The sequence below is a fragment of the Ottowia thiooxydans DSM 14619 genome (assembly GCF_000422885.1).
GTDB classification, from domain to species: Bacteria; Pseudomonadota; Gammaproteobacteria; order Burkholderiales; family Burkholderiaceae_C; genus Ottowia; species Ottowia thiooxydans.
This window is the reverse complement of record NZ_AUGX01000041.1, coordinates 1-43,875: the sequence shown is the minus strand read 5'-3', so window position 1 is coordinate 43,875 and position 43,875 is coordinate 1. Positions and strand designations below refer to the sequence as shown.

The window sequence follows — 43,875 nt, the reverse complement described above, 5'->3', positions numbered from 1 at the left end:
GGGCAAGCGGCGGTTGATTGAGCGCTGCCGTTGCTAATTACCTTCTGCTCATCTATCGAGGTCGGAGGCCGGGAATGCCCCCGGCAGTGCACCTACGTTTCTTTGCTCGCCAAAGAAATGTAGGCCAAAGAAAGGCGACCCCAAGTCCGTGTCCCTGCGCTGCGCTCCGGGCACCCTCCGGTGCTCGGCCAAAGGGCGGTGCGGCAGAACTCTCTTCTTTCGCTTCGCTCACTACGTTCAAACAACTGCCGCAAGCTAGTTCTTGAAGCAAGAGCATCTTGCAGTGCTCTTGCCCGCCCCTTGCCCTGCGCTCCTCAGCACGGCCTCAAGGGGTGGGGAGCCTCACTCGGGCCATTGCTGCGCTCGGCCTTCGAATGGCTAGTCTTTCCCCACTGGGGAAAGATTACTTAAAGACCTTGAAAGACACGGTCTTGGATCGCTCCAATCCTTTTTGCTTTCGCCACAATAAAAAACGCCGCTCGGTTGAACAACCCGAGCGGCGTTTTGGAATAAAAAAGGCTGCGAAGCGACCTAAAGCGAAGGAGGAGGAGGGAGGGAGGAGGAAGTGCGCTTCAGGTTTTTCACCAGCTATACAGCTGGAGGCTTGGCAGCGTTAATGGAGTCTGGAGTCACATGAAGAAAGCATTGAGTCCTTGTGCTGTGTATGAGGCCCAAACAAAACGGAAAGTTCCACAATTTCTGGCCGCGTTCCGTAAAGAACTGTTAACGCCAAATGACAGACCTTACGGGACTACGGGAATACCGACATACGCCTGTCACGAGCTAGTCATTAAAATGGTGAGTTAAGGCGCCAATTTGCGCCGCCTCGTCTGGGAGAAAATTAAACGTGCTGTATCCGGAACTGTTCAAACAACTTGAGGCTGTGCGCTGGGACATGGGCAAGGATATTCCTTGGGACAAGTTCGAAGCGGCACAGCTCACCGATGACCAAGCGCAGACCATCAAGATGAACGCCATCACCGAGTGGGCTGCATTGCCTGCTACGGAGATGTTCCTTCGCGACAACCAGCACGACTCGGATTTCTCCGCCTTCATGTCGATCTGGTTCTTCGAAGAGCAAAAGCATTCGCTGGTATTGATGGAATACCTCAAGCGTTTCCGCCCTGATTTGGTCCCCACCGAGGAAGAGCTGCACGCAGTTCGCTTCGAATTCGATCCAGCGCCCCCGCTGGAGACACTGATGCTGCATTTTTGCGGCGAAATCCGGCTCAACCACTGGTATCGCTGCGCTGCTGAATGGCACAGCGAGCCGGTGATCAAACAGATCTACACCACCTTGAGCCAGGACGAAGCCCGCCACGGCGGCGCTTACTTGCGCTACATGCGTCGTGCCATTGCCAAATGCGGCGATGAAGCCCGCCTGGCATTCGCCAAGGTTGGCGTGTTGATGGCCAGCGCGCGCCGCACAGCACAAGCCCTCCACCCCACCAATCTGCACGTCAGCAAGGCACATTTCCCGCGCGACACCGTGCAAAGCCGCCTGCCAGACCCTGAATGGCTGGAAGAGTGGCTCGATAAGCAGATCAAATTCGACACCAGCTGGGAAAGCAAAGTGGTCGAACGCATTCTTCACAATCTCGGTTTGCTGATGGGTACGGGCTTCAAGACCGTACAAGAGCTGAACCGCTACCGCAAGACGCTCAGCACTGACGCCGCCAATCAGGCAGCTCCCGCCTAGGAACCTGCCGGACTAGGAGCGCCCAGAAACCAGCTTCTGGGCGTGACGTGCCCAAACGCCTGGAATTACGTACAAAGCGCCTGGGGCGGGCGCTTTGGCGTGGCTAAAGGCCTCAGCGGCCGAGGTTGCTCTTGATCTTGGCCAGCGCAATCATCAGCGCACCGGCCCCCAGAGTCTTCACCAGTTCAGGATGTTCGGCGTAGAACTGCCCCATTCGATCCATGATGCCGGGCTCACCGGTTTCTGCGGCGTTCACAACGTCGCGGACGTCCCTGGTGGATATCTGGCTGGCCTTGTCTAGCGGAATGGAAGGTGTGGCAACGCCCTCGTGACCTGCCAGGGCACCACCGGCGACACCCGCCAGAGCGCCGGGGCCCAGTTTTTCAACGATCGCGTTCAGCATGGCGGTGCGTTGCTCCGGGGTGGCCTTATCAAACAGGCTGCCCACCATTTCAGCGAAGGGAGGCGTCTCCTTGGAGCGAAAAGCCTCTGCGACACCATGGCCCAATTGATCCTTGGGTGCCTCGCGCGTGACGGCATCTATCTGCTGGGCACTCGGCGCCGTGGCGCTGTTAATGACCTGTTGCAGCGTATCTAAAAGACCCATGGTTTCACCTTTTGATAAACGAGTGTGGAGATTCTTCGGCAGCGATAGGTTTCATGCCATCTCCGAAGGCGGATGCCGCTCGATTCAGTGGCAAGGACACATGCTAACGCGACTCCATGTCTCCGCCGTGTAGTCTCAGTTCATCAGATCGGGATCCTGAGAATTTTTTCCCGGCGCTGCAGCCAGCGTGCGCTGCAGAAGCTCCGAATGCACAACAGAAGCTCGGTTGTCCAAGCGGAGATTCGGCGAGAAAACAGGCCCGCCGGCGACCCGGATTGCCGGGGCTCTGGTGTCCAGTGGCATGAGTCTTGCTGCATTCAAACCACCCGGCATCCCCGACTGCGGCGTTGCAACGCAGACTTATGCAACTAGACACTAGAATCGATATCCATTCACGCGCCGCGCCAGGAGCTTTAGTCATGCCCGATCCCATCAACGTCTCTAGCGAAGAACGACGCGCCGAGCTACGCCGCGCCGCGTTGGACTATCACGAATTCCCGGTGCCCGGCAAGATCGCCGTAATGCCAACCAAGCAGTTGGTCAACCAGCACGAGCTTGCGCTGGCCTATTCGCCAGGCGTGGCCGCACCGTGTGAAGAAATCGTCAAAGACCCCGCAGCGGCTTTCAAATACACCGCACGCGGAAACCTGATTGGCGTGGTGACTAACGGCACAGCTGTGCTGGGCCTGGGCGATATCGGCCCTCTGGCGGGCAAGCCGGTGATGGAAGGTAAGGCCGTTCTGTTCAAGAAGTTCTCGGGCATCGACGTGTTCGATATCGAGATCAACGAAAAAGACCCAGACAAGCTGGTCGAGATCATTGCTTCACTTGAGCCAACATTTGGCGGCATCAACCTCGAAGACATCAAAGCTCCCGAGTGCTTCATCGTCGAGCGCAAGTTGCGCGAGCGCATGAAGATCCCGGTCTTTCACGACGATCAGCATGGCACGGCCATCGTGGTGGGCGCAGCCGTGTTCAACGGCCTGAAAGTGGTCAATAAACGCGTTGAAGACGTGAAACTCGTTGTCTCAGGGGCTGGTGCCGCGGCGTTGGCCTGCACGGGCTTGCTGGTGAAGCTGGGAATACGGCGGGAAAACGTTTGGGTCACTGACATCAAAGGGCTGGTCTATGAAGGCCGCACCGAATTGATGGACCCGGACAAGGAAATCTACGCCCAGAAAACGGACAAACGCACGCTCGCTGAAGTGATAGACGGCGCGGACGTTTTCCTCGGCCTGTCAGCCGGCGGTGTTCTGAAGGGCGACATGGTGGCCCGCATGGCCGAACGTCCGCTGATTCTGGCGCTCGCCAACCCTTACCCGGAAATCACCCCGGAAGAAGTCAAGGCGGTGCGAGACGATGCGGTGATGGCCACTGGCCGCACAGACTATCCGAACCAGGTCAATAACGTCCTTTGCTTTCCCTACATTTTCCGCGGCGCACTCGATTGCGGAGCCACCACCATCACCATGGAGATGGAAGTGGCTGCAGTCCACGCCATCGCAGATCTGGCACAGGCGGAGCAAAGCGAGGTGGTGGCGCGCGCATACGCGGGCGAAAAACTGGCATTCGGGCCTGAATACCTGATCCCCAAGCCGTTCGATCCTCGCTTGATGATGATGATCGCACCGGCTGTCGCCCAAGCCGCAGCGGACAGCGGCGTGGCCACGCGCCCCATTGCCGATCTGGACGCCTATCGCGACAAACTTCAAACCTTTGTCTACGCTTCCGGCACGACGATGAAACCCATCATCGATGCCGCAAGAGCCGCGACGAAGAAACGCATCGCCTATGCGGAAGGCGAAGAAGAACGCGTGCTGCGCGCCGCACAGATCGTGGTGGACGATGGCATTGCCCGGCCCACACTGATCGGCCGTCCAGCCATCATTGCCCAGCGGATAGAGAAATTCGGATTGCGGCTGGCCGAAGGCCGCGACTACGACGTGGTGAATGTCGAAAACGACCACCGCTACCGCGGCTTCTGGCAGGAATACCACGAGCTGACCAAGCGCCAGGGCATCACGGTGCCTATCGCCAAAATTGAGATGCGCCGCCGCCTGTCCCTGATCGCCGCCATGCTGCTGCGCTCAGGCGATGTCGACGGCATGATTTGCGGCACCTGGGGCACCAATGCCACGCATTTGGTCTACATCGACCAGGTGATAGGCAAGAAGCCCGGTGCAAGCACCTTTGCCGCCATGAACGGCCTGATGCTGCCCGGCAGGCAGGTTTTCCTGGTCGATACCCACATCAACCTCGATCCAACCGCTGAGCAGTTGGCTGAGATCACGGTGATGGCTGCGGAGGAAATGATGCGCTTTGGCTTCAAGCCCAAAGCTGCTCTGCTGTCGCACTCCAACTTTGGCTCCTCCAACTCACCCAGCGCACAGAAAATGCGGCGGGTGCTGGAATTGGTGCGCGAGCAAGCCCCGTGGCTGGATGTCGATGGCGAAATGCACGGCGACGTGGCGCTTGATTCAGCTCAACGGCGTGAAGTCATGCCAGACAGTCCCCTTGTTGGTGATGCCAACCTGCTGGTCATGCCCAATTTGGACTCTGCCAATATTGCCTATAACTTGCTCAAAGTGGCCGCTGGCGGGAATATTGCCATCGGCCCGATGCTGCTCGGTGCGGCCAAACCTGTGCACATTCTCACACCTAGCACCACTGTGAGGCGCATCGTCAACATGACCGCGCTGGCAGTTGCAGATGCAAATGCAGACGCAGCAAGCAATCATTGAGAAGTAAACGCTAACTAATAGCGGATACCTAACCACACGGCCTGCCTGCAAATTAGGCAGGCCTCTTGCTTTTTTGTTGCCGCTGAGTCACACTAGCGCCTTGGAATTTTCGGGTTAACCCGAACGTTTCCGAAAGGCGTTTTTCATGTTGCGAACAGTGGCATCGTATGCTGCGCGGTCGATCGTGGTGGTTTCGCTACTGGCCTGTTCCGGAATAGGAACGGCCCAGGCGCGTGGTTTCTCTCGGGAAACAATTAACACCACCTTAGCGGTAGCGGAGTTGCCCCGTGAAGGCCAGTTGACTTATCGGCTGATCTTGCAGGGAGGTCCGTTTGTTTACGAGAAAGACGGTACGGTTTTTGGCAATCGAGAGCGTCTGCTGCCCATGCAGCGGCGCGGTTACTACCGTGAATACACAGTAGAAACTCCTCGTGCTCGCAACCGGGGCGCTCGTCGCATTGTTTGCGGTGGCCAACGTCCCAAGACACCTGACGCATGTTACTACACGAGCGATCACTACTCGAGTTTCAAAAGGATCGTTGAATGAAGGCGCTAGAACAATTCCAGGCGGCACCCTCGCAGGTGTCCCTCCCAGACCTGTTACCTACCAAAGAGAAAGCAGCGGAGATGGATGCACCACTTCGTCAACCCCAAGACATACCCCTGAAAGGGGTTCGCACCAACATCGTGCAATCGATCCGCGCATTTCGCGTGACCGACCTGCAGGACGCTGCCAACGAGCTTAACCAGCATTTCTTGTACGCCAATCTGGCCCACGCGCAGACCAAGCAGGATGTGCTGGACATGATTGCCGAGCAATTTACGTTCCCGGCACACTTTGGCAAGAACTTTGATGCCTTGTATGACTGCATGACCGACCCACTGCATAAGTCCGGCCCTCAGCCTGGCTTCATTGTGGTGCTCGAGCAGATTCCTGCCACCGTCAAGTTTGACAAAGAAGCACGCGAGCAATTGCTCGACATCTTCCGTGACGCCGCTGACTACTGGGGAGATCGCAAGATACCTTTCCGGTGTTTCTATTCTTTTCTGTAGCCCGTTCTGCACAAACTAGCCAAGCAGAACGGGCGAACGAGGCCCCATCCGGCGAAGCACCCCGCGTGACTTCCGCCGAAGCGACCACTGAACAGGGCGAGAAGATGCCGACCGACAAATTGGTCGACATCTCCCCTCTTGCACTGCGCATGAGCAGCCCATTTAACGCAGGTTACTGGCTCTCCGCCGCCTGAGACACTGCGTAAGCAGACTGTGCAAATGGTCTGCAGAGGTCGATAAAAAATGCCCCGCACTCGCGGGGCATTTTTTTGCCTGGTGGTTTGTAAGCGATTACCCTGCAAGACATTCCAAGAGATCATGCTCCCCGTCGAAGGTTGAGGTCGCGCACGGGCTCTTAACAAATCCGATCGCGGTGAGCTTGTCGAAGCGTTGCGCAAGGTTTCGACAAGCTCAACCCGAACGGTATTTTTGTTTCAACGCCTCTCGCGGCTTGCCCGAAACCATGGAACCTCTGCCTAAACGGTGCTTTTCGATTAAACCTAACTCGGTTCAGGGCTCAGGACTCGAAGCTCAATCCTCAAGTACTTTAAGCGCCTCTAACACCGCAGAGATCTCCCCCGCACTGCGCTTCACTTCTGTCGCAAAGCCGACCTGATCGAACTGCGTCAACTCGAAGACGAGGCTGACACCCGCGACGACCTGACCCTCCCAGAACACCGGCGCAGCAATTCCGATTCGGCCCGGCGCGACCTCGGAATCGGTGCACGCGACACCGGCCTCGCGGATCGCCTTCATCTGTTCTGAAAAAGCCTTCCATCCACCCAAGCCGGTGGATTCGCGGATCTCGTGTTCGTGGTTCAGATAGATCTGCTTGAGCGCACGGTCACCCAGATGGGCCAGGATGGCCTTGGAGGTTGCCCCCTTGAACATCGGCAGCGCCACCCCCCGCTCATAGGTCGACGACGGAGGATGGTCAGTCCCCTTTTCCTGGTGAACACACATCACCTGATCTCGAAACCGACGGCTGATCAACACAACCGCGTGTTGCGTGGTGCGCGACAACAAGGCGAGCATAGGCTCTGACGCCGCCTTTACCAGAGGGTCTCCCTGACGGATGAGCAGGTCGTAGCGGATAAAGGCTGGCCCGAGCATGTACTCAGAGCGCGCAGACACCGCCAGGAACCCCAGGTTACTCAGCTCCTTGACGTCTCGGTAGGCGGAGCTGATGGACACGGCCATCTCGGCGGCGATGTCCTCCACGGTCCACAAGGACCGCCGTTCGAACAGCTGAAGGATGTGCAGCGTCCGATTTCGTGTGCGGATACCCAAGTTGGCATCCGAATTGCTTAGTTTCGCACTATGTTCCATTTGAATATAATTCGCACCCATTGCGAATATGATATCGCTCCAACTTGGTGCAACTTCCGCAAAGGAGACACATTATGAGTTCCGATCGTGCACGGATTCCGGTTGCGCTGCTGACCGGCTTCCTGGGCAGTGGCAAGACGACCTTACTCAACCGGTGGCTACGTGAGCCCGCCTTGGCGAACGCGGCCGTGATCGTCAACGAGTTTGGCGATATCGGTATCGACCACAACCTCATCGCCAGCAGCAACGACAACACGATAGAGCTGAGCACCGGGTGCCTGTGCTGCACCGTGCAGGGAGATCTGGTCGAGACCCTGCGCGATTTGCTGGACAAGCGAAGCCGTGGCGCAGTTCGCGCCTTCGATCGTGTGGTGATCGAGACCACCGGGATGGCCGATCCCGGCCCGGTCCTGCAGGCTCTCATGACCTTCCCAGTGGCCAATGGCTACCGCCTGGCTCAGGTGATCACTACGGTGGACGGCGTGAACGGCGCCACCACACTGAACAGGTTCCCCGAGTCTGCCAAGCAGGTTTCCGTGGCCGATCAGTTGGTGATCACCAAGATGGACCTGGCCAACTCGCAGCAGGCACAGGAACTGCAATCGCAACTGGAGCTACTGAACCCAGGAGCCACGGTGAGCTGGGCCACGCACCTCCAGGTGCCTTGCCTGGAAGTCTTGACGGAGTTGGACGTCTACGCGGCTGCCACGCCGGCGCCTGCCATTCGTCGCTGGCTCAACGCCGAAGCCTATGCAGACCACACGCGCTACCAACCCATCACCTCAGAGTCTGCCGGCCACCACAGCGAAGGCATTGAAACGTTTTCACTGGTGTATGACGAACCTCTGGCCTGGCAGGAACTGGCGGCTTGGCTCGATGCGCTGGTGATGGCTCATGGAGACGATCTGCTGCGCGTCAAAGGCATCCTGAATATTGCGGGGGAGTCCCGCCCCATCGTCGTACACGCCGTGCAGCGCCTGTTCCATCCACCGGCGCCCCTGGCCGAGTGGCCTTACGAGGACCGTCGCTCGCGGCTGGTCTTCATCACCCGAGGGCTTAGCCGCGCATTCGTTGAAAACATCTTCGATGTCATTCGCGGCCGCGCCATTCCCTCTTCCCGTTCCTCCACCACCGCTCAAAAGGAGAGCATCGCATGGACACTTTAATCCGCAACGGACTGATCGTCACGCCCCAGGGGCGCCGCATCGCATCGATAGGCATCGAGAACGGCCGTATCGCCGGCATCTACGAGCCCGGTACGGAGCCGAACGCCAAGGAAATCATTGAGGCAGAGGGCCTGGCCATCGTGCCCGGGGCCGTCGATATGCACTCCCACCACCGCCAAGGCTCCCTGCCGGGCTTTGAGTACAAGGACACCATCTACACCTCCACGATGCAGTGCGCCGCCGGCGGCGTGACCACGAGTGTGGCCATGCCCAACGTGCAGCCACCGCCCAATACTTTGGAACTGCTGGAGCGCCAGTACGACATCTACCGCAGTGATGCCATCGTGGACTGGAACTTCAACCCGCCTCCCACCATCAGCGACGAAATGCCCGGCATGACGGACACCGGCATTGCCGCCTTCAAAATATTCATGGTGGTAGACACCGGCCGCGACTACCCCCACATGCCCGGCATCGGCGTGCATGACCACGGCAAAATCCTGGAGATCATGCAGCGCTGCGCCGAGCTGAATGTGCCGCTGATGGTTCATCCCCATGACCAGGCCCTGATGGACGTGATTGAGCAGAAGTTCTGGGACCGCGGCGAACGCGATGCGCTGGCCTATGCCAAAGCCTATGCCGCGCACGATGGCGTCATCTGGGAAACGGCCATTGCCACGCTGCTGCGCCTGCAACGCGCCTCCGGCTGCCATCTGCACATCCTTCACACCCAGACCGCAGGCAGCGTGGATTTGATCCGCCAGGCCAAAGCAGCCGGGCAGAAAGTCACTTGTGAGATCAATCCCTGGGCGCTGTTCCTCGGGTGCGAATGGTCTGCCATCCAACGCCTGGGCTCCTACGCGCTGTCGTACTGGGTACCAGAGAAGAACGTGCCGGGTCTGTGGGAAGGCCTGAAAGACGGCACCATTGACATCGTGGCCACCGATCACGCACCTCACACGCGTGAAGAAAAGGAAATCGGCTGGAAAGACGGCTGGAAGGCGCACACGGGAACGCCATCCACGCAGTTTTACTACAGCATGTTCATGACCGCCGCGCTGGAAGGCAAGATCAGTCTGGAACGCGTCGTGGAGGCCTGCAGCGCCAAGCCAGCCGAACTGTTTGGGCTTGAACGCAAAGGCGCGCTGAAAGTTGGCGCAGATGCGGATCTGGTGTTGGTGGATCTGGATCTGGAATACGAAGTGCGCGACGAGGAAGTCCTCAGCCTGATCGGCTGGAGCCCCTACGCCGGCCGCAAGCTCAAGGCGAAACCGGTGCGCACCTTAGTGCGCGGGACCACCGTCTACCTGGATGGCAAGGTGATCGGTCAGAAGGGCTTTGGCCAGCAGGCGAAAGCGGTTCGCGCCCCGGTTGAAGTGCCGGCCTGATCCCATGCGCTCAACACTCAGGAAGGATTTATCATGAAACGACGTTCCTTTTTGCGCAATACCGTGCTCTTGCCCACCTTGGGCAGCGCAGGCCTGGCCACCACGGTGGCACGCGCCCAGACTTGGCCAGAGCGTTCCATCACGATGGTCGTGCCCTATCCAGCCGGTGGAAATACCGACTTCGTGGCGCGCATGACGGCGGACTACCTTGGCCGGGCGCTGGGTAAACCAGTGGTCGTGGACAACCGTGCTGGAGCCGGCGGCACCATCGCCGCGGTCACGGCCGCGAAGCTGCCTGCGGATGGCCATTCGCTGTTTCTGGCCTCCATTGCCCAGATCTCGTTGGCACCGTTCCTCTACAAGATCCGCTATGACCCCATCAAGGACTTTCTGCCCATCGCCAACGTGGCAGGAAACCCGCAGGTGCTGGTCGTTCCGGAGGCTTCACCCCACAAGACTTTGAAGCAGTTCGTAGATTTTGGGCTGGCCAACAAGGGCGCCCTCTCCATGGCGCACGCGGGCACCGGGTCCATGTCCTTCCTGGCCGGCGCGGCATTTCTCAAGCGCGCCGGGATTGAGGCGGTCATGGTGCCGTACAAGGGCGGGGCAGCCGCCGTTAGCGACACCACTTCAGGGCAGACAGACGCGTACACAGCCAACATTTCGGAAATCTTGCCCCATCTACAGGGCAACCGTCTGCGCATGCTGGCGGTGACCAGCCCTCAGCCGGTGGCCATGCTGCCCGGCGTGCCGACCATCGCTTCCATGTTCCCCGGTTTCCAAACCGAGACGTGGAATGGGTTGCTGGCGCCTGCCGGACTTCCTGCGCCCATCGCGGAGCGTCTGGGATCCCTGGTGTCCAAGATGTTCTCCGACGAGAGTGTTCAAGCCCGAATGGCCACCGCGGGCTTGATTGCACAGACGGGGCAGCAGTCCCCGAAGGACTTTGGGCGCCGGATTCAGAACGACATGGATCTTTGGCGGCCCATTATCAAGAGTATTGACGTCAGGCCTGAATAGCCGGGGGGGACGTAAGCGGCGCAAGGCGCTTATGACCGCCTCCGGGGATTCGTATTCACGCCGTCCTCAATCACCCCATGGCTCAAGCCTTGTTCATGGGGTGAATCTGCAACTGATGACTCGCAGGATCCGGGGTGGTAAGTTCTTCGGAAAACATCCACGCATCTGGATCAACCATTTCACTTGCTGAGCGCTGTGTGTGGTTGTCTTTGAAGCTAATAGAAATCTCTTGTGTGAATTTATCAAAGCTCACCTCAAGGCCTGGGGTCAAATTCGAATTCGCGAGAAGTTTCAGAGTGTCATAGATGTCTTCAAAGGAATGTGCTCCCGGACTAATTTTCTGGAACTCGTCAGGTTGTCCATGTAACGCCCGAATACAGGCATTGAACGTCGACTTATTTCCCTGGTTAAAGTGCAAAGTCGCGCTGAAGTCAATGAGCTCCTCGGCATTTTTATTCGTTTCTTTACATATACGTTCGCATGGCGGCTGGTCGTCCAAAAAGGTCAACTTCAAGTTGTGCACCTTCGTAGCGGCGCCATCTTCTTTAAATCGGAATACGAGCTCGGGCTGAAGGCGGTCTTCTTTACCGAAGCCTGCCAAATCCTTCAACTTGTAGAACGCCGCAACTTTGTCCTTGTCGGGAGTTTCATTCGAATAGAAGGCGACAAACGCGTCCCTTGCTTCAGCACGCTCCGATGTGGAGAAAAATTCCACGATGGCATCCCAGATTTTCTCAATAACCGTACTCTCGATTCCGGAGGCTGCTTCTACTTTCCTCCAAGTAGTACCAGAAGGCTCAATGGGTAAGCCCGCGTCAGCTTCGTAGGCACCCTTTGGAGGCCGCTCTGCACCGGAAGAGGCCGAACGGTCAGAATAGTTAGAGCTATTGCCGGGATTGATTTTTGTCATTCGAATTTCTCATTCAATCTACCAAGCTTCAGGCATGAAGGCCGGAAGTGAAACTGGAAGACCCTTGCAGGGAACTCAACGGGTTAGAACTCCAGCCTCCATGCCAGGTGACGTACTTGGGTTCCGTGCCAATCTTCGCATCATCCCCGTCTTGATGCATATTTGCTTGGACCTTGATAATTTCCACTGGACTCAGACCTTCATTCATTGGAAATACCATTCTGATTTTTGCAATAGCAAAGGATTCCGAGCCCACCCGATCAGTATTATATTCCGCGATTTCGAACTTCACACTTTCAGATTCTTTAATCTGACTTTTCAATGTAAGCAACGCTATCCGCTTATCTTCAGTTGAACTCTGATGCGAATAAATGTCATCCAGCAAATTTCCAAGAGACTTTTCAGGTTTAAATGTTTCTTTAGAATGACTTGAGATTTCTTTCGGAAGATCCCAAATTTCATTGTCGATAGCGATAATCATAGAGTTATCCCTTTCAAAGAGATCTGAAGACTGATTATAAAGCTCTGAATTTTCGGTTATTGGGAAATTATATTCCTGCGGCACGTCAAACAATTTCTCATTAGAATCAACGTACTGAAGAAGCACTCTTGAGGCTTCATTTTTTTGATCTATAAATATCGGTGCAGGCGAATTGGCAACGATGAGCTCCCTAAGTTCTCTCTGATTTTCTTCTTTTTTTGTTTTTATTTTTGACATCGCCGCTTTAAAAACTTCTGGAGACCCGTGTTGAGGGAATTTTTCGTCTTCAAAACCAATGATGCCCGTGACAATATCCACCTTTACTGCACAAGCAGAATTGTTTCTGCAAATATTCCAAAGAATTTGCGCGGGTATTGCAATTGAACCCAGCTTATTGCTTTCCTCAAGAAAAAGCGCCTCTGGACTTTTATACAATTTTTCTATGCACTTCGCAAAAGCATCTTTGCTTTCATCCGAAATCAAGGGAGCATAAGCACTAATAATTTCTTCTGCTTCGACACAGTCTCCTTCCATGTGAAAAGCAAATGCCTCGAGATTCTCACCGAAGTTTATTTTCAGGTCATAGACCTTAAAAAATCCGCCGTCTCGCTTCGGGAGATAACTAATTCCGGTATCAAAGCAATGTGCATGGCCATCACCGGACAGTTCCTTCAACCGCTCGAAACTAACTAATTTTTCTTGATCGCTGGTACTTTGCGAATAGAGGTCGAACAAGCAGCGCTTCGCTTCAGCGCGGTAGGGCGTGGAGAAGAAATCCTTGATAGCGTCCCAGGCTCTACTGAAGGTACTGCCTATGGACACCCTGTCCTGAGCAATTTTTACTTGATCCAGCGTCCTGGATGAAATGCCGAGCAGGCTGGAATGGGGTGAAAAATTGGAGGAACCAATCTGGTCTGTCATCTGAATTCTTCGTTTCGATCTACGTTGAGCTTCCAGGACGAGTTCAACACCCTTCCCACACTTATTTGAATACTTTTAAACTCATTTTTTCCTGATGAGTACCTCTCGCTGCAATGAGTCGCGGGCGCTGGGCTTTCCGATATATGGTGAGTAACGGCCCACTGAAGAGAGTTCCATTGGAATGGAGCAGCGAAGAGCGCTCACCTGAGATTCGTGACACGGCGCTCAGAACCGGTCATGCTTGCGCCAGCGCTGGTCGAGGGCCTTGACAAAATGTGCGTATGACCGGCCGGCCATGATCTATCTACGGCTTTTTCAAATACATGTGAATATGCAGCGCCTTATCTTCGAGACACCCGAACTTTTCCCGTCGTCCGGGGTCGATTCGTGGTCATGAAGCGACTTCACATCATTGCGGGCATCATGCTCGCCACACTGCTTGCGGCCGGTTGCGCCGTTCTGGACCAATCGCAACGCCAATGGATCTTTCAGCCGAGCGATCGCAGCTGGGGGAATTCGGCTGCCATGACCGAGGGCATGCAGGATGTGTGGATCAATTACGACTCGCGCCTTACTTCAGCGCCAGTGCGTCTGCATGGGCTGTGGTACCCCGCTGAAGCCCAAGCCAATGCTTGTCGCCCTGTCTTGCTTTACCTGCACGGTGCCCGCTACAACGTGACCGGCTCTGCACCACGCATTCGCCGTATGCAGGAGTTGGGCTTTTCGGTGCTGGCTGTGGATTACCGGGGCTTTGGCAAGACCTCGAGCGAGCTGCCGTCTGAAGAGATGGCTGACGAGGACGCGCGGGCTGCCTGGGATTGGCTGGCAAGCCAGTACCCACAGGCACCTCGATATATCTTCGGCCACTCACTTGGTGGCGCGATGGCTGTCACCCTGGCGGAAAAAGTGTCCGACGAACGCGGGCTGATACTTGAAGGCACCTTCACCTCCATCCCTGATGTCGCGGGCACCATGAAGTGGGGCTGGCTACCCGTGGGGCCACTGATCACGCAGCGCTTTGAGTCCGCCACGCGCATTGGACGGGTTGGCTCGCCGGTGCTGGTGGTTCACGGCTCGCAAGACCGGTTGATTCAGCCTGAATTGGGGCGAAAACTATTCGAAGCAGCCAGCGAGCCCAAACAATTTGTGCTGGTCGAAGGCGGATCACACCACAACACCAACGCTGTAGGCCAGCCGCAATATCGAGCAGCGCTGCCACAGGTTTTCGGCAAAGGGTGTTTCCACTCGCCCGAACTGCATACCGGTGCCAGCTAAGGGGAGCCGGTCCTCGCCGCGGCATGACTTCCTGGGAGGCTGCCGGAGTTGGAGCGCTGATAGAAAAAATGGACCGCTGGGGTCCGTTTGTAGCGGCCGATTTGCGAGTCCGGCTACCGTTCGCGGGCACGCGCCGTATTCAGCCCATCACGACAGCCTACTCAACCACGCTCCCCTGCGCCACTTCCAGCGCCAAGCTGAGGTCTTCCCAGGCTTTGGCTTTCTCGGACAAAGAACGCAGCAGGTAGGCGGGGTGATAGGTCACGATGACAGGTACACCTTGGTACTGGTGCACGCGCCCACGTAAGCGACCGATGGGTTCGCTGCTCTGGAGCAACGAATGCACTGCGAAGCGCCCCATCGCGAGAATGATCTTGGGGCGGACCAGCGCGACCTGGCGGCGCAGGTAGGGCTCGCACTGGGCAATCTCTTCGGGCTGAGGATTGCGGTTGCCCGGAGGGCGGCATTTCAGCACGTTGGCAATGTAGACGCTTTCTTTGGAACCGCCTTGCTTGGGTGCAGGTTTGTCGGAGAGATCGTCTGATGAGTTTCCCGCCTGGCGAGAAAGATTGATGGCGGCCAACATATTGTCTAGCAGCTTGCCAGCTTGACCGACGAAGGGCTCGCCTTGGCGATCTTCGTTTTCACCCGGCGCCTCACCGACCACCATCCACTCGGCGTGCTGGCTGCCCACGCCGAACACAGTCTGGGTGCGGCCTTCGCACAGGCCACATGCGCGGCAAGCGGCCACAGTGGCCTCTAGCTGAGGCCAGTCCATGCGTTCTATGCCCTCTGAGGATACGGATGGGCGGGGGGGTGGAGTGGCTGGGGCAGGTGGGGTGGTGGGCGCTTGCCGAGCTTGAGGCGGGGCTGCGGACTCTTGGCGAATGGGTCTGGTGGGCTGTTGTTCGGGTATGGGAGCACGGACGGGCGCGGGTGATGCTACGGGTGTGGGCTCCACCGCGCGCACCGCGTCCGCTTCGGCTTGCGCGGGTTGCTGCACCACCTTAGGCGCCCATACGCGCACGCCCATCTCGGCGAGCATGGCGCGTTGGCGATCATCAAGGAGCATCATTTTCTTTCGGCGCTTAGGGCTTGTTTACGGTTTTGGCGCGCGGACGTTTTTACACCCTCTCCCTCTGGGAGAGGGTGGGGGCGGCCGGCTGCGGCGTGAGGGCAAGCGGCGGTTGATTTGTTCGCGGCGCTAGCTAATTTCCTTCTGCTCTTCTCGTTAGGTCGGAGGCCGGGAATTGCGCCCGGCGGCGCAGTCTCTTTCTTTTGCGTCGCCAAAAGAAAGAAACCAAAGAAAAGGCGACCCCACTTGCCGTGTCCCTGCGCTTCGCTCCGGGCAACCTGCGGTGCTCGGTCAAGGGGCGGTGCGGCAGAACTCACTTCTTTCGCTTCGCTCACTACGTTCAAACAGCTGCCGCAAGCTAGTTCACGAAGCAGTGGCATCCTGCGGTGCCCCTGCCCGCCCCTTGCCCTCCGCTCCTCGGCACGGCCAGAGGGGTGGGGAGCTTTTCTCGGGCCATTGCTTCGCTCGGCCTTCGAATAGCTAGACTTTCCCCTGCCGGGGAAAGATGAATGTGAGGCCTTTGCATGGCTTGCGCTCAGGCGGCATTCACTCATAGCGGCAAACTCATCACCACGGCATCTTCACGCGTTCCGTTTTCAGCGGGGTAATAACTCTTGCGCAGACCAACCCGGACAAAGCCATGGCGTTGGTAGACATGTTGTGCGCGTGTATTGCCCACGCGCACTTCCAACCATAACCAGCGCACACCCTGACCTCGCGCCCAGATACTCAACCCCTCAAGAAGAAGCCGGGCCCATCCCTGACGCTGGAATGCTGGTGCCACCGTGATGTTAAGCAGATGAACTTCGTCTAAGCCCTTCATGGCGACAAAGTAACCCAGGAGTTCGTTCCCTGCGAACAGGCACTGCGCCTGGTAACCGGCATTCAGGGCATCAAGAAAGTTACCCCGGCTCCAGGGGTGAAGATAGGCCGCTTGCTCCACCACCAAGACTGTGTCTATACGCTCGGGGGTCATGGTCTCGAAGGCTGCTTGCGGCGCGCGCGCAGACTCAAGGGGCTCACGGGAATCAGCGGAAAAATCGGGAACGGCGCTCATGGCAGAAGGAATGACGAAATCAGCTCTTCGCGACGGCACGTTCGGCCGTCGTTTGTGCAACTTTATCGCGAATGTATAAAGGCAGAGCCTGATCGGCTGAAACAGCTAGGCCTGCGCTCAACATAGCCGGGGCCAGGCTGAGCAGCGCACTCGCGTTGGGAACGGCTTCGATACGAGGTAAGTCCGCCAACGCGGTCGGCACGCGCTCGCCATAAGCGGCCCATACATTCCCCGCCAAAACCCAATCTTCGCCAGCAGGTAAGGCCAGTTGCTCCGGCTTGCCCACGCTGATTGCGGTGGAAGTTGCCCAGGCTGTTCCCTCCCAGATATGGGCCGCGCTATAAACTTCGTCCATTCGTGCATCGAGCAGCGCCAACACGCGCGTGGCGCCGCTTTCCATGCGGGCCACTTCAGCCACAGCTAAAAGCGTATCCACCGGCAGCACGGGAACGCCTGCACCCTGACCCCGCCTGGCTCCAAAGGCGAGCCCCTGCGCGACTGAACACGCTGTGCGCAATCCGGTGAACGAACCAGGCCCTCGGCCGAAGACAATGGCATCCAGATCATTCGGCGCCAGTTCTGCCTTGGCCAGCAAATCGAGCACGCAAGGGATCAACGCGGCAGACGACTTCGCGCCACCTGCCCCGGAATGCACCCATTCGCGACCATCACGCCGGACGGCGATGGAAAGCAGCTCCGTACTGGTGTCGAAAGCGAGAAGTTTCATGGCGTCACCTCCTTGGTGATCAAATTCACCGAACCGCCGGCATTGCCCTCTGCAGCTGCGGAACGAGAGGCTCGCACACCGAACATGATGCCGATGGTGACCAGAGCCAATCCAGCCAGAAGATTCAGGCCCAAGGGCTCACCGAGGAAAAACACCGCCCCCAGAGCGGAAAGACCGGGCACCAAGGCCGTAATCATGGTGGATCGCACGGGGCCGAATTGCTTGACCATGTACGTGAATGCGATACCGGCCATCACCACAGAACCACCGCCCTGGAAGGCCATATGGAAGGCGATCTCGCGCCAGGGAACGGTTGACAAGTGGCTTGTGAGCACGCCCAGCTGAGTCAACAACAGAAAGACCGGAATATAAGTACAGAAAGCGAATGCGGTGATGGCGATGGTGGCGCGCACGGCATCCAGCCTGTATTGCCGCGCCAGCACGCTGTAGACGGCCCAGCACAAGGCTGTTGACATGAAGATCAAATCGCCCTTCCAGACCTCGCCACCGCTCAATGCATGCAGCAAGCTGGTACCTCCTACCAAGACATCGCCGGCCACAATGCAAGCCAAGCCGACCCAACGCGCTTTGGTGAAACGTTCACCAAGCAGCAAAAAGGCCAGCACCGCGGTCCAAAGGGGCAGACTGCCCGGCATCAGCACCGCGGCGTGGGCCGCTGGTGCATAGAGAAAACCAGCATAACAAAGCACCGCGTACAGCGGACCGCCCACAAATCCCACCATCAAGGTCTGACGCCAGGGAAGAGGAGACAAGCCTCCTAGTGAAGACGATGCTTTCGCGGTTGCATCACGCCGCGTGAGATACAGCCCCCACGGCAACAACAACAGGGACGCTCCAAGCACCCGGCATAGGCCAATATCAAACGGTGTAAGAGTGCGCGCAGCAGACGCGCGTCCAATGATGATGAAGCCGGTCCAGATGGCCACCGTGACAATGGCCGCCAGCACACCAATTGCACGGGGAGAAAAACGCATGCCCGAATTATCGGTGCTGCGCGGGATAAGCCGTGCCGAGCGCGCAATACGCCCTAAACTTCCACCGCAATGCTAAAAATTTCCCGTTTCACCTGCGCCATCTGGATGTGCTCAGTCGCCTGGCCCCTGCAAGCGCTGGCCCAGGCAGGCCTGCCTCAGGACGGCCTGCCCGCCAACGTGATGCAAGCGCTTACAAGCGCTGGCATTCCCGCCAGCAGCGTCTCCATGGTGGTGGCCCCTTTGCCCCAGCCGCCCGGCACGGTCAGCCATCAGTCCTCACCCGTCGTCGCCAGCGGCGAGCGCAACCCCGTTCCAGCGCCACAGGCGCTGCCTCCGCCTCGGTTAGCCTGGCAGGCCGATGTGCCCATGAACCCCGCCTCGGTGATGAAATTGGTCACCACCTATGCGGGCCTCGATCTTCTGGGCCCAGGCTATTTCTGGAAAACACGCGTTTTCACTCAAGGCCAGGTCAAAGATGGCGTACTGAATGGAGATTTGCTGATCAAGGGCAGCGGGGATCCCAAGCTCGTGCTGGAACGCCTGCAGGATTTGATGCGTGCCATTCAGAGCAAAGGCATTCGAGCCATTCACGGCGACATCCTGCTGGATAACAGCATATTCCGCTTGCCCATCCATGATGCGGCGGCCTTTGATGCAGACCCACTGCGGCCTTACAACGTGGGGCCGGATGGCCTGTTGGTGAACTTCAAGGCTCTGATTTTCAAGTTCACACCGGAGCCTGGCGGTCGCCGCGTGCGCATTGAAAGCGAGCCGCCCATCGCCGGCGTGGAGATCCCTTCCTCGGTGCCTGCTGTCAAGGGCGCCTGCGGCGATTGGCGCACTCGACTCAGCGCACGCTTCGACGATCCGAACCGGGTCACCTTCGCGGGCCGCTTTCCAGCCAGCTGCGGGGAGCAAAGCTGGTCCGTGGCCTATGTCGACCCCGCCAGCTACGCCCCAAGGGTGATTGAAGCCATGTGGCGGGCGGCTGGCGGTCAATTGACTGGCCAAGCAAAGATGATCGGCCAGCCCATCAATGGCCAGCCCCTGGTCACCGGCTTTTCATTGCCATTGACCAGCATCATTGCCGACATCAACAAGTTTTCCAACAATGTGATGGCCCAGCAGCTGTTCCTGACTCTCTCAGCCAGCGGAAATGGGCGCGGCAGCTTCGCGGAATCACGCAATGCGCTTGCGCGTTGGTGGCGGCAACGTTTCGGCATGCTTGCTTCGCCCACCATAGAAAATGGCTCCGGCTTGTCGCGCACTGAACGCATCACGGCCGGATCGCTCACCGCTTTGCTGCAACGCGCTTCAGAGGGCCCCGCGGGCACGGCATTTGAGCAATCCCTCAGCATTGCGGGATTGGACGGTACCACCCGCGCCATGGCCGCTAGAAACCCGACCTCCGAGGCGATTGGAAACGCCCGCCTGAAAACTGGCACCCTGCGCGACGTAGCCGCTATCGCAGGCTATGCGACCGGCCGGTCAGGGCAGCGATATAGCGTGGTGGGGCTGATCAACCACGAGAACGCCCCTGCTGGACGCCCCGCGCTTGATCGGTTGGTGGAGTGGGCTGTGAGTGAGATGCCTTGAGTCCACTTCAGAGCCTAAGCTCGTACCTCCGGCAACCTGAAAGCCCTTGCGGCAGCAAAAGCGCGGGCTAAAACGCCTGCGCCCTTGGACTTACTCATTTGAAGTCGACTCTGAATATGGCATGGCCTGATTTCAGATACAGCTCATTGTTAGGACCCATCGCCATCGCGTTCAAATTCTGAACGTGTGTGACTACCGTCTCGAACGCTTTCGAGTTAGGTGCTTGGCGATAGATGGTTGACTTCATATTATTGGAGCCGAGTGCATATTGCGAGGCAGAATAGATATTTCCATTTGAGTCCACAGCTATTAGCCGTGCATTTGGGATCTCATCAACCACCACCTGTCTTGAGCGCAAATTGACAAGTGTGCTGGCTTTGCCCGTATTTCCGCAGCCTGTTGTCGCATAAACTTCACCGGCAAAATTGGAGACTAAATTAGGGCCAAACCCCGAGCCTGATTCTGTCGGCGCTTGGGGAAGCTCTTCTCCTGATGCGTTGAATACTCTTGGTGATTTGAAAGACTCACTGATCACATAGAGCAACCCCTCTCCCGAGAAACCCAGTGGCCCTGGACGGCGAAACCCCATTGCAAATGGTAAAAGCGGCCCTTCTACCGATACCTTCCATACGTTGGAATCGTAGATGAATGAGGCAGGGTCGGGCCAGCTACTATTTGAACAAGTTTGATCTGATACGTGACCACCAGAGCCCGACAAACGGTCCGAAATATAAAGACTGTTCTTACTATCGACCGCAATCCCAGTTGGCAAAGAAAAATTCCCGGGCAATATGGAGCCAACTATATTGCTCGTGGCTACTGTGGTGACCGCACCTGTCGGCGCAAGTTTTCTAATGGCGTAAGTTTGCTCCCCCGAGGGGCAGGGAGAGTCCGTCAAATACAAAGCACCATCAGCCCCTGCCACCATAGAAGCTGTCGTGAACCCAAATTTGCTTTGCAAGGGCTGTGAAGAATTAACTCTGCCGCACGCTACTACTGCATCACTATCAGTGGACCCGGCGTAATGAGTCACAACTCCTCGGCGAGCAATTGGAGCAGGGCCTTCCGGATCAGACTCCAAGGAGATTTTTAGAATCGCGTAGGCAGACTTAATATACAAATCGCCACTGGCACCAATGGTCATCGCACGAAGATCACGCACCCCGTAGACCACGGCCTCAAACTGGCCGCTTCCTTTTTTTCTGCGATAAATGGTGGCTCCCGTATCACCCTGGCTTCTGGTCGCCGAATAGGCGTCACCATGAGAGTCAACGGCAAACAATGCGGACGCTGCCAATGCGTTCCGTGTAGTTTCCCCTGTAGTGAGGTTGACCAGATCGAACAAGCCCTGGGGAGAGCTGGACGGAAAGCAATCGCCAATGACATAGACCGAACCATCCGGAGTTGACGTCAGTGTTGGGTAGTAGTAAAGGCCGGAAATCGAGGTCACTTCACCATTCGGTGCAATTTTTCTATAGCGCTGAGTTGTGCCGTCATCCAAGACGTAAAGCGTTCCGTCTGCAGAAAATCCCATTGCACCAGGCCAGGTAAATGCGGCGCTTTGACCTCGGCCGTCCTCAGGCACAAGCGTGGCAACAGCTACTCCGGCAAAGATCGAACTCGCACCATCCGGTGAAATTTTCCAGATACCCGGGCCTTGCCTTGGCATAAACGCTGGAGGTACATCCCCCATTGCCGAGGCGTGACAACGGGTGCGGTCTTGCAAGGAGTTGTGCACACCTCGCGCATCGCTCACAAACACGTTGTTGTTGCGATCAACCGCGATGCCATTGGCCACCACAAAACTGCTAAGGGGCGCTGCATAGTCCCTCTGAATAGGCGCCATGCCTGTGGCCACCGTACTCACTTTCCCTGACGGTTCGATCTTTCTGACAGCATATGCGCCAGTGGAGAGATCGCAAGGCTCATCGGTCACATAGATCGACCCATCTGGCCCCGTCACCATGGCGTTGGTTCGGTAGCCGAATCGGGCCTGGGCGCCGTATTGGGAATCGACTCGTCCGCAAGCCACGGCTGGGTCTGCAGAAGTAGTTCCGGCGACCACTGTCGCATAGCCGTTGTTCACGAAAGGTAGCCGCTCCGGTGGTACCGGAGCCGGAGCTGGGGCTGGAGCGGGCTCGGGAGCTGGCGCCGGCGTAGGTGCGGGCGCTGGCTCTGGTGCAGGAGCGGGCCCGGGAGTAGGCGCTGGGGCTGGATTGGGTGCAGGAACCGGCGAAGAGTCGTCCCCGCCACCACAGGCCGCGAGACTTGCCAACATGGCTGAGATCAGGGCGAACCGTATCGAATCAAACTTGCGCTGCATCTTCTTCGCCCCAAACTGGTGCATATATGAATGCACAGAATACCCGGGTTTGAAACGCTTGGGAAACACACTTGACGGCGCGGTCTTGATCGGCTGGTGTAGTTGACGAGACGGCCATCGCTCACTCGCCAGTCATTGATAACTCGTACAAAGACCGACGATGAGTGGGTCGTTCTTTTTTTAGCTTTAGTGGATGCAGCTAGTGCACCCAGCCCCGTAGATGGAGAGCCGAGCAGGAGCTCGGCGGTCCCAGCGGGGGCAACGCGCTCTGCAACGAGGCGTGACCTGGGGCCGCCGAGCTCCTGCGCGGCATCTGCGTATTCGGCTCGATCTAAATCAACGCCGCCACAGCCTCGCCCATTTCAGTGGTGGAAGCTTTACCACCGAGATCAGGCGTCCGTGGACCGTTCGCCAGGACCTGCTCGATGGCCTTGAGAATGGCGTCGTGCGCGGCGCGTTCGCCCAGAAAATCGAGCATCAAGGCGCCAGACCAGATCATGGCGATCGGGTTGGCGATGTTCTTGCCGTAGATGTCCGGGGCTGAGCCGTGCACGGGCTCGAACAGGGAAGGAAATGAGCGTTCGGGGTTGAGGTTGGCAGAGGGTGCCAGGCCAATGGTGCCGGTACAGGCGGGGCCGAGATCGCTCAGGATGTCGCCGAACAGGTTGCTGGCCACCACGACATCAAAGCGCTGCGGCTGCAAGACAAAGCGCGCGCACAAAATATCGATGTGGTGCTTTTCCACGGCGACCTGTGGGTAGTGCTCATGCATGGCATCTGCCCGGCCATCCCACCACGGCATGCTGATGGCAATGCCATTACTCTTGGTGGCCACTGCAAGCTGTTTGCGTGGCCTGGCTGCGGCCTGCTCGAAGGCGAATTTCAGAACGCGGTCTGTGCCGTGGCGGCTCATCACCGTTTCCTGCACGACGATTTCGCGCTCCGTGCCGGCATACATGATGCCGCCGAGATTGGTGTACTCACCTTCCGTGTTCTCACGCACCACCAGGAAATCTATTTCCCCGGGCTTGCGACCAGCCAGCGGGCAAGGCACGCCCTCGAACAGGCGCACCGGGCGCAGATTGATGTATTGGTCAAACTCACGGCGAAACTTCAGCAAGCTGCCCCACAGCGACACGTGATCTGGAACAGCATCCGGCCACCCCACCGCGCCGAAGTAAATGGCATCCTGCCCGCCCAGTTGCGCCTTCCAGTCATCGGGCATCATCTGGCCGGTTTTGGCGAAGTAGTCGCAATTGGCCCAATCAATGGTCGTGAAATCCAGCCCAAAGCCAAATTTCTTCGCCGCGACCTCAAGCACCCGCAGGCCCTCAGGCATGACTTCCTTGCCAATGCCGTCCCCGGCGATCGCTGCAATACGATGAGTTTTCATATGGGTCTCAGTATTCCATGGCTTCGCGCCACGGTGCAAGCGGCTCTGGAATATTCAACGCGGCAATCTGGATTCATCGTGATCTTGAGGCGCCGCTGACCCCCACCGGTTGGCCGGCCCCGCCCGACCCTACCCAAGAACCCTGATCACGCGCTGGTTTTTCATGCTGAAATGAATATGTGGGCCTGCGCGTTTCAGTTGAGAGCCCCAGATCTCGGGGAAGGGCATCCACCTTGGACACGCTGCTCGCCCTCACCCCCGCCCTCTCCCGCCCGCGGGAGAGGGGGTAAAACCAATACAGCCGCAAAAGATCCGCCCCTTTCCCGCACGCAGGCGGGAAACTAACAATCAGACGGCCGCGGAGCAGGTCATCCGAGGGCAGCCGCGGAGCTGGCTTTGCCAGGCCGCTGGCTGCGTCCCCCTGGGGGGAAGGCGCGACAGCGACTCAGGGGGGAGCCAGTGTCACCAGCGCAGTTTCAACCGCGTATATGCGTTTTCCAGGAAGCTCTCGTTCACGAACAAACGCTGAGCTGCCGGTGTGAAATACAGGTTGTCTGCAAACACGTAGCGGTTGAAATCAGCGCCAGCGAGGATGGTGGTGGCATTGCAGGTGGTGGCGTCCGCAGTGGTGCAAACTGCCCTGGTGACGTCATCGAACGGATAGTTTGTAGGCTTTCCTGCGATCAGGTTGTAGAACAAGGCCGGGTCCAGATAGAGCACCGTGGCCCCTAGATCAGCGATACCGATGAGCAGTTGGTCATTGAAAGCCACGCTCAGATCCTGCACACCTGTGGCCAGATTCTGCCCAAGCGCCCATGGCGACATGCCCAGGTTATAGACACCCGCCACGACTACGTGCGTGGCGCCTGCAGCGACAAGGCGCCGAACCTGCGCGGCCTGCGCAACCCCAGCCGCCTTGACTGTTTGTGTCGTGGCTGCAGAAATGCCCGTGGCATTGACTGCATTCACGATGTCAGCAATGCCACCCGTGACGATGGCAATGTCATCGCTAGCCATGGCCGTGCGGGCCAGCAGAGAATCGATCTGCACTGACACGCTTGGAGCGTTGGTGCCGCTGATGGTGTCTGCCGTAGCGACCATCGCATGGCCTTGGGCATAGCTGAAGCCCCCGGCGGACGCGGCGGTCAGGGGCAACGAATAGTAAGAAGCCAACTGCTGCGTCCAGAGCAGCGTGCCGTCATTAACGGTGAACCGGTAGCCATTCTGGCCGACATCGGAAAAACCATCTCCCACCGAAAGGAAACGCTTTGGCGTGATGGCGGAAGCAACGGAACCCGAGCCGCAGGCACTTAGTGCGGCTGCCGCGACACCTGCGGAGGCAGCCGTCAGAACAGCGCGGCGTGACCAGAGGGAAGTCATGTGATGATCTCCAAAAATATGGGGGATAGTTTAAGGCAACGCTGAATAAGTCCTCGCCTGCGGCGTATCCCTGGCCCAGGGCACGCTCATATCGCGAAACTTACTCAGCGCGGCCCAGGAAGCCGAGGCCAACCCACGGTCAATGCGGCAATGCCTTGGGTCGGCACCAAGAAATTCACTGTGCTGGAGCTTATGACACTAAAGTGCCCAAAGTGTTCCATTGAGTAAAGTTTCGACGAAGTATCGTCTCAAGCGGACGCCGCCGCTCGCGCCAGCCGGTCGTGCACACCCTCCCATTCCGGTGTATCCGGCGGAGTTTCGACCCAGATCAGGCGAACCCCTTCCTCATCAAAATCCCGCAGCACTGCAAACAACTGCTGCGCCGCCACTGCCGCATCCGAGGGCATTCGGCGCAGAACAATCTGGCGCGAAGCGCTTTTCAGCTCGGCGCGCGACCACACGGCGATGTTCTTTGCATCTGCGCCCAGAAGATCAAGCGCCGTACGCAATTCTCCAGCCGCCATCAAACGAACACGCGCTGCCGGCGCGTAGTGGGCTGACAAAGTTCCTGGCGCCTGCGGATCAGGGGCTGACAACTCCTCCTTGGTCAGCACCCGGGCGCCGGCCACCCGTTCGATCTCCTGGCGGCTCAGCTGCCCCGGGCGCAGCACCACAGGAGCGCCGCGCGTGCAGTCGATGATGGCCGATTCAATGCCGATGGTGCAGGGCCCGCCATCAAGCACCAGCAGCGAGGGCCCAAACTCGCCCGCCACGTGCGCCGCCGTAGTGGGGCTGACCCGACCGAACCGGTTGGCACTGGGTGCAGCCACGCCAGCGATTCCCCGCTCTGCCGCAGCTCGCAGCAAGGCATGCGCCACCGGGTGTGAAGGACAGCGAAGGCCAATGCTGTCATGGCCTCCCGCAGCGGCCTGGGCCACGTCCGCGCGGCGAGGCAGGATCAAAGTCAAAGGGCCTGGCCAGAAGGCATCGATCAGCCGCTGTGCAAAGCCGGGGATCTGTGAGGCAAATTCAGCCGCTGTAGAAGCCTCAGCCAAGTGCACGATCAGCGGATGATCCGCAGGCCGCCCCTTGGTGCTGAAGATCTTGGCCACCGCGGTGGGGTTGCAGGCGTCCGCCGCCAGGCCGTAAACCGTTTCAGTAGGCAACCCGACCAGCTCGCCCGCCTCCAGGGCAGCGACGGCCGCGTCGATCGATTGAGGGAGGTTGCCATCGAGGATCATGAGGGAATTCCGTACGTTTGGGCCCATCCCTTAGCTGGTCTTGAATTTATCTTTCCCCAGTAGGGGAAAGACAAGTGAACCGAAGGCCGAGCGCAGCAATGGCCCGAATCAGTTCCCCCACCCCTCTGGCCGTGCCGAGGAGCGCAGGGCAAGGGGCGGGCAAGAGCACTGCAAGATGCTCCTGCTTCGTGAACTAGCTTGCGGCAGCTGTTTGAACGTAGAGAGCGAAGCGAACGAAGTGAGTTCTGCCGCACCGCTCCTTGACCGAGCACCGCAGGTTGCCCGAAGCGCAGCGTAGGGACACGGCAAGCGGGGTCGCCTTTCTTTTGCCTACGTTTCTTTGGCGAAGCAAAGAAAAGTAGGTGCCCTGCCGGGGGCAATTCCCGGCCTCCGCCTTCGAGAAAAGAGCAGAACACCATTAGCAACCGCAGCGCTTCAATCAACCGCCGTCTTCCCTCACCCCAGCCCTCTCCCGCAGGCGGGAGAGGGAGTGAAAACTCCCGCGCAAAAGACCTCAATCGGGCTGGCATTCAAAAAGCCTCTATACCCAGCAACGCCGCAGCTTGCAATGCGCAGCTACGCACCTCTTCCGCGCTGGCCCCGGTCATAGTCAGATGACCCATCTTCCTACCGTGCCGAGCCTCCAACTTGCCATAAAGGTGCAAATGCGCCCCAGGAAGCGCTAGCACCTGCTCCCACGGCACCGCCCGCGCGTTCCCAGCCCCGTCAAACCACAAATCGCCAAGAAGGTTAAGCATGATGGCGGCGCTGTGCTGGCGCGGAGCCGGCAAGGGCAAGCCGGCCAGCGTGCGCACCTGCAAGTCGAACTGCGAGCAATCGCAGGCATCCACAGAATAGTGGCCACTGTTGTGCGGGCGAGGCGCCATCTCGTTGACGATCAAGGAGCCATCCTGCAGCATGAAGAACTCCACGCAGAGCACGCCCACATATTGAAGATCGTTCGCGATCTGCCGGGTAGCTTCTTGCGCCCTTGAAGTCAGCGATTCAGGCAGGCACCCTTCGTACACCTCCGTCACGGCAAGAATGCCATTCCGGTGCAGATTGCGCTGCACTGGCAAGCAGGCCACCTGGCCATCACGACCCCGGGCCACGATAACCGAGCACTCCATCGCCAGCGGCAGCAGTTTTTCAAGCACACACACCACGCTACCCGCGGCGCGCCAGGCGGCTGCCAACTCCTCCCGGGAGGAGACACGCGCCTGCCCCTTGCCGTCATAGCCCAACCGGGCTGTTTTCAAGATACCGGGCAGCAAATCTGCGGGCACTTGGGATAGATCGGCTTCGCTGGTGATCACCGCATACGGCGCCGGCGCTACGCCGCTGCTCTTGGCGCTGCGCACGAAGTGCGCCTTCTCAAGCACCCTGTCCTGCGCAATGGCCACCGCCTCGGCGGCAGGCGCCACCGGTCTTTGGTGCGCCAAAGTGGCCAGGGCATGGGCCGGCACGTTCTCAAATTCGGTGGTGATGGCTTGCGCGCAGGCTTGCAGCTCGGCCAGGGCCGAAGGGTCACCGTAGTCAGCTTGAATCTGGCGATGACTCACCAATCCAGCCGGGCTGGCGGGATCTGGATCGAGCACCACGGTCTCGTAACCGAGCGTCTGGGCGGCATGCACAAACATGCGGCCCAGTTGACCGCCACCCAATACGCCCAACACAGCCGGGCGGCCATTGAACAGGCTTCCGGGCAGCAGGGGAAGGGAAGTTGGCATCTTTTCTATTTCTTTTGAAGATAAACGATAGGGCGCGCGCCGCCATTCCTGGCAGCGGTGTTCATACCGGTGGCAGGCTCATATTGCGGGCAAGGGCCGTCTGTTCGGCGCGGAAGGCTTCCAGCCGCTTGCGCAGTCCCGCATCCTCTCCTGCCAGCATGGCCACCGCAAAAAGCGCTGCGTTGGCCGCGCCTGCCGTACCTATGGCAAAAGTAGCCACCGGAATACCTTTGGGCATCTGAACAATCGAATGCAGTGAATCCACGCCTTGCAGGTGCCGGGAAGCCACGGGCACCCCCAAGACCGGAACGGTGGTCTTGGCCGCGATCATGCCCGGAAGATGGGCGGCGCCACCTGCACCTGCGATGATGGCTTTCAAACCCTGGCCATGCGCGGCTTCCGCATAGGCGAACATATCGTCCGGCATGCGGTGAGCCGACAAAACCCGGGCTTCATGCGGGATGTCGAACTGTTGGAGAATCTGTACGGCGTGTTGCATGGTGTCCCAGTCGCTGCTGGAACCCATCACCACGCCTACGAGCACTTGCTTAGTCATGGCTGCGGCCTTGTCGTTTCTCAAGTAGGTGATTTTAAGGTTCGCGCAGAAGTGATAATCACCACATGATTGATGTAACCGTCCAGAACTTTGAAGCCGAGGTCATTACCGCCTCGATGACCATCCCCGTGCTGGTCGATTTCTGGGCCCCTTGGTGCGGCCCTTGCAAGACCTTGGGCCCACTTCTGGAGCAGCTGGAAGTTGAATACGCAGGCCGTTTCAAGCTGGTCAAGATCGACTCTGACCAGGAACAGCAGATCGCGGCCGCCTTCGGTATCCGCAGCATTCCAACCTGCATTTTGCTGAAAAATGGCCAGCCGGTCGATGGTTTCACCGGCGCCGTGCCCCCTGCTCAACTGCGCGCTTTCCTCGACAAAAACGTGCCTAGCGAAGGCGCTGTAGCCGCAGAAGAAGAGATCAATGAAGCGGAAGCCTTGCTCGAAGCTGGAGATACGCAAGCCGCCCTTGCCAAGCTGGCTGACGCCCTGGCTGCCGATCCATCCAATGACGATGCGCGCGCCGACTACACGCGCCTGCTGATCGCCACCGGTGGCCTTGAAGAGGCCGCTGCGACGCTGGAAGAGCCGTTGAGGCGTGAGCCCCGCCCTCTGCGTTTTGATGCCTTGAATCGCTGGCTGCAGGCCCTGCAGTTCGTCCATACCGATCCCCGTGGCGAGTGGCCATTGCCGCAATTCGATGAAGCCATTGCCCTGAACAAGCGTGATTTTGAAACGCGCTTCGCGAAGGTTCAGATCCTGATGGCCGAAGGCGAGTGGACACAGGCTATGGACGAGTTGCTCGAGATCATCATGCGCGACCGCAAATGGAACGACGAGGCAGCTCGCAAGACCTATGTCGGCATTCTGGAGCTATTGACCCCACCCCCGCCTAAAGGCGGAGCGCAATTCGATGGCAAAAGCGCCGGCGGCATCGAGCTCACCGGCAAGGCAGCTAAAGCGGGAGAAGACCCTCAGGCCGAACTGCTCTCCAGCTACCGGCGCAAGCTGAGCATGGCGTTGAACTAAGACTGGTTTTCGCAGGACTGGGAAACCTTTGCCCAGTCCGAAACTTCGCAAGCCACCTCTTCTGCAAAGCCCATCGTGGATGCCGGCCCTGATCCCGGCATCGGATTGCCAAGCTCAGTTTTGCAGAGGCTCTTCAGGCTGTGTAAGGCCCAACCGCGTCTCGACAGGCCAAAAAAAAAGATGCAATGCATCTTCTCCATCCCTTGAGTCCCGACTTTTAAAAAGTCAGGTATTTTTGCGGGTCGGCTGATAGGCTGGACTAATGGTTCCAGCACCTCCATCTCCCTTCGCTCAGCAGTCAGATGGTTTGCATCACATCAGTTGACTGAGAGATGCCATAGGCTTCAATTTCTGCGTACGAATTGACTATTTTTAAGTCTAAGGCTTCGCCATGAGTATTTTATGGCCATCATCTCAACGCATCGACAATCAGATCTCGCACAGGGACCGATGCCCATTCTGGTGACCTCAAAATATTTGCCAACTGGGGAGCAAAAATGCTCCTCTTTAGGAAATCTATTTTAACAACCCCAAATTGTTTAAATAGGGCATCCCACATGAAATGAGTCGGATTAAGACGGTTGCTCAATTTGAGTTGAAATACAACATGATCCTGCGTTGCAGGAATAGTTTGTTTAAAACCATCTTGAAAAATTACACGGATGATCGCGTTCAACTTTTCGTTTTGTGTCGGTTTATATATTGCTCGAACTGGAACACCAAGCTTCTTAAAATACTGGGACATGCCAATTTCGTATTCTCGAATGACTCGATCCCGCTCTGAAATAACCTGCATTGCGTTCCACCAATTTTTCATGACATCGGAACGAATGAACCCCTCACCATCGAACATGACGCAATACGATTGCACGTGCTCGCCCCCATCTTCCGAGGAGGTCAGGCCAATAACTCCATACTCTATAGGACGTGAAAACAATTGATGTGCCAGTAAAGATGGGTTGGCAATCACGATGGAACTATTAATAATAAGCCATCTTTTCCACAACCGATTCGGAGAAAGTGCTTCCAATCCTTCTTTATAGGACCAGAAGTCGTATCCAACATTATCCCTCCTAATCACGGGGCAATAATTTTCGACACGCAATTTGTCTTCGTCCGAAATACCGGTGGAAACTAACACAATGTGAGGTGTCACATGTTGCTTGACATAGGCAATGAATTCAAGCAAATGCCTAGCAACCCTCCCCTCAGGGTGAAAATGGGCCACCACTACCCCTGTGTCATCCGAGAGCATTTTTATCATTGTTTTTTCTTTATCATCATGAGAAGAACAACTTCTCTAAAAGTCTACTGGTTCAGGCCTTTCATTTTTTAAGCAGCTTGTTTCCATGCTGAACCTCCTCTGTATCAGCAAGAACCCGTATGCCATAAATAACCGTTGCCTCCCGCAAGACGCAAGTGATAAAAATCGAAGCCTTAAAAGCAATACATTACTAAAATTAACTTCTAAATGCGAGTGCTGCAGAGCTACTCCTGTTTTCCTCAAGCTGGCTGATGTACTCAGCGCTGGCAAACCCCGTATTTCTAAAATGCACGTAAAACTCGAAATTCACCAATTCGACATGCACCAGTCTTAATGGGATTAGCTTCAAAATAATACAATCTTTAATGATAGAAATAAAACTTTCAGGCGTAAACACCCAGACATGCGCATCTACATAGGGGCCTGTTTCCTTTTCCTTTAGCTTTCTCTGTAGTTCATTAAATTGCTCTGTCAAATTATTAGCATACTTCGGAATTCCAGGGGCACCAGGCGACACAGGAACATCTTTGGCGAAAGAGGCGCCAAAATCAAATGAGATCCACGGGTCAGGCTGAGAATGATTTTCGTGAAATGCACGATAGAAATTTGCAAAAGATGACAACGCCCTGGAATAATCAAACGTAAATCTTTTATTTGGAATGGCCATCGTCAGCAAGCCATCCTTTTTTAAAACCGCACCGCAAGCATTCAAAAAACGGATGGGGTTAGGTAGATGCTCAAAATTGTGAGATGAGAGAATGTAGTCAAAAGACTCCAACTCTCCACGCGCAGCTACTGCAGCCTCCAAGTCTGTCGCCGAGGCCACAATATCGACCGACTCAATACGATGAATCTTATCTCGAACGTTGGGATCGTTCCTAGCATTTTCCCTAAGCTGCTCGAAGTTGAATATGTCCAACGTCAGGCAGTTGTAACCCTGAGCTTTTGAAGCAAGTGGGCTGTGGTATGGCGCCACTTCAATCCCTCGCATCTCACGAGTAATAAAACGCAGAACGGTCTGATCTCGCGTCATCGGAGGCGCCGGGTTGGCAAGTGCAGGAGCTGGAGACGGCTGGAATTCGGCGCTATCTGGAGATTCGTTCATATGGTTGAGATATCAGCAAGATTTACATTCTTCACTACAGGCACTGTTCGGGGTGCAACGCACACGCACTACATCGCGGTTTACGCGAGCTCAGGAAGTTTGAAGCCTCAGGCGACGCAACTCTCTAGCATGGCGCCATTGAAGCACGACTGACAAACGTGCGAGATCAGAAGCCGTCACGCTCGCGCCCATAGGGTCAATTAATTCGTTTTTTGGCGAATATCTGCCAGACTCACAATCAGCCAGAAATGGCTAAACGCCCCATTCGCTACCGGGTGGACGCAACAGAACCCATGACTTCTTTGCGCATGTTGAGATACATACCAAGAAAATAGCCCACCTTGGTCTTGACGAACTGTCCTTTCAAGGCATCCAGTGCGAGCAAGCTGTTGAATATGTGACCCGTGCCGTATGGCGACGTTTTGGCGTGGTCAACAGCGGTTTCCGTGTCCAGACCTTCCAGCTCCAGCGCCAGTGACACCATGCGCTCCATGATGAAAATCTTCATGGGATAGCTTGCCGTATCTCTGTGCTGGGTATTGGCTTTCAGCTTCTCGGCCAGCGCGCTATCTTGCTCCTCGCAGGTCTGGAACAACTGATCCGCAAGCAGCATCCATTTTTTCCAGAACCGATACTTCGCCACAAAGAAGTTGCTGAAAATAGTTCGGGTCTGATCCTGGACGAGTTGGCGTAACTGAATGGGGATGCCAGCCTTGTCCAGATACTCCTGGCTGACGTTCAAGCAACCTGGGTGGACCCTTTCGGCGTGATAGAAGCTGTTGAGAAACAACGCGCTATGGTCCAGAAAGGGCGAAAAGTTAACCACTTCGGATGTAGAGCGGTTCATCACCGCGAGGACCTCATTCCCCGACACGCGGGTTTTTTCCTTGAACCTGGGTGAGAAGAAACCCAGGTACTCCTCATCATCGAAGGTGTTGTTCAACAGCGTCTGCCGAATAGGCCAGTATTCAAACCAATCAGGCCGAGAGGAAGCAGTGTTGTCCAGCGGCGTAAAAGAGGGATCAAGCATCCCTCTCGTTACGTCGTCGTAGAAGATCTGGAATATTTTCATATGGGCGTGCTCGTTGCTTCGGCCAAACTCACGTATTCCTGCACCGGCACCTCTTCCGCACGCCGCTGCACATCAAAATTTCCGGAAAAACCGCGCTCCGTCAACCACCGGCCCAGGGTATGCCGCAAGAGCTTGCGGCGCTGGCTGAACGCCACTTGCACCAGCTCGGAAAGATGCGTGGCATTCAGTGGCGCGAAATCCGAGCGTGGCAGCATGCGCACGACGGCACTGTCCACGCGGGGAGGAGGATCAAACGCCTCTGGCGGCACGGCCAGAATGTTTTCCATGGCGTAGCGCCATTGCAGCGTCACTGACAGGCGGCCATAGTCCGAGGTAGAGGGCGCGGCCACCATGCGGTCAATCACCTCCTTTTGCAGCATGAAGTGCTGATCTTGGATGTGCTCGGCGTAAGGCAGCAGGTGAAACAGGATGGGGCTGGAAATGTTGTAGGGCAGATTACCCGTCACCCTGATCTTGCCCGCGCCCAAGCTCTGAGCCACTTTCAGAAAATCCACTTTCAGAACATCGGATTCAATGACCTCCAGTTGCGGGTGCGAGCGCAGCTTGGCGGCTAAATCCCGATCTAGCTCAATCACGGTGAGCCGGCCCAGGCGCTCGGCCAGCGGCTGTGTCAGGGCCGCCAAGCCAGGGCCGATCTCGACCACGGGCTGACCCGGTTTGGGATCTATGGCACGCACGATGGCATCAATAATGCCGGAGTCGGTCAGGAAATGCTGGCCGAAGCGCTTGCGGGGAATGTGCTTCATGCGGGTTTTGAGGTGTTCACGCCTTCGCCATCCCGGCGTAAGAACAGGGTGGAATGGGGGCACGCATGATGAGGTTACATCATCAGCATGCTCTTGGATATGCTTCGCAGTGCCCCTGCCCTCCCCGTGGATGAGGAAGGCGAAAAAATCATTACCGCGGCGGGTCGCGGAATTCGACGTACGCCCTGGCACGCACCTCACTGGCCCAGGTCTCGAAAGCTTCCTGCGCCTTGCGTTCACGCAGCATGTTGCGTGCAAGTTGACGCTGTTCTGCAGGCGTCAGCGCCTGCTCCCGGCGGCCATCCACCTTGATCATGTGCACGCCAAAACGCGACACTACGGGGTCGCTGATTTGGCCAATATCGAGATTGTTCATGGCCTGCTCAAACTCTGGCACGAACTGTCCGGGGCTGGCCCATCCAAGATCACCGCCCTCTTTGGCGCTTGCATCTTGCGAATATTCACGTGCCAGCGCCTCAAATGTGCTTTGGCCGGACTGAATGCGGCGTTTGAAATCCGCCAAGCGGTCGACAGCTACCCGCTCGCTCTGTGAAGGTCCCACGCGGAGCAAAATATGACTCGCTTGAGTCTGCGGAATCTTCACTTCGGGCAGCTCGCCCCCTTGCTTGCGTTCGAGCAGCTTGAGAATGTGAAAACCGGCATCCGACTTCACCAGTCCGGAGACCTCGCCCACCTTCAGTCGGCGGGTGCTTTGTACAAACAATTCGGGATACCGATCCGCAGGGCGCATTCCGAGCACACCGCCATCCTGGCCTCGATTGTTCGCCTCGGAGAACTCCTGCGCCAACTTGGCGAAATCTTCACCGCCTCTGGCGCGCCGGACCACCTCCTGCGCGCGAGCCTCCAAACGAGTGCGCTCTTCGGCAGTGGCGCCCTCAGGCACAGGCACCAGGATCATGGCGAGATTGATCTCCTGATCTCCCGGTTTGGCACCTGTCTGTTCACGAATGAAAGCGTCGACATCTGCATCCGTGATCTTCAGCCTAGGCTCGATTTCCCGTTCGCGCAGACGTGACAACAGCACCTGATTACGCACATCGTCTCGAAAATCTTTCAGCGTCAGACCTTCTTGCTGCACACGTTGGTGAAGCTGCTCAATACTGCTCAACTGGTTCTGGCGCGCAATCGACAACTCAGCCTGGGCCAGTGCCGCCTCATCTACCTTCAAACCAGTTTCACGGGCGTATTGCAGTTGCGCGCGTTCAGAAATCAACCGTTCCAGTATTTCCTTGCGCAGCACATCCTCTGGCATAGGACGCAAATTGCGCTCGGCCATTTGCCGCTCCGCACGCGCCATGCGAACGCGTACTTCGCTGTTGGTGACTGGCTCGGTGTTCACGATCGCCACGATGTAATCTGCCTCCGTCTGCCGCCCAGCCACGGGAGGCGCGGGTGCACGCGCCGGCACGGCAGCCGCCGGAGCTGGCATCGAGAACGAGGGGCGACTGGGGGGCGGGGGAGCAACAGGCGTTGTCACCGCGGGAACGGGAGCAGGCGCAGCTGCAGCCGCTTTGGCAGGCGCCTTTTTTGCTGCTGGCTGCTTTTTCTGAGCTGGTGCTTGTTTACGTGTAGTGGCGGGTTTCTTCGCGGCCGGTGCTGCGGAAGCAGCGCGGGATGGCGCCGTCTGGCCCTGAACTGGAGATGCCAGCATCGCGCACAGTGTCGCTGCCATCGCGAGGACGCCAGCCCGTGAACCATTGGAAAGCTTAGTCATATTGCGTAAACCGGCTGGGTGAAGTGATTTCCTCGCGCAGATATTGATAGCGCGGAATATTGTTGTGCAGTGTGCGCAATGGATTGCTACCCACACGCGAGAACCCGACAAACTCAAGCTGGAACATGATTCGCTTGGTGGAAGAAGAAATGCTGCTTTGCAGCTTCTCAACCACCACCCGGCCAATCCAGCACCCGGCATCGTATTCGATGCCGAGCACCCCGTCGACCAGCTTACGATCCGGTACGCTGTAGTTCAATCTGCCCACGGTGTACCAGCGTCCCGCGCCTTGGCCCTGGCCACGCCCGAGATCCTGACCACGGTCGCCCCACAAGTCGTTCAGCGGCCACTGCCATCCTAGATCGATTTGCTGGGAATTCAGATCGCGTTCGCGCCGGTAGGCGAGGCTGACAGTGCGGTAATCGCCCGGTGAGTACCGTACGCCAAGCGTGGTGCGGGTGGAATTGCGGGACTCAATGTTGTATTGCGCCACGGAGTCGAACGCCCAGGTTGGACTCCAGTTGATGGATGCGCCCAGCATGATGTCAGACAAGCCCTTGTCCGCGGGTTTGCCGCCAGGCAGAGTGACTTGCTGGGCAACAAACCGATAGCGTTGCGCAATTCCTAGCCGAATCACCTCGCCGCCTGTGTCTGGGTCTAGCAAGCGGCTCGTCAGTCCAAAGGTCACCAGGTTGTTGTCGACCACGCGGTCGTGGCCGGCAAAAGCGTTTTCAGACCAGATGGTCGCGAAGTTGAAATCGTAGGCGCCCGCGTCATAGTTGGGCAACATGCTCTGGTTGCGGTACGGTGTATAGACATACTTCACCCGCGGCTCCAGCGTTTGCAGGAAGGCGCGGCCAAAATAGCTGGCATCGCGCTCAAACACCAGACCGCCATCCAGACTCATCGTAGGAACCAACCGGTTATGCGAGCTTTGGCCATTCGACAGCGGACGGTCGAACTGGTAGCTCCTGGCGTGCACTTGCATCCTGGGCGTGAAGAACCCCCACGACCGCAGCCATGGGCGGGAAACCTCGCCGAACAGTACGCCACGGTCTGCATTGGGTTGGAAGGTCAGGCTCGGATCCGCACGAAACCGTGTGAAATCGCCCTCCACCCGGTAGTCGAAGCCCCCGTTGACATTGGTGCGCCCCCACCGCCCTGTAATTTGCGGCAAGCGGTCATACGGCGGGATGATGGGTGAGGTCACGTCCTGCAGCGTCTGCCATTTCAATACCCGCGCTGTGAGCGAAAAATCGCCGCGACCCCAGTTCACCGCGGCGTCGTTGGCGAGCAGGCGCGTGGTCAGCGAGAGACCACTGCGGCTGAAATCGCGCCAATAATTGTCATCGCTCACACGATTCAGGTTCAGGCCAAATCCGAGCTGTCCGATGGCATCGATGCCGGTATTGATGCTGCCGTTGTGGCGCCCGAAAAACCCCCAACGGGATTCACCGCGCAGCTTGTCATTCGGCATGTAGTTGGCATTGATACGGCCGTTGTAATCGTTCTCCAGGTAACGAAACTCGCCGGCCATATCCACACCTCGGCGCAGCATGGCCGTCGGGATGATGGTCGCGTCCCGGTTGGGCGCGATATTCCAGTAGTACGGCACCGAGAGGATCAGGCCCGAGGTGCTGTCCAGGCCAACCGCTGGTGGCAACCAGCCCGATTTGCGACGGTCACCAAGCGGGAAGCTCATCGAAGGCAGCGGAACCGGCACACCCTTGAATTCAAGCACCGCGCCCTCCGCTTCGCCCACTTGCTCTTCCTGATCGATACGCATCTGCGAAGCGCGCAGCAGCCAGGCGGGCATCCAATCCGGGCCATCCCTGCGGCAGGTCGTGTAGTTGGCGTTGCGGATGATGGCACGATCCTCATCCAGGAAATCGATCCGCTCCGCCTGACCATGGGCACCGTTGGAAAGAAATTCGTAAGTGGGCTTCTGGATATGGCCCTCAAAGGCATCCACCTGCAGCTCGCCTTCGGTACCCGTATAGCGATTACCCGCTGAATTAACCTGAACGTTGCCCTGAATGGTGGCGCGATCGGTAGCCTGGTCGTAGGTGAGGCGGTCACCGCTCACGGTCATACCAGGGCGCCGCAGCTGGGCTTCGCCCTCGATCACGGTCTCCAATTCCGTGCGCCCCGTCAGTCGCTCCCCCTGCATGAGCGTAGGCGCCTTCGGTGTCGAAGGCAATTGCTCCTCCAGCATCTGGGAATCCCGCAGCGGGAGAGGCTTGTCAGATTGCGCCCATGCGGGCCCCGCAAGCAAAGCCAGCACCGCCAGATGCAGCGAGCGCGGGCGCGCGGCGAAGGGAAGTTTCAACGACCGTTGCATGAGTGGCCAAGCGGTCGGCAGTAAAGGATGGAGCGCGTCCAGAAAACGGTGGCGAGTCTGTTCATGGTTTGGCCACCGCCGTGGAGGCGAGGACTTCGACTGATAGTAAGCGCTTCAAGCCAGCAGACTCGGAGCTCGGATATTTCACCGTGTCCGCGTGCTTGCCGGCCGGCTTTTGTGAAAAAGTCATGTTGAATCGAAGCGCGATTTGTAGAATCAATTATCCATGAACGATAAGCCCTTAATTTCGGCCTCGCCCGATTCCCTGGTTACAACATCCAGCACTTCAACAGGTTCAACGCAGGGGCTTGAAAGCCTCTGGGTAGACCCATTACGTGAGCAAGCGTTCCACAACTGGCTAGCGCGGGTAGAGCCTGTTTACGGCCTGGTTGCGGGCAGTCTACGCCAAGCCTCGTCCGACGCCGGTTTTCGGCGCTATCTGCGCATTGATACCCAGGGGGGTCATAGTCTCATCATCATGGATGCCCCGCCCGCCCTGGAGAACTGCGAGCCCTTTGTCAGGATCGCGGCGCTGATGCGAGATGCCGGTCTGCGCTGCCCTGATGTGCTCGATTGGGATGAGGGTGCGGGCTTCATGCTGCTTTCCGATTTGGGAAGCCATACGATGCTGGACGCCCTTGACCCCCTGCAACCCGAAGCAGCCCGTCCCTACTACCTGCAGGCGATCGACGCGTTGATCACTTTGCAGTTGGCCTCCAAGCCAGGCAATCTGCCGGTCTACGACGCGCCGGTACTGCACCGCGAATTGCAATTGTTTCCGGATTGGTATCTGACCCGTCATCGTGGTGCTGAATTGGACGACGGGATGCGCGAGACGTTCAGCAAGGCTTTCGATCTCATCGTGGCGCGCAATTTGGCCTCACCGCAGGTATATGTGCACCGTGATTTCATGCCGCGCAACCTCATGCCCTCTGCCACTCACCCCCAGATCGGTGTGCTGGATTTTCAAGACGCCTTGTACGGGCCTGCGACCTACGACATCGCCTGTTTGATGCGTGACGCGTTCTTAAGCTGGGACGAGGAGTTCGTGATCGACATCACCGTGCGCTATTGGGAACGCGCCAGAAAGGTCGGTTTAATGGATTTTGAAGACTGGAGCAGTGATTTTGGGAGCTTTTGGCGTGCAGTTGAGTGGATGGGGCTACAACGGCATTTGAAGGTGGCGGGCATTTTCGCTCGCTTGAGCTTGCGAGATGGGAAGCCGAAATACCTGGCGGATACGCCGCGCTTCATCCATTACATCCGCCGCACGGCGGATCGTTATCGTGAGTTGGGGCCTTTTTTGAAGGTGTTGGACACGATTGAAGGCACGCCCGAAGTGGAGGGTTGGTCTTTCGGGCGGATGTGAGATTGGGGCGGGGGTGTCGAGCGCGCTGAACCGGTAGCGTGGACTAGCTCGTTTCTGATCACTTGTTCCGCACTTTCGGTCCGATGGTGGAGCAAATTTGGAGGCTGGCCTGGATAACCAGGCCGGTGTTTGGTTTTCATCCACTCCGTTCCTGCCGTGGATAGCGAGTTTTCACTCGGCAATTGTGCTCGGCTGCGGGCGGTTTCCTGCTAAACGGGCGCGCGGGGATCCTATCGGAGACCCATTTAATCAAAGATCTAGCTGATTTGAGTTGGATCAGCGCTACGGGGTGGGTGATAAGGCCTTACGGCTTTGAATTCAACGGGTGGTTTTGCTGTTCGGCATTGGGTTTCGCTGGGGTCCCCGAGGTGCTGTTCAGCAGTCGCGGTTTCGGTTGAGCTTATTTTTCACGCGCGTGTTCAATTTACGCTTGCTTGCCCTCACCGGTTGGCCGGCCCCGGCCAACCCACTCCCGCGAGCGGGAGAGGGGGTAAAACCCTGCGCTGTGGAGTTGGCAATGGTGTTTTTTGGTCTCTATGCGAACCGGCGCACCTGTTACCCATGTCCTGGCCGACTCTCTGTCCATGACGCCAAGTTGGCGCGATGTTCTCAGTTTGAACTGTGGCTAGATGAACCTGGGTGTTTATGTGTAAGCCGCTTGGCCCCCATTCCCGCCTTCCCCCAGGAGGGGAAGGAGTCAAACCGGGTCGCACGGCTCTAGCCTATTAAGGTTGGGATTGACTATATGGGTTGCAGCGGAGCGATATATTCATATTGATTAAATCCATTAGATTCAAGCGGATTTTTGCTTGTGAATCTGTGTGTATGGATTGGTATGAATGGATTGTCCAAAGACAAAACCCCCAGATTATTGCTAATCTGGGGGTATTGCTGCTGTAGAAGCCTGACGATGTCCTACTTTCACACGGGAATCCGCACTATCATCGGCGCTAAGGCGTTTCACTGTCCTGTTCGGGATGGGAAGGAGTGGTACCACCTTGCTATGGTCATCAGGCATAACTTGTTGTTGTAATGATTAGATCAGTACAACGAATTCATAGAGTCTGGAATCAGCTTGATTATTTGATTGCGCACTTGGCATAACTTAGGTCTGATCAGATTGATCAAAGTTATAGGGTCAAGCCGCACGAGCAATTAGTACTGGTTAGCTTAACGCATTACTGCGCTTCCACACCCAGCCTATCAACGTCCTGGTCTTGAACGACTCTTTAGGGGGCTCAAGGCCCCGGCAGATCTTATCTTGAAACGAGTTTCCCGCTTAGATGCTTTCAGCGGTTATCTCTTCCACACATAGCTACCCTGCGATGCCACGGGCGTGACAACAGGTACACCAGCGGTGTGTCCACTCCGGTCCTCTCGTACTAGGAGCAGGCTTTCTCAAATCTGCAGCGCCCACGGAAGATAGGGACCAAACTGTCTCACGACGTTTTAAACCCAGCTCACGTACCTCTTTAAATGGCGAACAGCCATACCCTTGGGACCGGCTACAGCCCCAGGATGAGATGAGCCGACATCGAGGTGCCAAACACCGCCGTCGATATGAACTCTTGGGCGGTATCAGCCTGTTATCCCCAGAGTACCTTTTATCCGTTGAGCGATGGCCCTTCCATTCAGAACCACCGGATCACTATGTCCTGCTTTCGCATCTGCTCGACTTGTCAGTCTCGCAGTTAAGCACGCTTATGCCATTGCACTATCGTCACGATGTCCGACCGTAACTAGCGTACCTTCGAACTCCTCCGTTACGCTTTGGGAGGAGACCGCCCCAGTCAAACTGCCTACCATGCACTGTCCCCGATCCAGATAATGGACCTAGGTTAGAACCTCAAACACACCAGGGTGGTATTTCAACGTTGGCTCCATACGATCTAGCGACCGCACTTCAAAGCCTCCCACCTATCCTACACAGATCTGTTCAAAGTCCAATACAAAGCTACAGTAAAGGTTCATGGGGTCTTTCCGTCTTTCCGCGGGGAGATTGCATCATCACAAACATTTCAACTTCGCTGAGTCTCAGGAGGAGACAGTGTGGCCATCGTTACGCCATTCGTGCAGGTCGGAACTTACCCGACAAGGAATTTCGCTACCTTAGGACCGTTATAGTTACGGCCGCCGTTTACTGGGACTTCGATCAAGAGCTTGCACCCCATCAATTAATCTTCCAGCACCGGGCAGGCGTCACACCCTATACGTCCACTTTCGTGTTTGCAGAGTGCTGTGTTTTTAATAAACAGTCGCAGCCACCTATTTTTTGCAGCCCGTTCATGCTCGGTTGTTCACCTCACACTAAAAGGGCACACCTTCTTCCGAAGTTACGGTGTCAATTTGCCGAGTTCCTTCTCCTGAGTTCTCTCAAGCGCCTTAGAATACTCATCTCGCGCACCAGTGTCGGTTTGCGGTACGGTCGTGTATAGCTGAAGCTTAGTGGCTTTTCCTGGAACCCCGTTCAGTCACTTCATGAGCAAGCTCACTCGATCGGCAGCCTCGGTATATGACAGGCGGATTTGCCTACCTGTCGCCTACATCTGCCTAAACCAGAATCCAATAACTGGATGACCTATTAGAATCCGTCCCCACATCGCACTATACATCGGTACAGGAATATTGACCTGTTTCCCATCAGCTACGCATCTCTGCCTCGCCTTAGGGGCCGACTCACTCTACGCCGATGAACGTTGCGTAGAAAACCTTGCGCTTACGGCGAGGGGGCTTTTCACCCCCTTTAACGCTACTCATGTCAGCATTCGCACTTCTGATACCTCCAGCAGCCTTTACAAGCCACCTTCACAGGCTTACAGAACGCTCTCCTACCACGCACAGTAAACTGTGCATCCGCAGCTTCGGTAACTGGCTTAGCCCCGTTACATCTTCCGCGCAAGACGACTCGATCAGTGAGCTATTACGCTTTCTTTAAATGATGGCTGCTTCTAAGCCAACATCCTGACTGTTTTAGCCTTCTCACTTCGTTTCCCACTTAGCCAATTTTAGGGACCTTAGCTGGCGGTCTGGGTTGTTTCCCTCTTGAGTCCGGACGTTAGCACCCGGTGCTCTGTCTCCCAAGCTGTACTCATCGGTATTCGGAGTTTGCCTTGGTTTGGTAAGTCGCCATGACCCCCTAGCCAAAACAGTGCTCTACCCCCGATGGTAATACTTGAGGCACTACCTAAATAGTTTTCGGAGAGAACCAGCTATTTCCAAGTTTGTTTAGCCTTTCACCCCTATCCACAGCTCATCCGCTAGTTTTGCAACACTAGTCGGTTCGGACCTCCAGTACCTGTTACGGCACCTTCATCCTGGCCATGGATAGATCACTTGGTTTCGGGTCTACACCCAGCGACTAATTTCGCCCTGTTCGGACTCGATTTCTCTTCGGCTTCCCTATTCGGTTAACCTTGCCACTGAATGTAAGTCGCTGACCCATTATACAAAAGGTACGCAGTCACCCCTAAGGGCTCCTACTTTTTGTAAGCATGCGGTTTCAGGATCTATTTCACTCCCCTCCCGGGGTTCTTTTCGCCTTTCCCTCACGGTACTAGTTCACTATCGGTCAATGATGAGTATTTAGCCTTGGAGGATGGTCCCCCCATATTCAGACAGGATTTCACGTGTCCCGCCCTACTTTTCTCTAGCTTAGTACCACACGTCTGTTTTCGCATACAGGGCTATCACCTGCTATGGCTGGGCTTTCCATCCCATTTTGCTAACAGTCGTGCTATCACTAGAAGGCTTCTCCGATTTCGCTCGCCACTACTTTCGGAATCTCGGTTGATGTCTTTTCCTCGAGCTACTGAGATGTTTCAGTTCACCCGGTTCGCCTCGTTACCCTATGTATTCAGATAACGATACCTTTGCAGGTGGGTTTCCCCATTCGGAAATCTCCGGATCAAAGCTATTTGCCAGCTCCCCGAAGCTTATCGCAGGCTATCACGTCCTTCGTCGCCTATCATTGCCAAGGCATCCACCACATGCTCTTAGTCACTTGACCCTATAACTTTGACGTCTCTTATCGAAACTTCAAAATCTGTCAATGACCTGCCAGGTCTTTCACCTGACGCGTTATGCCGTAATCAAAATTTAATTTGAAATACTCGAATTTTTCAGACTAGCTGATACATTCGTTTTGACGCAATCAAAAATTCATGTTGCTAACGGCACGGTGAGCCATGAAAGCTCTTTCCGTTAGCAACGCTGATTCGACTCTATGAATTGTTAAAGAACAGCCGTGGGTCTTTCAACCCTTTATTGACGAGAGCGTCAATATCAAAACACCTAAATCTAGATGCTTTGATATGTACACTTTCCCGATTGTTTTATCTTCTACCACCTCTTCTTATTCTTATTCTTCACTGTATTTGGTGGAGGATGACGGGATCGAACCGACGACCCCCTGCTTGCAAAGCAGGTGCTCTCCCAGCTGAGCTAATCCCCCCAAGGTTTCTTAGAAGGGATGGTGGGTCTGGTTGGTCTCGAACCAACGACCCCCGCCTTATCAAGACGGTGCTCTAACCAACTG

Annotated in this window: 31 protein-coding genes, 1 tRNA gene and 2 rRNA genes; 11 read left to right on the top strand and 23 right to left on the bottom strand. The window is 56.8% G+C overall.

Annotated features, from left to right (window positions below; translation table 11 throughout):
• Positions 1–895: 895 nt before the first annotated feature.
• Entirely contained in the window at positions 896–1,699 is an 804-nt protein-coding gene (locus G518_RS0122960; RefSeq protein ID WP_245598094.1) for a ferritin family protein, read from the top strand.
• 112 nt (positions 1,700–1,811) lie between these two features.
• Here the strand turns inward: G518_RS0122960 and G518_RS0122955 are convergent, their stop codons facing one another.
• Positions 1,812–2,306, bottom strand: a complete 495-nt coding sequence (locus tag G518_RS0122955) for a hypothetical protein (RefSeq protein WP_028604523.1) — start codon at positions 2,304–2,306, stop codon at positions 1,812–1,814.
• 419 nt (positions 2,307–2,725) lie between these two features.
• Here G518_RS0122955 and G518_RS0122945 point away from each other — a divergent pair, with 419 nt between their 5' ends.
• From G518_RS0122945 to G518_RS0122935, 3 genes are all read left to right on the top strand, one after another.
• Positions 2,726–5,047 carry an NADP-dependent malic enzyme gene (locus G518_RS0122945; RefSeq protein WP_028604522.1) on the top strand — a complete coding sequence of 774 codons (2,322 nt, stop codon included), beginning with the start codon at positions 2,726–2,728 and terminating at the stop codon, positions 5,045–5,047.
• A 145-nt stretch (positions 5,048–5,192) separates the two neighbouring features.
• The gene (locus G518_RS0122940) at positions 5,193–5,594 is read left to right on the top strand and encodes a guanyl-specific ribonuclease (RefSeq protein WP_028604521.1); all 402 of its coding nucleotides are present in this window, start codon (positions 5,193–5,195) and stop codon (positions 5,592–5,594) included.
• Between the two features lie 80 nt (positions 5,595–5,674).
• Positions 5,675–6,100, top strand: a complete 426-nt coding sequence (locus tag G518_RS0122935; protein WP_028604520.1) for a barstar family protein — start codon at positions 5,675–5,677, stop codon at positions 6,098–6,100.
• Positions 6,101–6,631: 531 nt separating this feature from the next.
• Here the strand turns inward: G518_RS0122935 and G518_RS36525 are convergent.
• Positions 6,632–7,429 carry an IclR family transcriptional regulator gene (locus G518_RS36525; protein ID WP_169457994.1) on the bottom strand — a complete coding sequence of 266 codons (798 nt, stop codon included), beginning with the start codon at positions 7,427–7,429 and terminating at the stop codon, positions 6,632–6,634.
• A gap of 74 nt (positions 7,430–7,503) precedes the next feature.
• On the opposite strand from G518_RS36525, the gene G518_RS36520 reads away from it, so the two are divergent.
• From G518_RS36520 to G518_RS0122915, 3 genes are read left to right on the top strand one after another with little or no spacing between them, the layout of a single operon-like run.
• Positions 7,504–8,595 (top strand): CobW family GTP-binding protein, encoded by a 1,092-nt coding sequence (locus G518_RS36520; RefSeq protein WP_051237309.1) that lies wholly within the window; start codon positions 7,504–7,506, stop codon positions 8,593–8,595.
• Positions 8,583–9,983 (top strand): dihydroorotase, encoded by a 1,401-nt coding sequence (locus G518_RS0122920; RefSeq protein ID WP_028604519.1) that lies wholly within the window; start codon positions 8,583–8,585, stop codon positions 9,981–9,983. The genes G518_RS36520 and G518_RS0122920 overlap by 13 nt, the downstream gene beginning before the upstream one ends.
• Positions 9,984–10,016: 33 nt before the next feature.
• The gene (locus G518_RS0122915; RefSeq protein ID WP_036595747.1) at positions 10,017–11,003 is read left to right on the top strand and encodes a Bug family tripartite tricarboxylate transporter substrate binding protein; all 987 of its coding nucleotides are present in this window, start codon (positions 10,017–10,019) and stop codon (positions 11,001–11,003) included.
• Positions 11,004–11,085: 82 nt separating this feature from the next.
• Here G518_RS0122915 and G518_RS0122910 read toward each other — a convergent pair whose 3' ends face one another.
• Entirely contained in the window at positions 11,086–11,913 is an 828-nt protein-coding gene (locus tag G518_RS0122910) for a hypothetical protein (RefSeq protein WP_028604517.1), read from the bottom strand.
• Positions 11,914–11,941: 28 nt separating this feature from the next.
• Positions 11,942–13,315: a hypothetical protein gene (locus G518_RS0122905; RefSeq protein WP_028604516.1), complete on the bottom strand. Its 1,374-nt coding sequence runs from the start codon at positions 13,313–13,315 to the stop codon at positions 11,942–11,944.
• 393 nt (positions 13,316–13,708) lie between these two features.
• Here G518_RS0122905 and G518_RS36515 point away from each other — a divergent pair, with 393 nt between their 5' ends.
• Positions 13,709–14,590, top strand: a complete 882-nt coding sequence (locus G518_RS36515) for an alpha/beta hydrolase (RefSeq protein WP_051237308.1) — start codon at positions 13,709–13,711, stop codon at positions 14,588–14,590.
• A 157-nt stretch (positions 14,591–14,747) separates the two neighbouring features.
• On the opposite strand, the gene G518_RS0122895 is transcribed toward G518_RS36515, so the two are convergent.
• From G518_RS0122895 to G518_RS36510, 4 genes are all read right to left on the bottom strand, one after another.
• Positions 14,748–15,662, bottom strand: coding sequence for a uracil-DNA glycosylase (locus G518_RS0122895; protein WP_028604515.1), 915 nt, complete (start codon positions 15,660–15,662; stop codon positions 14,748–14,750).
• A 553-nt stretch (positions 15,663–16,215) separates the two neighbouring features.
• On the bottom strand, positions 16,216–16,722 hold the full coding sequence (gene rimI / locus G518_RS0122890) for a ribosomal protein S18-alanine N-acetyltransferase (protein WP_028604514.1): 507 nt from the start codon (positions 16,720–16,722) through the stop codon (positions 16,216–16,218).
• A gap of 19 nt (positions 16,723–16,741) precedes the next feature.
• A complete protein-coding gene (gene tsaB, locus G518_RS0122885) occupies positions 16,742–17,449 on the bottom strand; it encodes a tRNA (adenosine(37)-N6)-threonylcarbamoyltransferase complex dimerization subunit type 1 TsaB (RefSeq protein ID WP_028604513.1) in 708 nt (235 codons plus the stop codon).
• A complete protein-coding gene (locus G518_RS36510; RefSeq protein WP_036595744.1) occupies positions 17,446–18,444 on the bottom strand; it encodes a DMT family transporter in 999 nt (332 codons plus the stop codon). Before G518_RS36510 ends, tsaB begins: the two co-directional genes overlap by 4 nt.
• A gap of 69 nt (positions 18,445–18,513) precedes the next feature.
• On the opposite strand from G518_RS36510, the gene dacB reads away from it, so the two are divergent.
• Positions 18,514–20,040, top strand: coding sequence for a D-alanyl-D-alanine carboxypeptidase/D-alanyl-D-alanine endopeptidase (gene dacB, locus G518_RS36505; protein WP_036595742.1), 1,527 nt, complete (start codon positions 18,514–18,516; stop codon positions 20,038–20,040).
• 94 nt (positions 20,041–20,134) lie between these two features.
• On the opposite strand, the gene G518_RS0122870 is transcribed toward dacB, so the two are convergent.
• The 6 genes from G518_RS0122870 to purE form a co-directional block, all read right to left on the bottom strand.
• Complete coding sequence (locus G518_RS0122870) at positions 20,135–22,126, bottom strand: NHL repeat-containing protein (protein ID WP_084652164.1); 1,992 nt, start codon at positions 22,124–22,126, stop codon at positions 20,135–20,137.
• A 568-nt stretch (positions 22,127–22,694) separates the two neighbouring features.
• Positions 22,695–23,756, bottom strand: coding sequence for a tartrate dehydrogenase (locus G518_RS0122865; protein ID WP_028604511.1), 1,062 nt, complete (start codon positions 23,754–23,756; stop codon positions 22,695–22,697).
• Positions 23,757–24,218: 462 nt separating this feature from the next.
• Positions 24,219–25,136, bottom strand: a complete 918-nt coding sequence (locus G518_RS0122855) for an SGNH/GDSL hydrolase family protein (protein WP_028604510.1) — start codon at positions 25,134–25,136, stop codon at positions 24,219–24,221.
• Positions 25,137–25,384: 248 nt separating this feature from the next.
• The gene (locus tag G518_RS0122850; protein WP_028604509.1) at positions 25,385–26,377 is read right to left on the bottom strand and encodes an L-threonylcarbamoyladenylate synthase; all 993 of its coding nucleotides are present in this window, start codon (positions 26,375–26,377) and stop codon (positions 25,385–25,387) included.
• Between the two features lie 530 nt (positions 26,378–26,907).
• Complete coding sequence (locus tag G518_RS0122845) at positions 26,908–28,107, bottom strand: 5-(carboxyamino)imidazole ribonucleotide synthase (RefSeq protein ID WP_028604508.1); 1,200 nt, start codon at positions 28,105–28,107, stop codon at positions 26,908–26,910.
• Positions 28,108–28,168: 61 nt separating this feature from the next.
• Positions 28,169–28,663 carry a 5-(carboxyamino)imidazole ribonucleotide mutase gene (gene purE / locus G518_RS0122840; RefSeq protein WP_036595740.1) on the bottom strand — a complete coding sequence of 165 codons (495 nt, stop codon included), beginning with the start codon at positions 28,661–28,663 and terminating at the stop codon, positions 28,169–28,171.
• Between the two features lie 65 nt (positions 28,664–28,728).
• Between purE and trxA the strand changes: the two genes are divergently transcribed.
• Positions 28,729–29,688, top strand: coding sequence for a thioredoxin (trxA, locus tag G518_RS0122835; protein WP_028604506.1), 960 nt, complete (start codon positions 28,729–28,731; stop codon positions 29,686–29,688).
• Positions 29,689–30,097: 409 nt separating this feature from the next.
• Here the strand turns inward: trxA and G518_RS0122825 are convergent, their stop codons facing one another.
• From G518_RS0122825 to G518_RS0122800, 6 genes are all read right to left on the bottom strand, one after another.
• Entirely contained in the window at positions 30,098–30,952 is an 855-nt protein-coding gene (locus G518_RS0122825; RefSeq protein WP_028604504.1) for a rhamnan synthesis F family protein, read from the bottom strand.
• Positions 30,953–31,148: 196 nt separating this feature from the next.
• Positions 31,149–32,057: a class I SAM-dependent methyltransferase gene (locus tag G518_RS0122820; protein ID WP_084652160.1), complete on the bottom strand. Its 909-nt coding sequence runs from the start codon at positions 32,055–32,057 to the stop codon at positions 31,149–31,151.
• Between the two features lie 268 nt (positions 32,058–32,325).
• On the bottom strand, positions 32,326–33,129 hold the full coding sequence (locus tag G518_RS36500) for a hypothetical protein (protein WP_051237307.1): 804 nt from the start codon (positions 33,127–33,129) through the stop codon (positions 32,326–32,328).
• Positions 33,126–33,896 carry a 16S rRNA (adenine(1518)-N(6)/adenine(1519)-N(6))-dimethyltransferase RsmA gene (rsmA, locus tag G518_RS0122810; RefSeq protein WP_028604502.1) on the bottom strand — a complete coding sequence of 257 codons (771 nt, stop codon included), beginning with the start codon at positions 33,894–33,896 and terminating at the stop codon, positions 33,126–33,128. Before rsmA ends, G518_RS36500 begins: the two co-directional genes overlap by 4 nt.
• 151 nt (positions 33,897–34,047) lie before the next feature.
• A complete protein-coding gene (locus G518_RS36495) occupies positions 34,048–35,631 on the bottom strand; it encodes a peptidylprolyl isomerase (protein ID WP_156909510.1) in 1,584 nt (527 codons plus the stop codon).
• Entirely contained in the window at positions 35,624–37,960 is a 2,337-nt protein-coding gene (locus G518_RS0122800; protein WP_245598092.1) for an LPS-assembly protein LptD, read from the bottom strand. Before G518_RS0122800 ends, G518_RS36495 begins: the two co-directional genes overlap by 8 nt.
• A 238-nt stretch (positions 37,961–38,198) precedes the next feature.
• Between G518_RS0122800 and G518_RS0122795 the strand changes: the two genes are divergently transcribed.
• Positions 38,199–39,341: an aminoglycoside phosphotransferase family protein gene (locus tag G518_RS0122795; protein WP_084652158.1), complete on the top strand. Its 1,143-nt coding sequence runs from the start codon at positions 38,199–38,201 to the stop codon at positions 39,339–39,341.
• 902 nt (positions 39,342–40,243) lie between these two features.
• Here the strand turns inward: G518_RS0122795 and rrf are convergent.
• The 3 genes from rrf to G518_RS0122780 form a co-directional block, all read right to left on the bottom strand.
• Positions 40,244–40,356 (bottom strand): 5S ribosomal RNA (gene rrf, locus G518_RS0122790).
• Positions 40,357–40,475: 119 nt separating this feature from the next.
• Positions 40,476–43,347, bottom strand: a 23S ribosomal RNA gene (locus G518_RS0122785).
• A 368-nt stretch (positions 43,348–43,715) separates the two neighbouring features.
• Positions 43,716–43,791, bottom strand: a tRNA-Ala gene (locus tag G518_RS0122780).
• Positions 43,792–43,875: the final 84 nt, after the last annotated feature.

What these genes read in the sequence shown, in the direction of transcription:
- rimI (WP_028604514.1), bottom strand. Translation starts at nt 16,722, where the DNA reads ATGAGCGCCGTTCCCGATTTTTCCGCTGATTCCCGTGAGCCCCTTGAG.
- G518_RS36520 (WP_051237309.1), top strand. Translation starts at nt 7,504, where the DNA reads ATGAGTTCCGATCGTGCACGGATTCCGGTTGCGCTGCTGACCGGCTTC.
- G518_RS36515 (WP_051237308.1), top strand. Translation starts at nt 13,709, where the DNA reads ATGAAGCGACTTCACATCATTGCGGGCATCATGCTCGCCACACTGCTT.
- dacB (WP_036595742.1), top strand. Translation starts at nt 18,514, where the DNA reads ATGCTAAAAATTTCCCGTTTCACCTGCGCCATCTGGATGTGCTCAGTC.
- G518_RS0122960 (WP_245598094.1), top strand. Translation starts at nt 896, where the DNA reads ATGGGCAAGGATATTCCTTGGGACAAGTTCGAAGCGGCACAGCTCACC.
- G518_RS0122795 (WP_084652158.1), top strand. Translation starts at nt 38,199, where the DNA reads ATGAACGATAAGCCCTTAATTTCGGCCTCGCCCGATTCCCTGGTTACA.
- tsaB (WP_028604513.1), bottom strand. Translation starts at nt 17,449, where the DNA reads ATGAAACTTCTCGCTTTCGACACCAGTACGGAGCTGCTTTCCATCGCC.
- G518_RS0122850 (WP_028604509.1), bottom strand. Translation starts at nt 26,377, where the DNA reads ATGATCCTCGATGGCAACCTCCCTCAATCGATCGACGCGGCCGTCGCT.
- G518_RS0122905 (WP_028604516.1), bottom strand. Translation starts at nt 13,315, where the DNA reads ATGACAGACCAGATTGGTTCCTCCAATTTTTCACCCCATTCCAGCCTG.
- G518_RS0122820 (WP_084652160.1), bottom strand. Translation starts at nt 32,057, where the DNA reads ATGAACGAATCTCCAGATAGCGCCGAATTCCAGCCGTCTCCAGCTCCT.
- G518_RS0122955 (WP_028604523.1), bottom strand. Translation starts at nt 2,306, where the DNA reads ATGGGTCTTTTAGATACGCTGCAACAGGTCATTAACAGCGCCACGGCG.
- G518_RS0122865 (WP_028604511.1), bottom strand. Translation starts at nt 23,756, where the DNA reads ATGAAAACTCATCGTATTGCAGCGATCGCCGGGGACGGCATTGGCAAG.
- G518_RS0122945 (WP_028604522.1), top strand. Translation starts at nt 2,726, where the DNA reads ATGCCCGATCCCATCAACGTCTCTAGCGAAGAACGACGCGCCGAGCTA.
- G518_RS36500 (WP_051237307.1), bottom strand. Translation starts at nt 33,129, where the DNA reads ATGAAAATATTCCAGATCTTCTACGACGACGTAACGAGAGGGATGCTT.
- G518_RS0122915 (WP_036595747.1), top strand. Translation starts at nt 10,017, where the DNA reads ATGAAACGACGTTCCTTTTTGCGCAATACCGTGCTCTTGCCCACCTTG.
- G518_RS0122920 (WP_028604519.1), top strand. Translation starts at nt 8,583, where the DNA reads ATGGACACTTTAATCCGCAACGGACTGATCGTCACGCCCCAGGGGCGC.
- G518_RS0122855 (WP_028604510.1), bottom strand. Translation starts at nt 25,136, where the DNA reads ATGACTTCCCTCTGGTCACGCCGCGCTGTTCTGACGGCTGCCTCCGCA.
- G518_RS0122845 (WP_028604508.1), bottom strand. Translation starts at nt 28,107, where the DNA reads ATGCCAACTTCCCTTCCCCTGCTGCCCGGAAGCCTGTTCAATGGCCGC.
- G518_RS0122940 (WP_028604521.1), top strand. Translation starts at nt 5,193, where the DNA reads ATGTTGCGAACAGTGGCATCGTATGCTGCGCGGTCGATCGTGGTGGTT.
- G518_RS36495 (WP_156909510.1), bottom strand. Translation starts at nt 35,631, where the DNA reads ATGACTAAGCTTTCCAATGGTTCACGGGCTGGCGTCCTCGCGATGGCA.
- G518_RS36510 (WP_036595744.1), bottom strand. Translation starts at nt 18,444, where the DNA reads ATGCGTTTTTCTCCCCGTGCAATTGGTGTGCTGGCGGCCATTGTCACG.
- G518_RS0122935 (WP_028604520.1), top strand. Translation starts at nt 5,675, where the DNA reads ATGGATGCACCACTTCGTCAACCCCAAGACATACCCCTGAAAGGGGTT.
- G518_RS0122825 (WP_028604504.1), bottom strand. Translation starts at nt 30,952, where the DNA reads ATGATAAAAATGCTCTCGGATGACACAGGGGTAGTGGTGGCCCATTTT.
- purE (WP_036595740.1), bottom strand. Translation starts at nt 28,663, where the DNA reads ATGACTAAGCAAGTGCTCGTAGGCGTGGTGATGGGTTCCAGCAGCGAC.
- G518_RS36525 (WP_169457994.1), bottom strand. Translation starts at nt 7,429, where the DNA reads ATGGAACATAGTGCGAAACTAAGCAATTCGGATGCCAACTTGGGTATC.
- rsmA (WP_028604502.1), bottom strand. Translation starts at nt 33,896, where the DNA reads ATGAAGCACATTCCCCGCAAGCGCTTCGGCCAGCATTTCCTGACCGAC.
- G518_RS0122910 (WP_028604517.1), bottom strand. Translation starts at nt 11,913, where the DNA reads ATGACAAAAATCAATCCCGGCAATAGCTCTAACTATTCTGACCGTTCG.
- G518_RS0122895 (WP_028604515.1), bottom strand. Translation starts at nt 15,662, where the DNA reads ATGCTCCTTGATGATCGCCAACGCGCCATGCTCGCCGAGATGGGCGTG.
- trxA (WP_028604506.1), top strand. Translation starts at nt 28,729, where the DNA reads ATGATTGATGTAACCGTCCAGAACTTTGAAGCCGAGGTCATTACCGCC.